General features: G+C 65.5%; 40 protein-coding genes and 4 pseudogenes. 36 read left to right on the top strand and 8 right to left on the bottom strand.

Annotated elements, in window-relative coordinates; genetic code table 11:
- The first annotated feature begins 138 nt into the window (after window positions 1–138).
- The 9 genes from LH475_RS14220 (at window position 139) to aroB (ending at window position 9,381) form a co-directional block, all read left to right on the top strand.
- Window positions 139–510, top strand: coding sequence for a DUF948 domain-containing protein (locus LH475_RS14220; protein WP_196845073.1), 372 nt, complete (start codon window positions 139–141; stop codon window positions 508–510).
- 132 nt (window positions 511–642) lie between these two features.
- Window positions 643–873 carry a hypothetical protein gene (locus LH475_RS14225; RefSeq protein ID WP_196845072.1) on the top strand — a complete coding sequence of 77 codons (231 nt, stop codon included), beginning with the start codon at window positions 643–645 and terminating at the stop codon, window positions 871–873.
- Between the two features lie 120 nt (window positions 874–993).
- Window positions 994–3,648, top strand: coding sequence for an alanine--tRNA ligase (gene alaS / locus LH475_RS14230; RefSeq protein ID WP_196845071.1), 2,655 nt, complete (start codon window positions 994–996; stop codon window positions 3,646–3,648).
- 83 nt (window positions 3,649–3,731) lie between these two features.
- On the top strand, window positions 3,732–4,202 hold the full coding sequence (ruvX, locus tag LH475_RS14235; RefSeq protein ID WP_196845095.1) for a Holliday junction resolvase RuvX: 471 nt from the start codon (window positions 3,732–3,734) through the stop codon (window positions 4,200–4,202).
- A 2-nt stretch (window positions 4,203–4,204) separates the two neighbouring features.
- Entirely contained in the window at window positions 4,205–5,644 is a 1,440-nt protein-coding gene (gene mltG, locus LH475_RS14240; protein WP_196845070.1) for an endolytic transglycosylase MltG, read from the top strand.
- Complete coding sequence (locus tag LH475_RS14245) at window positions 5,637–6,500, top strand: shikimate dehydrogenase (protein ID WP_196845069.1); 864 nt, start codon at window positions 5,637–5,639, stop codon at window positions 6,498–6,500. The genes mltG and LH475_RS14245 overlap by 8 nt, the downstream gene beginning before the upstream one ends.
- Before the next feature lie 5 nt (window positions 6,501–6,505).
- The gene (aroC, locus tag LH475_RS14250) at window positions 6,506–7,714 is read left to right on the top strand and encodes a chorismate synthase (protein ID WP_196845068.1); all 1,209 of its coding nucleotides are present in this window, start codon (window positions 6,506–6,508) and stop codon (window positions 7,712–7,714) included.
- A 16-nt stretch (window positions 7,715–7,730) separates the two neighbouring features.
- Window positions 7,731–8,255 carry a shikimate kinase gene (locus LH475_RS14255; RefSeq protein WP_297414707.1) on the top strand — a complete coding sequence of 175 codons (525 nt, stop codon included), beginning with the start codon at window positions 7,731–7,733 and terminating at the stop codon, window positions 8,253–8,255.
- A 37-nt stretch (window positions 8,256–8,292) separates the two neighbouring features.
- A complete protein-coding gene (aroB, locus tag LH475_RS14260) occupies window positions 8,293–9,381 on the top strand; it encodes a 3-dehydroquinate synthase (protein WP_196845093.1) in 1,089 nt (362 codons plus the stop codon).
- 170 nt (window positions 9,382–9,551) lie between these two features.
- Here aroB and LH475_RS14265 read toward each other — a convergent pair.
- From LH475_RS14265 to LH475_RS14280, 4 genes and pseudogenes are all read right to left on the bottom strand, one after another.
- Window positions 9,552–9,947 (bottom strand): annotated as a pseudogene (locus LH475_RS14265) (DUF779 domain-containing protein); the annotation flags it as partial.
- Window positions 9,948–10,089: 142 nt separating this feature from the next.
- Window positions 10,090–11,613, bottom strand: coding sequence for an aldehyde dehydrogenase family protein (locus LH475_RS14270; RefSeq protein ID WP_196845066.1), 1,524 nt, complete (start codon window positions 11,611–11,613; stop codon window positions 10,090–10,092).
- Between the two features lie 154 nt (window positions 11,614–11,767).
- Window positions 11,768–12,034 (bottom strand): annotated as a pseudogene (locus LH475_RS14275) (aldehyde dehydrogenase family protein); the annotation flags it as partial.
- Between the two features lie 125 nt (window positions 12,035–12,159).
- Entirely contained in the window at window positions 12,160–13,542 is a 1,383-nt protein-coding gene (locus LH475_RS14280; protein ID WP_297414710.1) for a GAF domain-containing protein, read from the bottom strand.
- A gap of 238 nt (window positions 13,543–13,780) precedes the next feature.
- Between LH475_RS14280 and LH475_RS14285 the strand changes: the two genes are divergently transcribed.
- From LH475_RS14285 to LH475_RS14305, 5 genes are all read left to right on the top strand, one after another.
- Window positions 13,781–14,185: a hypothetical protein gene (locus LH475_RS14285; protein WP_196845065.1), complete on the top strand. Its 405-nt coding sequence runs from the start codon at window positions 13,781–13,783 to the stop codon at window positions 14,183–14,185.
- 45 nt (window positions 14,186–14,230) lie between these two features.
- Window positions 14,231–14,665, top strand: a complete 435-nt coding sequence (locus LH475_RS14290; protein ID WP_297414712.1) for a type II 3-dehydroquinate dehydratase — start codon at window positions 14,231–14,233, stop codon at window positions 14,663–14,665.
- 106 nt (window positions 14,666–14,771) lie between these two features.
- Window positions 14,772–15,335 (top strand): elongation factor P, encoded by a 564-nt coding sequence (gene efp, locus LH475_RS14295; RefSeq protein WP_196845063.1) that lies wholly within the window; start codon window positions 14,772–14,774, stop codon window positions 15,333–15,335.
- On the top strand, window positions 15,332–15,751 hold the full coding sequence (nusB, locus tag LH475_RS14300) for a transcription antitermination factor NusB (protein WP_196845062.1): 420 nt from the start codon (window positions 15,332–15,334) through the stop codon (window positions 15,749–15,751). Before efp ends, nusB begins: the two co-directional genes overlap by 4 nt.
- Before the next feature lie 199 nt (window positions 15,752–15,950).
- Complete coding sequence (locus LH475_RS14305; protein ID WP_297414715.1) at window positions 15,951–16,874, top strand: thioredoxin domain-containing protein; 924 nt, start codon at window positions 15,951–15,953, stop codon at window positions 16,872–16,874.
- Here the strand turns inward: LH475_RS14305 and LH475_RS14310 are convergent.
- Window positions 16,871–17,197, bottom strand: coding sequence for a hypothetical protein (locus LH475_RS14310; protein ID WP_297414717.1), 327 nt, complete (start codon window positions 17,195–17,197; stop codon window positions 16,871–16,873). The genes LH475_RS14305 and LH475_RS14310 overlap by 4 nt on opposite strands.
- A 47-nt stretch (window positions 17,198–17,244) precedes the next feature.
- A complete protein-coding gene (locus LH475_RS14315) occupies window positions 17,245–17,481 on the bottom strand; it encodes a PadR family transcriptional regulator (RefSeq protein WP_196845060.1) in 237 nt (78 codons plus the stop codon).
- Between the two features lie 128 nt (window positions 17,482–17,609).
- Here LH475_RS14315 and pyrR point away from each other — a divergent pair, with 128 nt between their 5' ends.
- The 14 genes from pyrR to LH475_RS14385 all read left to right on the top strand — a co-directional run bounded on the left by pyrR (window position 17,610) and on the right by LH475_RS14385 (window position 34,820).
- Window positions 17,610–18,152 (top strand): bifunctional pyr operon transcriptional regulator/uracil phosphoribosyltransferase PyrR, encoded by a 543-nt coding sequence (gene pyrR / locus LH475_RS14320; RefSeq protein WP_196845059.1) that lies wholly within the window; start codon window positions 17,610–17,612, stop codon window positions 18,150–18,152.
- Window positions 18,149–19,111, top strand: coding sequence for an aspartate carbamoyltransferase catalytic subunit (locus LH475_RS14325; RefSeq protein ID WP_196845058.1), 963 nt, complete (start codon window positions 18,149–18,151; stop codon window positions 19,109–19,111). Before pyrR ends, LH475_RS14325 begins: the two co-directional genes overlap by 4 nt.
- A complete protein-coding gene (locus LH475_RS14330; protein ID WP_196845057.1) occupies window positions 19,101–20,453 on the top strand; it encodes a dihydroorotase in 1,353 nt (450 codons plus the stop codon). The genes LH475_RS14325 and LH475_RS14330 overlap by 11 nt, the downstream gene beginning before the upstream one ends.
- Window positions 20,446–21,021 carry a hypothetical protein gene (locus LH475_RS14335; RefSeq protein WP_196845056.1) on the top strand — a complete coding sequence of 192 codons (576 nt, stop codon included), beginning with the start codon at window positions 20,446–20,448 and terminating at the stop codon, window positions 21,019–21,021. Before LH475_RS14330 ends, LH475_RS14335 begins: the two co-directional genes overlap by 8 nt.
- A gap of 94 nt (window positions 21,022–21,115) precedes the next feature.
- A complete protein-coding gene (gene carA, locus LH475_RS14340) occupies window positions 21,116–22,273 on the top strand; it encodes a glutamine-hydrolyzing carbamoyl-phosphate synthase small subunit (RefSeq protein WP_297414736.1) in 1,158 nt (385 codons plus the stop codon).
- Window positions 22,273–25,560 carry a carbamoyl-phosphate synthase large subunit gene (gene carB / locus LH475_RS14345; RefSeq protein WP_196845054.1) on the top strand — a complete coding sequence of 1,096 codons (3,288 nt, stop codon included), beginning with the start codon at window positions 22,273–22,275 and terminating at the stop codon, window positions 25,558–25,560. Before carA ends, carB begins: the two co-directional genes overlap by 1 nt.
- Before the next feature lie 11 nt (window positions 25,561–25,571).
- Window positions 25,572–26,486, top strand: coding sequence for an orotidine-5'-phosphate decarboxylase (gene pyrF / locus LH475_RS14350; protein WP_196845053.1), 915 nt, complete (start codon window positions 25,572–25,574; stop codon window positions 26,484–26,486).
- Window positions 26,479–27,399 carry a guanylate kinase gene (gene gmk, locus LH475_RS14355; protein WP_196845052.1) on the top strand — a complete coding sequence of 307 codons (921 nt, stop codon included), beginning with the start codon at window positions 26,479–26,481 and terminating at the stop codon, window positions 27,397–27,399. The genes pyrF and gmk overlap by 8 nt, the downstream gene beginning before the upstream one ends.
- 98 nt (window positions 27,400–27,497) lie before the next feature.
- Window positions 27,498–27,758 (top strand): DNA-directed RNA polymerase subunit omega, encoded by a 261-nt coding sequence (gene rpoZ, locus LH475_RS14360; protein ID WP_092107764.1) that lies wholly within the window; start codon window positions 27,498–27,500, stop codon window positions 27,756–27,758.
- A gap of 24 nt (window positions 27,759–27,782) precedes the next feature.
- Window positions 27,783–29,021 (top strand): bifunctional phosphopantothenoylcysteine decarboxylase/phosphopantothenate--cysteine ligase CoaBC, encoded by a 1,239-nt coding sequence (gene coaBC, locus LH475_RS14365; RefSeq protein ID WP_196845051.1) that lies wholly within the window; start codon window positions 27,783–27,785, stop codon window positions 29,019–29,021.
- 104 nt (window positions 29,022–29,125) lie between these two features.
- The gene (gene metK / locus LH475_RS14370) at window positions 29,126–30,319 is read left to right on the top strand and encodes a methionine adenosyltransferase (protein ID WP_196845050.1); all 1,194 of its coding nucleotides are present in this window, start codon (window positions 29,126–29,128) and stop codon (window positions 30,317–30,319) included.
- 10 nt (window positions 30,320–30,329) lie between these two features.
- A complete protein-coding gene (locus LH475_RS14375) occupies window positions 30,330–32,459 on the top strand; it encodes a primosomal protein N' (protein ID WP_196845049.1) in 2,130 nt (709 codons plus the stop codon).
- Between the two features lie 4 nt (window positions 32,460–32,463).
- Complete coding sequence (gene fmt, locus LH475_RS14380) at window positions 32,464–33,405, top strand: methionyl-tRNA formyltransferase (RefSeq protein ID WP_196845048.1); 942 nt, start codon at window positions 32,464–32,466, stop codon at window positions 33,403–33,405.
- Window positions 33,402–34,820: a transcription antitermination factor NusB gene (locus LH475_RS14385; protein ID WP_196845047.1), complete on the top strand. Its 1,419-nt coding sequence runs from the start codon at window positions 33,402–33,404 to the stop codon at window positions 34,818–34,820. Before fmt ends, LH475_RS14385 begins: the two co-directional genes overlap by 4 nt.
- A 52-nt stretch (window positions 34,821–34,872) precedes the next feature.
- Here LH475_RS14385 and LH475_RS14390 read toward each other — a convergent pair.
- Window positions 34,873–35,043, bottom strand: a pseudogene (locus LH475_RS14390) (helix-turn-helix domain-containing protein); the annotation flags it as partial.
- A 693-nt stretch (window positions 35,044–35,736) separates the two neighbouring features.
- On the opposite strand from LH475_RS14390, the gene LH475_RS14395 reads away from it, so the two are divergent.
- A complete protein-coding gene (locus tag LH475_RS14395; RefSeq protein WP_297414728.1) occupies window positions 35,737–36,003 on the top strand; it encodes a hypothetical protein in 267 nt (88 codons plus the stop codon).
- 39 nt (window positions 36,004–36,042) lie between these two features.
- Here the strand turns inward: LH475_RS14395 and LH475_RS14400 are convergent, their stop codons facing one another.
- Window positions 36,043–36,591 carry a hypothetical protein gene (locus LH475_RS14400; RefSeq protein ID WP_297414730.1) on the bottom strand — a complete coding sequence of 183 codons (549 nt, stop codon included), beginning with the start codon at window positions 36,589–36,591 and terminating at the stop codon, window positions 36,043–36,045.
- A gap of 25 nt (window positions 36,592–36,616) precedes the next feature.
- On the opposite strand from LH475_RS14400, the gene LH475_RS14405 reads away from it, so the two are divergent.
- The 7 genes and pseudogenes from LH475_RS14405 to LH475_RS14435 all read left to right on the top strand — a co-directional run.
- A complete protein-coding gene (locus tag LH475_RS14405; RefSeq protein ID WP_196845044.1) occupies window positions 36,617–37,270 on the top strand; it encodes an HNH endonuclease signature motif containing protein in 654 nt (217 codons plus the stop codon).
- A gap of 99 nt (window positions 37,271–37,369) precedes the next feature.
- Window positions 37,370–38,053: a ribulose-phosphate 3-epimerase gene (rpe, locus tag LH475_RS14410; RefSeq protein WP_196845043.1), complete on the top strand. Its 684-nt coding sequence runs from the start codon at window positions 37,370–37,372 to the stop codon at window positions 38,051–38,053.
- Window positions 38,050–38,313 (top strand): phosphoribosyl-ATP diphosphatase, encoded by a 264-nt coding sequence (locus LH475_RS14415; RefSeq protein ID WP_196845042.1) that lies wholly within the window; start codon window positions 38,050–38,052, stop codon window positions 38,311–38,313. The genes rpe and LH475_RS14415 overlap by 4 nt, the downstream gene beginning before the upstream one ends.
- A 69-nt stretch (window positions 38,314–38,382) precedes the next feature.
- Complete coding sequence (gene hisG, locus LH475_RS14420; protein WP_196845041.1) at window positions 38,383–39,222, top strand: ATP phosphoribosyltransferase; 840 nt, start codon at window positions 38,383–38,385, stop codon at window positions 39,220–39,222.
- Between the two features lie 23 nt (window positions 39,223–39,245).
- Entirely contained in the window at window positions 39,246–40,007 is a 762-nt protein-coding gene (gene hisF / locus LH475_RS14425; protein WP_196845040.1) for an imidazole glycerol phosphate synthase subunit HisF, read from the top strand.
- Window positions 40,007–40,372, top strand: coding sequence for a phosphoribosyl-AMP cyclohydrolase (gene hisI / locus LH475_RS14430; RefSeq protein WP_196845039.1), 366 nt, complete (start codon window positions 40,007–40,009; stop codon window positions 40,370–40,372). Before hisF ends, hisI begins: the two co-directional genes overlap by 1 nt.
- Window positions 40,369–40,753, top strand: a pseudogene (locus LH475_RS14435) (anthranilate synthase component I); the annotation flags it as partial. The gene hisI and the pseudogene LH475_RS14435, both read left to right, overlap by 4 nt.

Raw genomic sequence — 40,753 nt, forward strand, 5'->3', positions numbered from 1 at the left:
AAAAAACACTCCGCCCGGTTTGGCTATCCCTTTGGGGGTGTTCAAACCGGTTCCGGTGTGGGGGGTACCCCCGGGGGGTTAGCCGCCCTTTTGCATACTCGCGCTCCCCAGGAGCCCATCGATCTGAGTGGAGTCACCGTGTCAGGTGGAGATATTGCTGGACTCATCGCCGCCGGGGTGTTCGCGATTTTAGTCGCGATCATTGCCATTCCGCTGGTCAAGCTCGGCCGAGTGTTCGATGAAACAACCGCGGCCATTCACGAACTCAGCGGGGGAATCACCCCGGTGCTCGCGGAGACGACCGAGACCATCCGCTCCACCAACCAGCAGTTGGTGCGGGTGGACACCATCACGAGCAACGTCGCAGACGTCACCGGCAACGTATCAGCGCTCGTCGCGCTGTTTGCGGCGACGGTTGGCGGGCCGCTGATCAAACTCGCCGGGTTCTCGGCGGGCGTACGGGCGGCCTTTCGCGCCGGGCGGCCGCGGTCCGGGCGCAATCGGGGTTGACCGGCTACTCTGGACTCGGCGTTGATATTCTCGCGCCCGACTTATCGATAGCTTCGGCTAGCGGTGCCCGGCTTCATTCAATTCGGTTCTATTGACTGGGTCGAGGGCCGCGCAGATTCAGGGAGAAGAGCCATGAAGAACGTCATCTGGTTGGTCATCGGCGTGGCCGCGGGTTTCGTGGTCGCCCACGAGGTCAACAAGACCCAGCAGGGCAAGCAGTTCTTCACCGAACTCGACACCAAGGCGCGTGAGTTCGGCGAGGCCATTTCTGAGGGCTACCGCCAGCGCGAGGCGGAGCTGCACACCGCCCTGGGCGACGTCGCCAACGCGGCAGGCGACGTGCCAGCCCCCGGCGCATCCTAGGCATCCGCTCGATTTCACTGGCACCGTTTCGTCGCACCACTGAGTCATCGCACCCCTGATTCACCGCAACACTGATTCACCGCACCAACACATTCATGCACGACCAAAGCTACGGACACCATGCAGACTGCTGACATTCGCGGGCGCTGGCTCGACTTCTTCGCCGATCGTGGACACACCGTTGTGCCGTCCGCGTCACTGGTGAGCGACGACCCCACCCTTCTTTTCACCGTGGCCGGCATGGTGCCGTTCGTGCCGTACCTAACCGGGTTGGTTCCGGCGCCGTACCCGCGCGCCACGAGCGTGCAGAAGTGCATTCGCACCAACGACATCGAAGAGGTCGGCAAGACCCCGCGGCACGGCACGTTCTTTCAGATGAACGGCAATTTCAGCTTCGGTGACTACTTCAAGGAGGAAGCCATCGGCTTCGCGTGGGAACTGCTCACCACCCCGGAAAACCAGGGCGGCTACGGCTTTCGCGAGAGCGACCTCTGGGTCACCATCTACCTCAACGACGACGAGGCGTTTCGGTACTGGCGCGCGATCGGCGTGCCGGAGAAACGCATCCAGCGTCTCGGCATGGAATCCAACTACTGGTCCACCGGCCAGCCCGGACCGGCCGGTCCCTGCTCGGAGATCTTCTTCGACCGTGGCCCCGCCTACGGCGCCGACGGCGGCCCGGCCACCGACGACGACCGGTACGTCGAAATCTGGAACCTCGTCTTCATGCAGTACCTGCGCGGCGAAAGCACCGGCAAGAGCGACTTTCAGATTCTCGGCGACCTGCCCAAAAAGAATATCGACACCGGCATGGGCCTCGAACGCGTCGCCTTTCTCAAGCAGGGAGTCGAGAACATGTACGAGATCGACCAGGTGCGCCCGGTGCTCGACCGCGCTGCAGCGCTGTCGGGCCGACGTTACGGCGCCAACCACGACGACGACGTGCGCATGCGCATCGTCGCCGACCATGTGCGCTCCTCGCTCATGCTCATGAGCGATGGTGTCATGCCGTCGAACGAGGGGCGCGGCTACATTCTGCGACGCCTGCTGCGTCGCAGCGTGCGCGCCATGCGCCTGCTGGGCGTCGACAGCGTCAGCCTGCCCGAACTGTTGCCCGCTTCACGCGACGCCATGAGCGCCGCCTACCCTGAAGTGAAAAGCGACTTCGGGCGCATCAGCCAGGCCGCGTTCGCCGAGGAAGAGACCTTCCTGCGCACCCTCGCGAGCGGCAGCGCCGTTCTCGACCTCGCCGTGGCGAAGACCAAGAAGTCCAACAAGACCGAACTGGCCGGCCCGACAGCGTTTCTGCTGCACGACACCTACGGGTTTCCGATCGAGATCACCCTCGAGATAGCCGAAGAAGCCGGCCTGAGCGTGAACCGAGACGCCTTCGACGTTCTCATGACCAAGCAGCGCACCATGGCCAAGGCCGACGCGAAGTCCAAAAAGACGACCCTCGCTGACCTGGGCGTCTACAGTGCCTTCCGCGCCCTCGGCGAGACCGTCTTCACCGGGTACGACGGCCTGCAGAACGAGTCGAGCGTGCTCGGCCTCATCGTTGACGGCGAGTCCGCCACGAGCGCGGTCGCCGGCGAGACGGCCGAGGTCATCCTCGCCGAAACCGCACTGTGGGCTGAATCCGGCGGGCAGGAAGCGGATGCCGGCCTGATCGTGGGTCCCGGCTACGAACTCAAGGTACTCGACGTACAAAAGCCGGTCAAGGGCCTGATCAGCCACAAGGTGCGTGTCCAGTCCGGCGAGGTCGGCGTGGGCGACAGCGCAACGAGCGTGGTCGACGAGAGCTGGCGCCGCGGCGCCCGCCAGGCCCACTCCGGCACCCACGTGCTGCACGCGGCCCTGCGCCAGGTGCTCGGCCCGAACGCCCATCAGTCTGGTTCCTACAATAAGGCCGGGTTCTTTCGCCTCGACTTCTCTTGGAACCAGGCGCTTTCACCGGCGACCCGCGCCGAGATCGAAGAGATCTCCAACAACGCCATCCGCGACAACCTGCCGGTCACCACGCGGGAACTGCCCCTCGCTGAGGCAAAGGCACTCGGCGCGATGGCCCTGTTCGGCGAGAAGTACGGCGATGTCGTGCGCGTCGTCGACATCGGCGGCCCCTGGTCCCGCGAACTCTGCGCCGGCACCCACGTGGGCAGCAGCTCTGAAATCGGCATGATCAACCTGATCAGCGAGGCCTCCGTCGGATCGACCAACCGTCGCGTCGAATCGCTCGTCGGCCTCGAAGCCTTTCGCGACCTCGCCGCCGAACGAGCCCTCGTGTCGCAGATCACCTCGAGTTTGAAAACCCCCCGAGACCAGCTACCCGAGCGCATCAGTGACCTCGTCTCGAGTCTCAAGGCGGCCGAGAAGAAGATCGCCGCGTTCGAAGCCCGGGCCCTGACCGACCGCGTTCCGGCTCTGCTCGCCACGGCCCGCCGCGTCGGCGCCGTCACTGTTGTCGCAGAAGATCTTGGCGTGCTCGGATCCCCGGACGATGTGCGGATGCTGGCCCTTGCGACTCGGGAGCGCCTCGGCGCCGACGCGGTCGTCGTGGCGCTCTCGGCCGTTACCGCCGACAAGCCCGTCGTGATCATCGCGACCAACCAGGCCGCCAGGGACGCCGGGCACCGGGCCGGCGCCCTCGCCAAGACCGTCGCCGGAATTCTCGGCGGCGGCGGCGGCGGCAAGGACGACCTCGCCCAGGGTGGTGGCCCCAATGGTGACGCCATCCCGGCCGCGCTGCAGGCCGTCGTCGCGGCGATCAGCCGCTGACGATGCACTCCAACGGCACCCCCGCTCGGCCCCGGACCGGCAGGTCGGAGGCCGGGGCGGGCGAGGTCGCCCCGGTACCCAGCATGCGCTCGGGGGTGCGTGTCGGCGTCGACGTCGGAAAGGTGCGCATCGGCCTGGCCCGCAGCGACAACCACGGCATGCTCGCAACGCCGGTGGAAACCGTCAACCGCGATCAGGCTGGGGTGACTGACCTTGCCCGCATTCGGGCGGTGGTGCTGGAGCTCGCCGCCGTCGAGGTTATCGTGGGTCTGCCGCTGGCCCTGTCGGGAGACACGACAGCGTCGACCGATGATGCGGTCGATTTCGCCGAGCGGCTGGCCCGAACGATTGATGTGTCGGTGCGTCTGGTTGACGAACGACTCTCCACCGTATCGGCGCAGTCGGCGTTGCGGGCATCCGGTCGCTCAGCCAAAACGCAACGGCCAGTTATTGATCAGGTGGCCGCGACTATCATTCTGCAACACGCCCTCGACAGTGAGCGTGCCTCGGGGCGACCGCCAGGTTTGTCCGTCGAACCGACCGAGAGGCCGTAACCGTGCCGAGTTCCACCCCGGAAGAGCCCCTGCCGAGCCGCCGTCAGTTGCGCGCGCAACAGGCCGCCGCGGAACAGGCCGCCGCGGGGCAGGCCGCCGCGGAACAGGCCGCCGCGGTACAGGCCGCTGCGGTACAGGCCGCTGCGGGGCAGGGCACAACGGGGCCGGTCACGGCTGAACCGGCCCGGGCCGCCGGAGCGGCCGCCGCACCGCTGTTGCCACGAAACGCCACCGCGAACATCGTTCCCGCGACCGATGCCACCGCGTTTCTGACGGCGAATCTGACTGCTCACGAGAGCGGTGCCCTCGGCCGCAGCCGGGCCAATCGGCGCTCGCTTCTCGCCGACGAACCCCCGAGGGAGAAGCGGAGTCGGAAGGGCGCTTGGGGCTGCCTGATCGTTTTCGTGGTGCTCGCCGCGCTCGTGGCCGGCGTCGTCTTCTTTCTTCAGGGCCCGATCTCTCAGATCATCGCGGCCACACAGGGACCGGCCGATTTCACCGCCGGGGAAGCGGCCACCGGTGAGGACGTGGTCGTCATGATTCACGACGGTGACGGCGGCTCGGATATCGCCCGCACGCTCGTTGACCAGGGCGTAGTGAAGGGCTTCGATGCGTTCTACAAGATATTGTTGCAGACGGCACCGGAACCGGTGTTCCAGCCCGGCGCCTACCAGCTGAAGACGAAAATGGTCGCGAGCACGGCCCTCGATGCCCTGCTCGATGCAGACACGAGACTGAGCCAGACCGTGGTCGTGCCCGAGGGCACCGCGGCCGTCGATGTGTTGCAGTCGATCTCGGAGGGAACCGACATTCCCCTCGCCGACCTGCAGGCCGCCGCGGCCAACGTTGCCGTGTTTGGACTGCCCCCCGAAGCGACCACGCTCGAGGGTTTTCTCTTTCCCGCCACCTACACGTTCTTGCCGGGAGACACCGCCCAGACAGCCCTGCAAACCATGGTGAACCGGCAATATGATGCCCTCGACTCGGCCGGAGTCGCCGCCGAGGACCGTTGGTCGACCATCGTGTTCGCTTCGTTGATTCAACGCGAGGCCGGCTTGCGCGACGACTACTACAAGGTCTCGCGAGTCTTCCTCAATCGTCTCGACCCTGCCCAGTGGAAGAGTGGCCTACTGCAGTCCGACGCGACCGTCGCCTACGGCACCGGAAATACCCACCTCGTGACCACCACCGACGCCGAACGCGCCGATGCTGGCAACACCTATAACACCTACGTGCATCCCGGCATGGTCGTCGGTCCCCTCTCCAACCCGGGCGACCTCGCGATTGATGCCGCCCTGCACCCGGTCGACGGACCTTGGCTGTTCTTCGTGACCGTCAACCTCGACACCGGTGAGACGGTGTTCTCCGCTACCGTGGCAGAACACGATGCTGCGGTTGTGGTCTGGCAGAACTGGATGAGGGAGCACCCCGAATATGGATAGTCCCACATCGAATCGGCTCGCGGTGCTCGGTTGTCCGATCAAACATTCCCGATCACCGATGCTGCACCGGGCCGCCTACCGGCAGTTGGGCCTGGACTGGTCGTATGACGCCGTCGAGGTGAAATCCGGTTCCTTGGCGATGTTCTTGAGCAGGATCGGGCCGGAATGGCGTGGTTTGTCCCTCACCATGCCGCTCAAGCAGGAGGTGCTGCCATTCATTGACGACTGCGATCGGGTGGCGCAGCTGACCGGATCGGTCAACACGGTGCTGGTGCGCAAGATCAACGGTCGTGGCAGGCTCAGCGGGTACAACACGGATGTTGTGGGTCTGGTGCGCGCACTGGCCGAGAGCGGTGTCACCCGGGCGGCGCACGTGACCCTGCTCGGAGCCGGCGCGACGGCGGCATCCGCTCTGGTGGCGGCGGCCGAACTCGGCACCGAATCTGTCACGGTGCTCGCGCGTGACCCGCAGAAGGCGCAGCCGCTCGCCCTGCTCGGCCGGTCGCTCGGAGTGGTGGTGGACCTGCAGGACTTCAGCGGAGTCACCCGCGTCGACAGCGACATCGTGATCAGTACCCTTCCCGGGGGGACCGTGCTCTCGTCGGTGCTGCCGCTTGAACTGCGGGAACGGGCCGCCCTGTTCGACGTCGCCTATTCACCGTGGCCGAGCGCGGTCGCCACCTCGTGGCAGGCGGCCGGCGGCACCGTGCTGAACGGCCTCGGCATGCTGCTGCACCAGGCGCTCATCCAGGTGCGGGTCTTCGTCACCGACGACCCGTTCGAGCCTTTGCCCGACGAGCCGGCCGTGCTCGCGGCCATGCGCGGCGCGCTGACCCGTGACCCTGTGGAAAGATAGGAAGCATGCTTCGTTGGCTCACTGCCGGAGAATCTCACGGCCCCGAACTCATCGCCATTGTCGAGGGTTTGCCCGCTGGAATCCCGGTCACCCTTGATTTGATCCGTCTCGATTTGGCGCGCCGCAAGCTCGGCTACGGTCGCGGCGCCCGTATGAAATTTGAAGAGGACGAGCTCACCCTCTCGGGTGGTGTGCGTCACGGTCTCACCCTCGGCGGTCCGGTCGCCCTGCGCATCGGCAATTCGGAATGGCCCAAGTGGGTCGACGTGATGAGCGCCGCACCGGTCGACCCGACCACGTTTGCGCGTGGCCGCGGAGCACCCCTGACCCGGCCCCGGCCCGGTCACGCCGACCTGGCCGGCATGCAGAAATATGGCTTCGACGACGCCCGCCCGGTGCTCGAGCGGGCCAGTGCCCGAGAGACCGCTGCGCGGGTGGCGCTCGGCGCTGTGGCCAGGTCCTTTTTGAACGAGCTGGGAATTCAGCTCGTCAGCCACACCATCGCCATCGGCCCGGTGCGCGTGCCGGATGGCACGCCATTGCCCGAGCCTGGGGACGTCGACGCCCTCGACACCGACCTGATGCGCTGTTTCGACGCCGCGACATCCGCTTTGATGGTGGCTGAAGTGGATGCCGCGCACGGGGACGGCGACACCCTCGGTGGCGTCGTCGAGGTGCTCGCCTACAACCTTCCCCCCGGCCTCGGATCGTTCGTGCACTGGGACCGCCGCCTCGATTCGCAGCTCGCCGCTGCCCTCATGGGAATTCAGGCGATCAAGGGCGTCGAAGTTGGCGACGGCTTCGAAACCACCCGTCGCCGCGGCTCGGCCGCCCACGACGAACTCGTGCAGGCGGAAGGCGCGATTCAGCGGGTCACCGACAGAGCCGGCGGCACCGAGGGCGGCATGAGCACCGGCACGGTGCTGCGCGTTCGTGCCGGCATGAAGCCGATCGCCACGATTCCGCGGGCGCTGCGCACGGTTGACGTCGCCACGAGCGAGCCGGCACCGGCGCACCATCAGCGCTCCGACGTCTGTGCGGTTCCGGCTGCCGGTGTCGTCGCCGAAGCCATGGTGGCGCTCGTGCTGGCGAACTCGGTGCTGGAGAAGTTCGGGGGCGACTCGATCGGGGAGACCCGTCGCAACCTCGACTCGTACCTCGCCAACATTCCCGCCAACCTGCGTACCGGCGCGTCGAGCGACGCCTCGCTGTGATTAATAGCCGGCTGAAATGATGCTGACCCTGCATAACTCGCTGCTCCCGATCGTGTTGATCGGTCCGATGGCCGCCGGCAAGACCAAGATCGGGCGCCGGGTGGCCCGCGGCTTGGGCGTGCCCTTCATCGACACCGACAAACGCATCGTCGAGAGCTATGGTCCGATCCCGGAGATCTTCGCTCGCGAGGGCGAGGAGTACTTTCGCATCATCGAGCGCGAAGTCGTGGACTGGTCGCTCGGTGAGCCGGCCATTGTCTCGCTCGGCGGGGGAGCGGTGCTGCACGCCGACACCCAGGCCGATCTCGAAGACGCGACCGTTGTCTACCTGAGCGTGACGACGGCAGCCGTACAGGCGCGCCTCGGCGGCACTAAACGGCCGCTCCTGGCCGGCGGGATCGCCGACTGGGAACGCATCTACAACCTGCGCCGCCCCACCTATGAAGCTCTCGCGACAATTCGCCTGGACACCTCCAACCGACCCATCAGTGGCATTGCCGACGAGATCGTGAATTGGATAAAAGAAAGAAATGATGACTGAGATTAGCGAGATGACTGAGATTACCGAGATGAACGAGATGACCGAAAAGCCCGCAACCACCGTGATCACCGTGACCGGGATCGACAGCTATCCGGTCAGCGTGGGGCGTGGCCTGGTCAGTACCGTTTCCGAGCAATTGGGCGGCGGCGTCAACAAGGTACTCATCGTGCACACCTCCACCGTCGGCGCCCGAGCGGTCGCCCTGCGCGACAATCTGCTGGAGACATACTCCGAGGTGCTGCTCGCCGAGATTCCCGATGCCGAGGCCGCCAAGCGCGTTGAGGTCGCCGCCTTCTGCTGGGGTGTCATGGGGCAATCCGACTTCAGTCGAACCGACGCCGTTATCGGCCTCGGCGGCGGCGCCGTCACCGACCTCGCCGGCTTTGTGGCGGCCACGTGGCTGCGGGGCGTGAAGCTCGTGCAGATTCCCACGAGCGTGCTCGGTATGGTCGACGCGGCCATCGGCGGCAAGAACGGCATCAACACCGCCGAGGGTAAGAACCTCGTCGGCACGTTCTACGCGCCCGCCGCCGTAGTGTGCGACCTCGACCTGCTCGATGCGCTGCCGCGCAACGAGGTTCTCGCCGGTTTCGCTGAAATCGTCAAGGCCGGTTTCATTCAGGTTCCCGAGATTCTCGACATCATCGAAGCGGATGTGGAGAAGGCCACCGACCCGACAACCCCCGAATTTCGTCGGCTCATAGAACTGTCGATCGCAATGAAGGCACGCATCGTGGGGGAGGACTTCAAGGAGGCCGGCCTTCGCGAGATTCTCAACTACGGCCATACTCTGGGCCACGCCGTCGAGCACGCCGAACGTTACGGCTGGCGTCACGGCGCGGCCGTCGCCGTCGGCATGATGTTCGCAGCGGAACTGGCCGCCCTGAGCGGCCGGCTCTCGGTCGAGGTCGTGGACCGGCACCGCAACATCCTCGAATCATTGACCCTGCCGACCAGCTACCCGGTGGGTCGCTGGCCCACCCTGCTCGCCACGATGCAGCGTGATAAGAAGACCCGCAGCGGCATGCTGCGCTTCGTCGTGCTCGACGATGTGGGCAAGCCCACCATCCTCGAGGGCCCGGACGCCTCGTTGCTGTTCAGCGCATACCAAGCCATCGGCCAGTAGCCGCCGGGCTTCGCGCCGAACGGTTGTCCGGCGGGAACGGCCGCGAGGAAGGAATGGGCGCTGGGATGAAACTGCCGCTAGGAAGGAACGGGCGCTGGGGCTGGCGGGTGTGCGGCATCCGCGTCGACCCGGTCGGTGTCGGCCGGCGCGGCGAACGGGGTCATCGTGGTCATGAGCTCCGAGCGGATGAGAAAGCGAACGCCGCGTGGTGCTTCGGCGCTGAATCCACTGCCGCGGCCGGGCACGACGTCGACCGTGAGAAAAGTGTGGCTCCAGTAGTTGAACTGTTCGGCTGACATCCAGAAGTCGAGCGGCTGACTGGGTGCGTCGGCCGGGGCCAGGTCGAACTGGCCCAGGCGCACGTCCTGGTCAGAGGTGATGAACTCGCCGGCCATGAAGAGCATCGGCGAACTGCCGTCGCAGCAGCCACCGGACTGGTGGAACATGAGCGGGCCGTGCTCCTCCCACAGGCTGCGGAGCAGATCGACTGCGACCGGGGTGAGCTCGACCCGGGGAACGGTTTCGCCGGCGATCGTGACCGACGCGGTGATTGTGGGTGTCGACATTGACGGACCTTTCTACGGAGCAGTGGAGTGACAAAAAAGGGCTGCCTACGACGTTACGTCGTTGGCAGCCCCCGTGCCAGACCTGCGGCAGAACTCCCACCCGTCGGGAAGTGCCGCCGGTCAGATCGTGCAGACCGGGCGGTTAGAAGAAGCCCAGTTTGTTCTCGGAGTAGGACACGAGCAGGTTCTTGGTCTGCTGGTAGTGACCGAGCGCGAGCTTGTTGTTCTCGCGGCCGATGCCGGAGCTCTTGTAGCCGCCGAACGCAGCGCCGGCCGGGTAGGCGTGGTAGTTGTTGACCCAGACCCGGCCGGCCTGGATGTCGCGGCCAGCCCGATAGGCGACGTTACCGTTGCGGGACCAGACGCCGGCGCCGAGACCGTAGATGGTGTCGTTGGCGATCGAGATGGCGTCGTCGTAATCGGTGAAGCTGGTCACGGCGAGGACCGGTCCGAAGATCTCCTCCTGAAACAGGCGCATCTTGTTGTGACCCTCAAAAATGGTCGGCTGTACGTAGTAGCCGTCGGTGAGGTCGCCGCCGAGGTCGACACGTTCACCGCCAAGGGCCAGCTTGGCGCCTTCCTTGGTGCCGATGTCGATGTAGGAGAGGATCTTCTCGAGCTGGTCGTTGCTGGCCTGCGCGCCCATCTGGGTGTCGGTGTCGAGAGGGTTACCCTGGATGATCTTTCGGGCGCGGGTGACAGCGTCGCCGAGGAAGCTGTCGTAGATCGGCTTCTGTAGCAGCGCCCGGCTCGGGGCCGTGCACACCTCGCCCTGGTTGAAGGCGAACAGCACGAAGCCTTCCTGGGCCTTGTCGTAGAAGGCGTCCTTCTCCTGTGCGACGTCGCTGAAGAAGATGTTCGGGCTCTTTCCGCCAAGCTCAACGGTTGAGGGAATGATGTTGGCCGAGGCGTACTGCAAAATGAGACGGCCGGTCGTGGTTTCACCGGTGAACGCGATCTTGCGGATGCGGTTGCTCGAGGCGAGCGGCTTACCGGCCTCGAGCCCGAATCCGTTGACGACGTTGACCACCCCGGGGGGGAGGATATCGCCGATGAGTTCCATCAGCACAAGGATGGAGACCGGGGTCTGCTCGGCCGGCTTGAGCACGACCGCGTTGCCGGCGGCAAGGGCCGGGGCGAGCTTCCAGACGGCCATCAGAATGGGGAAGTTCCACGGAATGATCTGGCCGACGACGCCGAGCGGCTCGTGGAACTGGTACGAGACAGTGTCGCCGTCGAGCTGGGCGTGGTCGCCGTCCTGGGCGCGGATCGCCGAAGCGAAGTAGCGGAAGTGGTCGGCGGCGAGGGGAATGTCGGCGTTGATCGTCTCCCGCACGGCCTTGCCGTTGTCCCAGGTTTCGGCCACGGCGAGCATCTCGACGTTGGCGTCGATCAGGTCGGCGATCTTGTTGAGTACCGCCGCGCGTTCGGTGGGGCTGGTCTTGCCCCAGGCCGGTGCGGCCTTGTGGGCGGCGTCGAGGGCCAATTCGATATCTTCAGCGGTTCCACGAGCGACCTCGGCGAACGGCTTGCCGGTTACGGGGGTGATGTCCTCGAAGTACTGGCCCTTGACGGGGGCGACCCATTCGCCACCGATCCAGTTCTCGTACCGAGACTTGAAGGTAACTGTGGAGCCGGGTGTTCCCGGGGCTGCATAGACGGTCATGTCACTCCTATTTCGACGACGGTGTCGGTCCGCGTTCTGCGGTAGCACCAGCGTAGAAAAAGAAAGGTTGCAAAAGGTTGCGAGGCACCATCGGTCGACCTCCGCGCGCAAAACACGCCAGGAACCGACGGACGGATGCCCGGCATCCGTTTTTGAAGAAGCCCCGCGCGTTCTCGCAGGTGGACACGAGCAGGTTCTTGGCCTGCTGGTGGTGGCCGAGCACGAGCGTGTTGTTCTCGCGGCCGATGCCGGAGTTCTTGTAGCCGCCGAACGCAGCGCCGGCCCGATAGGTGTGGTCATTGTCTACCCAGATGCCGCCTGCCTCAACGTCGCGACCGGTAGGGTCCGCGACGTTGCCGTTGCGGGACCGGACGCCGGCCGCGAGAGCAAACTCGGAGTCGTTGCTGTTGGCGTTGGCGTTGGTGTTTGCTCTGGCGACTGCGTTGTCGACTGCTGTGCGACGACCGCGTCCGATGAGGTCGCGTGGCCACGTCAGAACGACGGGCCGCGACTCGTGACTATAACGCTACGAGCGAGCACGTTGCGTCAGCGTTTTGAAGAATTGCGCCGGGCGCCGAGCTCGTCGTCGATGCGCTTCAACCGGGCGACGACCGTGGCGCGTTTGGGGGAGCGGGCCGGGAGCAGTTCGAGGCAGGCGCGCCAGACCTCGGAATCGTAGGTGGCCTCTTCGGATCGCGCATACTCCAGGAGCAGGTCGACGGACGCATCGGTCAGCATCGCCTCGCGCAGTCGCGCACTGACCTCGGTGCGAATATCGATGATTCCGGCAGAGAACGAGTTGGGCAGAACCGACCCACGGTAGGCGGCCAGGGCCACGCGGTGGGCTCCGCGTTCCAGAAATGCCAGCACCCGTTGGGCATCGAGTTCCAGCGGGGACTGCAGTCGATACGGCCGGGAACCGATCGAAACCGGCGGGTTGACCTGCTCCAGGACCTTCCGTAACCGCACCATCTCGGCGCGCAGCGTGTCGACGCCGTTGGCGTGACCGCTGCCGGTCTGGTCGCTGAGCAGAAAGGCCAGCCGGTCGGCGGAGAGCCCTTCCCGGTGCCAGGCGAGCAGCGTGAGAATTTCGGCGTGACGCGGGCTCACATCCACGGCCATCCCGCCGCTTTCGAGGTGTCCGTAGTCGCTGCCCAGCACGCCGAACCCGACCGGTACGACGTTTCGGTTGGGCGCGGGGAGCAGGGCGATGCTCGCGCGGCGCGGGGTGCGGGCATCCCTCTCGGTGGATGCTCCGAGGCGATAACCGTCGAGACGCTGGATGCGCAACTCCGCCTCCATCGCCGCGACGGCGGCTTCGACGAGCGGGAGCGTCTGCGGCGCGACCGCCTGGTCGCCGCCGGTAATGTCGATCACGCCGAGGATCTTGCCGGTGTCCGGGTCGTGAATGGGCACGGCCGTGCAGCTCCACGGATGCGCGAGGGCATTGAAGTGTTCCGCCCGTCGAATCTGAATGCCCCGGTCCAGGGCCAGGGCGGTGCCCGGCGCGCTCGTTCCGACGTGGCCTTCCGACCAGTCGGCACCCTCGACGAACAGCATCTCCTCGACCTGGCGACGCAGCACCCGGTCACCGTCGATCCAGAGCAGCCGACCGGATTCGTCGCCGATGGCGACGAGCAACTCGGCGTCCAGGGCATGGCGAATGAGTAGGTTGTGCACGACGGGCAACACGGCGGCGAGCGGATGCTGGTTACGCAGGTCGCGCAGTTCGGCGTCGGTCAACGCCCGCTCGGGGGCCACGCCCGCCGGGTTAATGCTGAGGGATAGCGAACGCCGCCAGGAATCCTGCACGAGCTTACGCACACCGGTCTGAAAGACCCGGTCGCTGACGGCGGATTCGTGGGCCCGTTCCAGGGCGACCAGGGCCTCGCGGGCGGGGCCGGACGGAACCGACGACGTACTCTTCAAGCCGTGTCCCATCAGCGTCTGCCTCCGATCAGCATTGGTCGGGCGAGGCGGCCGCGGCCCCCTCGGATTTTCATTCTAGGGGTACGGCAGCGTCGCGCGGCTGGAGCGACGAGCATTCACAGCCGCCTGTGCGGCATTTCTCCCGTGACCGTGGACCGGAGATTATCCACAGCCCCGGCTTCTCAGATTTTTCTGTGGATAACCGGTCGCTGCTGCCGCATTCGCTCATGCTGGCCTCATGACAATGACACTGAACATCAAAGATGCCCCGCGTGTGACAACCGTGGAACAGGCCAGGGCCCGGGTTTTCGACCTGGTCGGCCACGCCATTCGCCGGCAGCTCTGGCTCATGCTCCTCGATGCCCACGGGCAACAACTCTCACTGCTGATACCCCTCGATGGCATTCCGCTGCGACCCGAACCCGGTTCGGTGCGGCCCTTCGCTGTGAGAATCAACGATCTCCTGGCCCAGGAGGCTCCGGGCGGCAGCATCATCGTCACGCTGGAGCGGCCGGGGACAGCCGCCCTCACCGCTCCCGATCAGGCCTGGGCCGCCGAACTGGCAGAATCCTTCGGCAAGCTCATGCGCATCACCGGCCTGTTTGTCGCGCACGACGACGGCGTGGTCGTGCTCCGCCCCTGAGCGGCGCAGGCCGTTCGGCGAGGTCCTACGGCCTAGGCTGAGAGGATGAGTACAGTGCTGGTTCTGAACGGTCCGAACCTCGGGCGCCTCGGCAGTCGTGAGCCCGATGTCTATGGGTCGGCGAACCTGGACGACCTGCGCGCGCTGCTCGTCACATGCGCTCGCGACGGCGTGAGCATAGACCTGCGGCAGACCGATGACGAGGCAGAGCTGATCCACTGGCTGTACGAGGCCGTTGACGAGCGGATGCCCGTCATCATGAATCCCGCAGCGTTCACTCACTACAGCTATGCGCTGCGGGACGCTGCGGCCCTCGTCACGAAGGCTGGCCTGGCCTTGATCGAGGTGCACATCTCCAACCCGCACGCCCGCGAGACGTTTCGCCACACGAGTGTGGTGAGCGCAATCGCGACCGGTGTTATTGCCGGCCTCGGCTTCGACTCCTACCGGCTGGCCCTGGACTTCGTCACCGCGCCGTGACCAACCGGCGCGGTCGTGCCTTTGGAGCCTGAGGCTTCGGCACGTAGACTCTTTGAGGTGCCATTTGCACCCGAGCACCTTATCAATTGAATGGAACACCCCTCCCATGGCTTCTACCGCTGATATCAGAAACGGCGTCGTACTCAACATGGATGGCCAGCTTTGGGCCGTCGTCGAGTTTCAGCACGTCAAGCCGGGCAAGGGTGGCGCCTTCGTTCGCACCAAAATGAAGAACGTTGTCTCGGGCAAAACCGTTGATCGCACGTTCAACGCCGGCGCCAAGATCGAGACCGAAAACGTCGATCGCCGCGACTTTCAGTACCTCTACAACGACGGCGACGCCTATGTCTTCATGGACGTCGCTGACTTCGACCAGATCACAGTGTCCGCCGCCGTCGTCGGCGATGCGAGCAACTTCATGCTCGAAAACCAGGCCGTGACCGTGGCACTGCACAACGGCAACCCGCTGTACGTCGAGCTGCCGGCATCCGTCACCCTGGAAATCACCTATACCGAGCCGGGCCTGCAGGGCGACCGTTCCACCGGCGGCACCAAGCCGGCCACCGTGGAGACCGGGTACCAGATTCAGGTTCCGCTGTTCCTGGAGCAGGGCACCAAGGTCAAGGTTGACACCCGCACCGGCGACTATCTCGGTCGCGTCAACGAATGAGTGCACGTACCAAGGCTCGCAAGCGTGCCATCGATATTCTGTACGCGGCCGATGTGCGTCAGATCAGCATTCCGGAGTCGCTCGCGACCGAAGCCGAGCGAGCCGCGAGCGAGCCGGCACGTCTCGCCTCTTGGCTGTACGCGCGTGAAATCGTCGACGGAGTCGTGGACCACCGCGAAGAGATCGACGAACTGATTGAGACCTACTCGCAGGGCTGGTCGCTCGCCCGCATGCCCAACATCGATCGCGCCATACTGCGCATCGGCATCTGGGAGATTCTCTACAACGACGCGGTTCCCCACGCCGTCGCGATCGATGAAGCCGTCGAGGCAGCAAAGATTCTATCAACGGATGACTCGGCCGGCTTTGTCAACGGATTACTCGGCAAGATCTCCCAAACCGCTCCGTCAGCCTGACTCTCCGTCGGCCCGTCAGCCCGTCGGCCCGTCAGCCCGACGAGTGGACCCGGCCCGTGCCGGGCTCGCCTCGAAGTCACCAAAGGACACGCACATGGACAGCACCGGACCCGACGCTCCCCGCGATCCACCGAACCCACCGATGCAGCCTATTCAGTCGCGTCCGTCCGTGCCGGTACCGCCCTTGGGCGGGTCGACCGTGCCATTTGTGACGGCACCCAAGACCAACACCCTGGCCATCGTGTCGTTCGTGTCGTCGTTCTTCATCGGCCTCGTCGGCATCATCACGGGCCACATCGCGCTCGGGCAGATTCGTGCACGTGGTGAAGTGGGCCGTGGTTTCGCCCTGGCCGGTCTCATCATCGGGTACATCGCCACGGCCGTGTTCGCAATTCTGGTCGTGTTCGCTATTGTTTTCGCATCCGCTATCGGAGCGTTTTTTTGGGCGGCAGGGTCGGGCTCGTCCAACTCGGGCTCGTCCAACTCGGGCTCGTCCAACCCGGACTCGTCCAACTCGGGCTCAGCACCGGAATCGGCGGCGCCGCTGCCGACGGGTGTGCTGGGTGCCGCCAACTTTGATGCTGGCTATCTCGAATTCGGTACCGGCGCGGTCATCGTGGATGAATACGTCGACCCGATGTGCCCGTTTTGTGCCCAGTTCGAGAAGGCCAACGGTGAACTGCTGGCCGCCGGTGTGGAGAGCGGTGTAATCACCCTCCGGGTGCACTCGCTCACCTTTCTCGACCGGCTGTCCCAGGGTACCAATTACTCCAGCCGCGCATCTTCGGCCCTGACCTGCCAGGCCACGCTGAACCCCGATCAGACCCTCGAATTTTTGTCGGCGCTGTTCGGCAATCAGCCGCTTGAAGAAACGGCCGGGCTCAGTAATGGGGAACTCGCCGACCTCTCGACCGGTGCTGTCAGCATCGCCGGCTGCGTCGAAGCCGGGGCCTACCAAGGTTGGTCGCAGCAGAACACCGAGGCTGCGTTGACCGGGCCGATCGACGGAGCCGAGATCCCGGCCGTTTCCGGCACGCCGACCGTGCTCGTTGATGGCACGCTCTACACCGGCAGCCTCACCGACACAGCCGAATTCTCCGCCTTCGTCGCCGCTGTTTTCTAAATCGACCAGGCCGTGATGAGCGGGCCGCGATTGGATTGCGTGGCGGTGACGGCGTGCAGGCGCATCACAATCGAGATATTTCCGGCGGCAGAGACCAGACACACGGCTGGCAGAGCGATGGCTTGGAACAATTCCTGAATCTGCGGTTTGTCTCTGCGCTCGAAACGACAAATGCGGTGACGACGACCGCGATGGTCAGGGTCGGCCAGACCATGCCCGGCAGTACGTTTTGAGTTCCAGTCCCGAGGGGGGCGCCTTCGCACGTCGCTCAGTTTGTCGCTCAGTTCATCGCGCAGGTTGGCGGTATCCGGTTGGTCGTGCACACCGACCTCAACGGCGCGCAAATACTCGCGAGTCAGGGTGTACTCGGCTACGGTTTTCTCCGCAGGACGGCGACCTCACTCCCTGCGCTGGTCAGGTACCCGGCGAGTTCGAGGCGGTGTAGAACCGGGTAGACGGTGACCTCGGCGCGATCGAAGACCTCGTCGCTGCGGGTGCGCGGCTGCTCAATAACGGCGTCGCCATGCGGCGGCCCGTCGGCGAGCACGGAGCAGACGAGCAGGTCGAGGTGGCCTTTGAACGCGTCCCGGTTCGTACTTCGGGACACCACGCCTCCTAACACCAGGGGTCAAGTTCTTTTGGTACGTGTTTAAACGCACGAGCCACCGGCTAAGCTGAATCAAATCAGACATCCTTTAATAATCCGTCCTGTGAGACGGGGAAGGAGGTCGGCATTTGGCGCACATTGTGCTCACTCAGGCTGACGTCACTCGCGCGTTGACTCGAATCTCCCATGAGATCCTGGAGTCCAATCGGGGCCCGGACAACCTCGTAATTCTCGGCATTCCCACCCGCGGCGTTATTCTCGCCCGTCGCGTCGCCGAAATCATCCAACGCATCGAACCGGCGGCCACGGCGGTGCGGGTCGGATCGCTCGACGTCACGCTCTATCGCGACGATCTCGCCCACGGTCGCACCCGCACCCCGACGCGCACCGAGGTGCCCGGCAGTATCAACGGCGCCACGGTCGTGCTTGTTGACGATGTGCTCTACTCGGGCCGCACCATTCGCAGCGCGCTCGACGCACTTGGCGACCACGGGCGCCCCACCATCGTGCGCCTGGCCGTGCTCGTCGATCGCGGTCACCGTGAGCTGCCTATTCGTGCCGATTTCGTCGGCCGCAACCTGCCGACGGCGACCGACGAGCGCATCAACGTTCACCTCGAAGAGATCGACGGCGACGAATTCGTCTCGATCGATGGCGGGAGCAACCGATGAGGCATCTTCTCTCGACCAAGGATCTCAGCCGCGACGAGGCCATCAACGTGCTCGACATTGCCGAGGACATGGCGGATGTCGCCCAGCGCGAGGTCAAGAAGCTTCCGACCCTGCGCGGCAAGACCGTGGTCAACCTGTTCTTCGAGGACTCCACCCGCACCCGCATCTCATTTGAGGCCGCGGCGAAGCGACTCAGCGCCGACGTCATCAACTTCAGCGCGAAGGGGTCGAGCGTGTCGAAGGGTGAAAGCCTGAAAGACACCGCCCAGACGCTCGCCGCGATCGGAGCCGACGGCGTCGTCATCCGCCACCCGGCGTCCGGTGCCCCGGCGGTGCTGGCCGCGAGTGGGTGGATCGACGCCGGCATCATCAATGCCGGCGACGGCACCCACGAGCATCCCACCCAGGCACTGCTCGATGCCTTCACCATCCGCCGCCGTATCCACGGCCACGCCTCCCGGGGCAAGGGCCTCGACGGTGTCAGCGTCACGATCGTGGGCGACGTGCTGCACTCCCGGGTTGCCCGCTCCAACCTGTGGCTGCTCGCCACGCTCGGTGCCGGGGTCACTTTCGTTGCCCCGCCCACCCTGTTGCCGAGTGATACGTCGCTCTGGCCGGCCCGATTCAGCTTCGATCTGGACGGAGCGATCGATGCCGGGCCCGACGTCGTGATGATGCTGCGCATCCAGACCGAACGGATGAGCGCGGCCTTCTTTCCGAGCAGCCGCGAGTATTCCCGGGTCTGGGGGCTCGACGACGCGCGATTCGGTCGGCTCGGTCCGGCTAGCATTGTTATGCACCCCGGCCCGATGAATCGTGGTCTGGAGATCTCTTCGGCGGCGGCCGACTCCGCTAATTCGACCGTGCTCGAACAGGTCACGAACGGTGTCTCCGTGCGGATGGCCGCACTCTATTTGCTCTTATCCGGTGATCGGAAGGAATCAAAGAATGTCGATTGACGGATTAAATCAGCGCTGGCTGATCCGTGACGCGACCCTGCCGGACGGCACGGGCACCGACATCCGTCTCGACGGTGCCCGCATTGTTGAATTGGGCACCGGGCTGTCGCAGAGCGGCGCCAGCGTGATCGACGCGAACGGGCTCGTGGCGCTGCCGGGCCTCGTCGACCTGCACGCCCACCTGCGCGAACCCGGCTACGAGCACAGCGAGACCGTGCTGAGTGGTAGCCGCGCCGCGGCGCGCGGCGGTTTCACGAGCGTGTTTGCCATGGCGAACACCCTGCCCGCGCAGGACACCGCCGGGGTCGTCGAACAGGTGCTCGCCCTCGGCGAGAGCGCCGGCTACGTCGACGTGCAGCCGATCGGCGCGGTGACCGTCGGCCTGGCCGGCAAACAACTCGCCGAACTCGGCGCGATGGCCTCTAGCCGCGCAAAGGTGCGTGTGTTCTCCGATGATGGGTTCTGCGTTTCAGATCCCCTGCTCATGCGGCGCGCCCTCGAGTATGTGAAAGCTTTCGACGGGGTCATCGCGCAGCACTCCCAGGAACCGCGCCTCACCGAAAAAGCCCAGATGAACGAGGGCGCTCTGTCCGGCGAACTCGGACTCGTCGGCTGGCCGGCCGTCGCCGAAGAATCGATCATCGCCCGCGACGTGCTGCTGGCCGAACACGTCGGGTCACGCCTGCACGTCTGCCACGTTTCCACTGCCGGTTCGGTCGACGTGATCCGCTGGGCCAAGGCCCGCGGTATCAACGTGACCGCCGAGGTCACTCCCCACCACCTGCTACTGACCGAAGACCTCGTGCGCGGCTACGACGCTCGCTTCAAGGTGAACCCGCCGCTGCGTAGTCGGGAAGACGTCGAGGCGCTGCGCGCCGGACTCGCCGACGGCACGCTTGACATCGTCGCGACCGACCATGCTCCGCACCCCGCCGAAAGTAAGGACTGCGAGTGGGATGCCGCCGCCAACGGCATGGTCGGGCTGGAATCCGCCCTCTCGGTCGTGCACGCTGCGGTTGTTACGACCGGGCTGCTCGACTGGGCCGATATCGAACGCGTGCTCTCACGCACCCCGGCCCGCATCGGAAGGGTCTCTGGCCAGGGCAATCCGATTTTGGTCGGGTCGCCAGCCGAGCTGACCCTGTACGACCCCGCCGCGACGCGTGTGTTCGGCCGCGCCGATCTCGCCGGGACGAGCACGAATTCGCCGTACCTGTCGATGACGCTGCCGGGCGAGGTGCGGGCAACATTCCACTGCGGGTATGCCACGGTGCTCGATGGCGCAGTGCGGAGCAGTCTCGAAATAACCGGCCACCGAAGCGGAGTCGTCACTCATGGATAGGTCCATTCCCGCCATCATCACGGCGCTGGTACTGCTCGGGATTCTGATTCTGATGTGGCGCAGTTGGCGAAAGCGCAGCCGACGGGATGCCGCGCTCACCGCCGGCTACCCGATTTCGAGCGCCGCCGGAGTCGCGCTCGCCGTGGCGGAGGCCTACTATGTGGCGACCACGCCGCGCGATGCGCCACTCGAGCGGCTCGCGATCCCCGGCCTGGGCTTTCGCGCCCGCGCCGCCCTCACGGTGACCGGGTCCGGCGTGACACTCGACCTCGACGGTAACCAGCCGGTCTTCGTTCCGGCCAGCGCCATCGACGCGGTGGGCGCAGCCCAGGTCGCCATCGACCGGGCGGTCGAAACTGACGGACTCGTGCGCCTGTCCTGGCGTCTGAACTCGTCAGAGGGCACCGGCGCCGCTGACGATACCTGGGACCGCCGCGCCGTCGACAGTTTCTTTCGCATCATCGATCCGAATGATCGTGCTCGCCTCGTCGACTCGATCCGAACCATTGCAGCCACGAATTCCGGTCCGGCCGCCGCTGCGGCCGATCAAGATGAAAGTGAGGCCTGACGTGCCCGACTCGACCGCACCAGACCAGGCAGTACCCGACCGGTCCGTACCAACTCCGGCTGTCGCAATCGCTGCCGTGACGGCCACCTTCTCGGTGACGAACGTTCCCGGCCCGGCCGTGCTCGTGCTCGAAGACGGCCGTCGCTTCGTCGGCCGCAGCTATGGCAGCGAGGGCCAGACGCTCGGTGAGATCGTCTTCGCGACCGGTATGACCGGCTACCAGGAGACCCTGACCGATCCGTCCTATGCCGGTCAGATCGTGCTCATGACCGCCCCGCACATCGGCAACACCGGTATGAACGACGAAGACATGGAGTCGCGGCAAATCTGGGTCGCCGGCTTAATCGTGCGGGAGCCGGCGCGCATTGCCTCGAACTTTCGAGCCACCCGTACCCTGGACGACGAACTCGACGTGCAGGGCATCGTCGGTATCAGAGGCATCGACACCCGGGCGGTCACCCGCCACATCCGTTCGAAGGGCGCCATGAAAAGCGGCGTCTTCTCCGGCGACCCGTTCGGTCTGTCCGACAGTGAACAGCTCGAACGGGTGCTCTCCGGTGCCGCCATGCGCGGCCGCAACCTCTCCCTCGAGGTCTCGACGGTTGAACCCTTCTCGATTGCTGCCCGGGGCGAACGCATCGGCTCCGTCGCGGTACTCGACCTCGGCGTGAAGACCAGTACGCTCACCTACCTCGCGGAACGCGGCTTCGAAGTGCTCGTGCTGCCGCAGTCCGTCACCGCCGAGCACGTACTGTCGCTGAAGCCCTCGGCCCTGTTCTTCTCCAACGGACCCGGCGACCCGGCCGCCTCCGACGCTCACGTCACCCTGCTGCAGGAGGTGCTGCGCGCGGGCATTCCCTACTTCGGTATCTGCTTCGGCAACCAGCTGCTCGGCCGTGCGCTGGGTTTTCGCACCTACAAACTGCCGTTCGGGCACCGGGGCATCAACCAGCCGGTACTCGACAAGACCACCGGCAGGGTCGAGATCACGTCGCAGAACCACGGTTTTGCCGTCGATATGCCCATTCATGGCATTCACGATTCGCGTAGCGGGTTCGGTCGGGTCGAAGTGAGCCACTACAGCCTCAACGACCAGGTGGTCGAAGGCATCCGCTGCCTCGACATCAACGCCTTCTCGGTGCAATACCACCCGGAGGCGGCCGCCGGCCCACACGACGCCAATCACCTTTTCGATCGATTCAGAGACGTTGTGCTGGCGTCACAGAGCGCAGTTGCAGGAGAAACCAAATAATGCCCAAACGCGACGATATCAACAGCGTTCTCGTCATCGGCAGCGGCCCGATCGTCATCGGACAGGCCTGCGAGTTCGACTACTCCGGCACCCAGGCCTGCCGCGTGCTGCGTGAGGAGGGCGTGCGTGTCATCCTGGTCAACTCGAACCCGGCCACCATCATGACCGACCCCGACTTCGCCGATGCAACCTACATCGAACCGATCACGGCTGAAATTCTCGAGACGATCATCCAGAAGGAACGGCCGGATGCGATTCTGCCGACTCTGGGTGGGCAGACCGCCCTCAACGCGGCCATCCAGCTGCACGAGCGCGGAATCCTCGAAAAGTATGACGTTGAGCTGATCGGTGCGAGCTTCGACGCCATCAACAAGGGCGAAGACCGAATGATCTTCAAGCAGCTCGTGCTCGACGCCGGCGCAAACGTGGCCCGCTCGTTCATCGCTCGCACCGTCGAGGAGGCCGTCGGCTACGCCGACGATCTCGGCTACCCGCTCGTCGTGCGCCCCTCCTTCACCATGGGCGGCCTCGGCTCGGGCTTCGCCTACACCGAGGTGGAACTGCGCCGCATCGTGACGGACGGCCTGCACCACAGCCCGACCACCGAGGTGCTTCTGGAGGAGTCGATTCTCGGCTGGAAAGAGTACGAGCTCGAAATGATGCGCGACACAGCCGACAACACCGTCGTCGTCTGCTCGATCGAGAACGTCGACCCGGTCGGCGTGCACACCGGTGACTCGATCACCGTTGCCCCGGCGCTGACCCTGACCGACCGTGAGTTTCAGCACCTGCGCGACATCTCGATTGACATCATCCGCGCCGTCGGCGTCGACACCGGCGGCTGCAACATTCAGTTCGCGATCAACCCCGCCGACGGCCGCGTCATCGTGATCGAGATGAACCCGCGCGTCTCGCGTTCCTCGGCCCTGGCGAGCAAGGCGACCGGCTTTCCGATCGCCAAGATCGCCGCAAAACTCGCCATCGGCTACCGCCTCGACGAGATCCCCAACGACATCACCGGTGTCACCCCCGCGAGCTTCGAGCCCACCCTCGACTATGTCGTCGTCAAGGTTCCGCGCTTCGCCTTCGAAAAGTTCCCGGCCGCCGACCCGCGCCTGAGCACGACCATGAAGTCGGTCGGGGAGGCCATGGCCATCGGCCGCAGTTACGCCTCGGCCCTGCAGAAAGCACTGCGTTCGCTCGAGAAGCGCGGCTCGAGCTTTCACTGGGGCGAAGAAACCCGCACGGTCGACGAACTGCTCGCCGCCGCCGAGATTCCCACCGACGGCCGCATCGTCACCGTTCAGCAGGCCCTGCGCCGCGGCGCGACCATCGACCAGGTCTTCGCTGCCACCAAGATCGACCCGTGGTTCATCGACCAGATCATGCTGATCAACGAGATCGCCGACCAGGTCGCCGCCGCGGACCGTCTCGACCGCGATGTCATGATCCTCGCCAAGGACCACGGCTTCTCCGACGCCCAGATCGGCGAATTGCGCGGCTTCGGCGAAGCGGATGTTCGCACCGTGCGCCACATTCTCGGCGTGCGTCCCGTGTTCAAGACCGTCGACACCTGCGCGGGGGAGTTCCCCGCCCTCACGCCATACCACTACTCCAGCTACGACGACGAGACGGAGGTTGCCCGGAGCGACCGCCGCAAGGTCGTCATTCTCGGCTCCGGACCGAACCGCATCGGGCAGGGCGTCGAATTCGACTACTCCTGCGTGCACGCCTCCTTCGCCCTGTCGGAGGCCGGCTACGAGACCATCATGATCAACTGCAACCCGGAGACGGTCTCCACCGACTACGACACAAGCGACCGGCTCTACTTCGAGCCGCTCACGCTCGAAGATGTGCTCGAGGTCATCTACGCCGAAAGCCAGAGCGGCGAACTCGTCGGCGTGGTCGTACAGCTCGGCGGCCAGACCGCGCTGAGCCTCGCCCGCGGCCTCGAAGCGGCCGGCATTCCTATTCTCGGCACCACCCCCGACGCGATCGACCTCGCGGAGGAACGCGGCCTGTTCTCGAAGATTCTCGACGACGCCGGCCTGCTCGCCCCCCGCAACGGAACGGCGATCGACTTCTCCGGAGCCGTCGTGGTGGCCGAAGAAATCGGCTACCCGGTGCTCGTGCGCCCGAGCTACGTGCTCGGCGGCCGCGGCATGGAGATCGTCTACGACTCCCTGTCGCTCGCCGACTACTTCGCCCGCATGGCCGGGCAGGGCATCATCGGCGCGGGGCATCCTCTCCTGGTGGACCGTTTTCTCGACGACGCGATCGAGATCGACGTCGACGCCATCTACGACGGCCACGAGCTGTACATCGGCGGCGTCATGGAGCACATCGAAGAGGCCGGTATCCACTCCGGCGACTCGAGCTGTACCCTGCCGCCGGTCACCCTCGGCCGCGCCGAGATCGACCGGGTGCGCGAAGCGACTCTCGGCATCGCCCGCGGCATCGGTGTGAGGGGCTTGCTCAATGTGCAGTTCGCGATCGGTGCCGGCGTGCTCTACGTGCTCGAAGCCAACCCGCGCGCCTCGCGCACGGTACCGTTCGTCGCGAAGGCGCTCGGCATCACACTCGCCAAGGCCGCCGCGCTCATTATGGTCGGTACCACCATCGCCGAGCTGAAGGCCGACGGTAAGTTGCCGCTCATCGACGGTTCCCGCGTGCCGATCGAATCGCCGGTTGCCGTGAAGGAAGCCGTGTTGCCGTTCAACCGGTTCCGCACCCCGGACGGCCTTGTCGTCGACTCCATCCTCGGCCCGGAGATGCGCTCCACCGGTGAGGTCATGGGCATCGACCGCGACTTTCCGCGGGCCTTCGCCAAGAGCCAGCTCGCCGCTTACGGCGGAATTCCGCTATCCGGCACCGTCTTCGTGTCGGTCTCCGACCGCGACAAGCGCGCGATCATTTTGCCGATGCTGCGCCTGCAGCAGCTCGGCTACGAGATCACTGCGACCATCGGCACCGCCGAGGTGCTGCAACGCAACGGCATCCGTGCCCGCGTCGTGACCAAGTTCAGCGAGAAAGCGGGCGAGGACGACGTTTCCATCGTCGAGCTCATTCGCCGCGAAGAGATCCAAATCGTCATCAACACCCCCGGTGGCAGCTCGGCCAGGGCCGACGGTTACGAGATTCGCGCGGCCGCGGTGGCCGGCGACCTGCCGCTGTTCACCACGATCGCCGAGCTCAGCGCCGCGGTCGCTTCGATCGACTCAATCCGCGACGGGTTCGAGGTGACCTCGCTCCAGGAGTACGCCATGGAGCGAACGGCCCTGCGGTGACGGTGTCTGCTGTGACAGCGTCTGCTCTGCCGGTAGTCTCCTTCGGTGATCGCCTTGCACGGGTGTTTGCCGAGCGCGGCCAGTTGTGCGTGGGCATCGACCCGCATTCCTGGCTGCTGCGCGACTGGATCCTGCCCGATACGGCCGCCGGTGCAGAATCTTTCGGCCGCGCGGTCGTCGCCGCTGCGGCCGGCCAGGTCGGCCTGGTCAAACCGCAGGTCGCCTTCTACGAGCGTTTCGGCTCGGCCGGGTTCGTCGCGCTGGAACGTGTGCTGGCCGACGCCCGGCAGGCCGGCCTGCTCGTGATCGGCGACGCCAAACGCGGCGACCTCGGCACGAGCGCCCTGGCCTATGCCCAGGCCTGGCTGTCACCCGGGTCCCCGCTCGAAGTGGATGCCCTCACCCTGACCGCCTACATGGGCGTTGGGTCGCTGGAACAGTCGCTCACCCTCGCCGCGGCGAACGGCAAGGGTGTCTTCCTGCTCGCCGCCACCTCCAACCCCGAGGCCGCCGACATTCAGCGGGCAGTCGTGGCTGATGGCCCCTATGCCGGTTCGAGTGTTGCCCGAGCCATTCTTGACGACGTCGCCGGGCGCAATGCGCGCGACGGAGGGGCCGACGACGGGGCCGCATCCGCTCCATTGGCAACCGGTCTCGGTTCGATCGGCGTGGTGCTCGGAGCCACTCTCGACCTGGCCGCGTTCGGCATCGATGTGCACCAGGCGCCGACCGAATTTCGAACACCGGTGCTCGCACCGGGCTTCGGACACCAGGGTGGGAATATTATGGATCTTCCCGGGATATATGGTGGATACGCCGGAGGGGTTATCGTGAGTGAATCGCGCAGTGTGCTCTCGGCCGGACCCCGCCGGATCGAAGAAGCCATTGAGCGCAAAGTAGCCGAAGTAGGTGCCGTTCGTGGCTGAAAACCGTCCCACCCCGCCCGAAGTCGACCGGGTGGCTGCGTCGCGCGCCGCCGTCGCGGCACGTCGGGCCCGTGCCAAGGTGAAAACCGAGGTCGCCTCCGGTGAACGAACAGCGCTCGAGGTGCTCGCCACTGCCATCTCCGACCCGATCGGGGTCGAAGGCCGGTTGCGGGTAACCGAGCTGCTCGTGAGCATTCCGGCCATCGGTGTGACGAAGATGCAGCGCATCATTCACCGCTTAGAGATTTCGCCGTCGAAACGTCTCGGCGGGCTCGGCCGGCACCAGCGCGACCGGCTGCGTGACTTTCTCTCCGAGCGGCCCACCCTACGGCACAGCGCGGCCGACTCCAAGCTCATCGTTCTCGCCGGACCGACCGCGGTGGGCAAGGGAACCGTCGCCGGGTACATTCGCGAGAACTACCCCGACGTGCTGCTCTCCGTCTCGGCCACGACGCGCGCGCCGCGCCCGGGGGAGACCGAAGGGGTCAGCTACTACTTCGTCTCCGACGACGAATTCGACCGGATGGTCGAGGCCGGCGAACTGCTCGAGTGGGCCAAGGTGCACAACGCCTACCGCTATGGCACCCCCCGCGGCCCGGTCGACGCGGCCATCGCCGCCGGCAACAGCGTACTTCTCGAGATCGACTTGCAGGGCGCTCGCGCCGTGCGACGCGCCATGCCGGAAGCCCGCCTGGTTTTCTTGCTGCCGCCGAGCTGGGACGAACTGGTGCGCCGCCTGATCGGGCGCGGCACCGAAGATACGGCCGAACAGACCCGCCGTCTGGAGACCGCGAAGCTGGAACTGGCCGCGCAGGGGGAGTTCGATTACCGGGTGATTAACCACGATGTCGCTGAGGCCGCTCGCGAGGTCGTAGACTTGATAGATATCCGCGTTGCATCCAGCGTGTCCTAGCGCCCGTTCCTGCTGAATCCTGCGCCGCGTAGGGCGCCCATCCCCTCGCAAAACTCGCACGCCGCCTCAGGCCGTGCTCTATTAGGAGTGTGACACCAATGGCGAACAAGCCCACCGGCATCATTGACCCGCCCATCGACGACCTGCTCTCCAAGGTTGACTCGAAGTATGCCCTTGTGATTTTCGCGTCCAAGCGTGCGCGTCAGATCAACGACTACTACGCAGACCTGCACGAAGGCAGCCTGTTCGACAACGTCGGACCGCTCGTCGACTCGACCGTTGAGGACAAGCCACTCTCGGTTGCCCTGCGCGAGATCAACGATGACAAGCTCGTTTCTCGCCCGATCGTCGAGGCCTAACACTCGACCCCCCAAGCGCGCAGGATGAAGACACCTCGTACGATCGTCGTCGGAATCACCGGCGGCATCGCCGCGTATAAGGCCGTCAACGTCGTGCGCGCTTTTGTGTTGAACGGCGACTCGGTGCACGTCGTCGCCACCACGGCGGCCTTGCGCTTTGTCGGTAAGCCAACCCTCGAGGCGATCTCCCGCAACCCGGTGCACACCGACCTCTATGAAGGCGTTGCTGAGGTGCGGCATGTCTCCATCGGCCAAGGCGCCGACCTCATCGTCGTCGCCCCGGCAACGGCCAACACGATCGCCAAACTTGCCGCCGGCCTGGCCGACGATCTGCTCGGCAACACCATTCTCGCCAGCACCGCTCCGCTCGTGATCGCCCCGGCCATGCACACCGAAATGTGGAACAACCCGGCCACCGTCGCGAACGTGGCGGTTCTGCGCTCGCGCGGCATCACCGTCGTCGGCCCCGGCATCGGCCGTCTCACCGGCACCGACTCCGGTGCGGGCCGCATGGAAGAGCCGGAAACCATCGTCGCGGTCGCCCTGGCCGTGCTCGACCGGCAGCCGAGTGCGGGGGAGGCCGCAGCATCCGCTGTGCAGGATCTCGCCGGTCGCCACGTTCTGATCAGCGCCGGCGGCACCCGCGAACCACTCGACCCGGTGCGGTTTCTCGGCAACCGGTCCAGCGGCAAACAGGGTGTCGCCCTCGCCCAGGCGGCACTGGCCCGCGGTGCCACGGTCACGCTCGTCGCCGCCAACCTTGAGGTCGCTGTTCCGACCAGCGTCACGACCGTTCTAGTCAGCAGCGCCCTGGAGATGCACGAGGCCATGACACTCGCCGCTGAAACGGCCGAGGTCATCATCATGGCCGCCGCGGTCGCCGACTATCGTCCCAAGACGGTGCAGCTCGGCAAGATCAAGAAGGAAGACGTGGGGGATACCCTCACCCTGGAACTGGTCAAGAACCCCGACATTCTGGCCGCGCTGTCCGCTGCCCGCAGGCCGGGCCAACAGATCATCGGCTTCGCCGCCGAGACCGAAACGGATGCCGACCGGTTGCTCGTACTCGGCCGCGACAAAATCATCCGCAAGGGCTGCGACTACCTGGTCGTGAACCGGGTCGGCCACGCGTCCGGCGAGACCGTGGGCTTTGGCACGGAACGTAACGCGGTAACGGTGCTCGATCGCCACGGAGTTATAGTGAATGAGGTCTCCGGCAGCAAAATGTCGGTTGCCAATTGCATACTTGACGTGATCGGTTAGTCTCCGCCGCAAGCTCGGCCATGCGCACAGCAACCAACCGGCGTACCGGCCGGCCCGATACCGACGTCAACTTTACGCGTTCAACTACAACAGAGACGGGCCAGATGAGCGATCTTCGCCTCTTCACCTCGGAATCAGTAACCGAGGGTCACCCCGACAAGATCTGCGACCAGATCTCGGACACCATCCTCGATGCCCTGCTCACCGGCGACCCACACAGCCGGGTCGCCGTCGAGACCCTCGTCACCACGGGTCTCGTGCACGTTGCCGGAGAGGTCACCACCGAGTCCTACGTCGAGATTCCGTCGATCGTTCGCAAGTGCATCACCGACATCGGCTATGACTCCTCCGACGTCTGGTTCGACGGCCGCTCCTGCGGAGTCGAAATCTCCATCGGCGGCCAGTCGCCCGACATCGCCCAAGGCGTCGACAACGCTTTCGAGACCCGAGAGCAGTCCAGCCTCGACGACTTCGACCGCCAGGGCGCTGGCGACCAGGGAATCATGTTCGGGTACGCCACCCGCGAGACCCCGGAACTCATGCCGATCCCGATCTGGATCGCCCACCGGCTCGCCGAGCGTCTCGCCCTCGTGCGCAAGAGCGGCGAGCTCGACTACCTGCGTCCCGACGGCAAGACCCAGGTCACCATCGGCTACGACGGCATCATTCCGCGCACCGTGGAAACCGCCGTGGTCTCGACCCAGCACTCCCCCTCCGTCTCCACGGAGCAGCTGCGCCTCGAAGTCGAAGAGCTCGTTATTCGCCCGGTGCTCGAGCGCATCGACCTCGATTCCTCGTCCCTAACGACCCTGATCAACCCCACCGGCCGTTTCGAAATCGGCGGCCCGCAGGGCGATGCCGGCCTCACCGGGCGCAAGATTATCATCGACACGTACGGCGGATCGAGCCGCCACGGCGGTGGCGCGTTCAGCGGCAAGGACCCGTCCAAGGTCGACCGTTCGGCCGCCTACGCCATGCGTTGGGTCGCCAAGAACGCCGTCGCGGCCGGCCTGGCCGAACGCCTCGAGGTGCAGGTCGCCTACGCCATCGGAAAGGCGTCCCCGGTCGGCCTGTATGTCGAAACCTTCGGCACCGGTGTGCTGCCCGACGAGGAGATCACGGCGGCCATCCGCGCCGTGTTCGATCTGCGGCCGGCCGCCATCATCCACTCGCTCGACCTGCTGCGTCCCATCTACGCTCAGACGGCGACCTACGGTCACTTCGGCCGGGAGCTGCCCGACTTCACCTGGGAACGTCTCGACAAGGTCGACGACCTGCGCAGCGCCGCCGGCCTCTGAAAAACACCTCATGACTGCCATCGGCCTCGTTGCACGGGTGCTGATCGATTCTCCCCTGCCCCAGCTCGACCACCTGTTCGACTACGGAATCCCCGACGAACTCGTGGCACACGTGCGCGCCGGGGTGCGCGTCAAAGTACCGTTTCGCTCCGGCGGTCGTGTCATCGACGGTTATGTGATCGAGGTCATCGACCCCCGACGGGCAACCGGTGCCACGGCGGGGGCGGAGGACCTCTTTCGCGGCTCGCTCAGCCCCCTCGACTCCGTGATCTCCGACGCCGCCGTGCTCACCCCCGAGGTGTATGCGCTGGCGCGACGCCTGGCCGACCGGGCCGCCGGGAACGCGAGTGACATCATCCGCCTGGCGGTGCCGCCGCGTCAGGTGCGAGTCGAAAAGGCCTGGCTGGCCGCGGTTTCAGTGGTCGAGCCTGCCCCGATCACGCCCTCGGTGGTCGAGCCTGCCTCGATCACGCCCTCGGTGGTCGAGCCTGCCTCGATCACGCCCTCGGTGGTCGAGCCGGCCTCGACCATACGTTCGAGCAGTGTTCTGGCCGGGACACGCTCGACCGTCGTTTCGGCGGCCGCCTTCGTCGGCTATCCGACCGGGCGCCTCGATACCGTCATCATGCAGCAGCAGCGCGTTGCCGTCGCTGCGATTCCCGAACTTGTGCAACTGCCAGGCGGCAGCACGATCGGGCGCTGGGCGCAGACCCTCGCCGAGCTCGGTGTCGCCGCGTTCGACGCCGGCCGGTCGGCGATTCTCTGTGTGCCCGATTTTCGCGACCAGGACCAGGTGCAGGCAGCCCTCGACCACATCGCCCCGGCGGGGTCCGTGCAGCGGGTCGATGCCCGCCAGCCGAACCCCGACCGTTACCGATCCTTCCTGGCCTGCCTCGAATCGACGCCGCGCATCATTCTCGGCAACCGTTCGGCCGTCTATGCACCCGCGCACGAGTTGGGACTCATCGCGATCTGGGACGATGGTGACCCGCTCTACTCCGAGCCGCTCAGCCCCTACGTACACGCGCGCGATGCGGCCCTCGTGCGCCGAGAATCCGCCGGGAGTGCCCTCGTTCTTCTCGGTCACACGCGCAGCGTCGAGACACAGCGGCTGGTTGAGCTGGGCTACCTCGACGAGGCGCACCCGGCGAAAGACCGACACCCACGGGTGATTCCGACCGACTTTCAGTCCGAACCCGATGAGCAGGCGCGTGCAGCGCGCATCCCGTCGGCCGCCTGGCAGGCGGCCCGCGAGGCCGTGCGGCACGGGCCGGTCCTGGTTCAGGTGGCCAGCCCCGGCTATGCGCCGATGCTGGCGTGCCAGGGCTGCAAGAAGGCCGCCCGGTGCACACACTGTCCGGGGCCGCTGGGCCTCACGTCGGCATCCGCTGTGCCCTCGTGCCGATGGTGTGGAGCCCTCGCGGCCGGCTGGAGCTGCGTGCACTGTACGGCAACCAAACTGCGCGTGGTCACCATGGGCACCGGGCGAACCGCCGAGGAGCTCGGTCGGGCGTTTCCCGGCACTCGGGTCATCGTCGCTGACGGCGAACACACTATTCAGACCCTTGGCTCTGAACCGGCGCTCGTGATCGCGACCCGGGGGGCCGAACCGATCCCCACGGGCGGGTACCGGGCCATTCTGATTCTGGACGGCGAACGTATGCTCGCCCGGGAATCCTTGCGCGTGGGCGAAGACTGCCTGCGCTGGTGGGCCAACGCGGCAGCCCTCGCTGCACCCGGCGCCCCGGTCTTGCTGGCCGGAGTCGGGGGAGCGCTGGCCCGCGCCCTCAACGCGTGGCGACCCGATATCTTCGCGGCGAGCGAACTCGCCGATCGCCGGCAGCTGCGGTTTCCACCCGCCGTGCGCGTGGCCTCTGTCACCGGAACCGCAACCGCCGTCGACGCAGCCCTGGCCGACCTCGCCGAGGTTGGTGGCATCGACATTCTCGGTCCGGTCGAAACCGAGGGGACGCTGGTGCGGGCCGTGGTGCGTTTCGGCTACGCGGGCGGGGCCGAGGTCGGCCACGCGTTGAAGGCTGCCGTGGTGCGCAACGCGGCTCGCCGTCGCAAGCCGAAGTCCGGTTCGTTCCAACCGGCACCTACACTTAAAGTCCGATTCGATGACCCGGAGCTGTTGTAGATCTATGAAACTCGTTTTTGCCGGCACCCCCACGGTCGCCGTCCCCAGCCTGGAGGCCCTCGCGAGCACCCAGCACGACATAGTCACGGTGATCACCCGAGCAGATGCCTCACTCGGCCGCAAACGCACGCTCACTCCGTCGCCGGTCGCCGCCGCAGCGGTCGCCCACGGCTACCCCGTGTTGAAGTCCAATCGGCTGGACGACACCGCGACCAGCCAGATCGCCGCTTTGCAGCCTGACCTCGGCGTCATTGTCGCCTACGGCGGAATCGTGCGCGAACCTCTGCTCTCGGTGCCCCGGCTGGGCTGGATCAATCTGCACTTCTCGTTGCTGCCGCGCTGGCGCGGAGCATCCCCGGTGCAGCGAGCGATCATCGCCGGTGACGCACTCACCGGGGCGGCTGTCTTTCAGCTCGTTCCCGAGCTTGATGCCGGTGCCGTTTTCGGAATATTTGCACAGCCGATCCCAGAGTATTCCAGTTCTGGAATGCTTCTGGAATCGCTCAGTCACAGCGGTGCAGAGCTGCTGCTTCGGGTGGTTGCGGAGCTCGCCGCAGGCACCGCCCAGGCCACCGAGCAGATCGGTGAGGTCACGCTCGCCCCCAAACTCACCATCGACGACGCCCGCGTCGATTGGAACCAGCCCTCGGCATCCGTTTTTAACCTGATTCGCGGCGTTACCCCGGAGCCGGGTGCCTTCACTATGGTGAACGACGCGCGGCTGAAAATTCTTGAGGTCGCTCCCGTGGCGCTGACTGGTGTTGATGAGCACGGCAACAACCTCGCCATCCCAGCAGGGCATATTCTGCAGCGTGAACGAACAGTGCTGATTGGCACACAGACAAATCCACTTGAGCTTCGCCGCGTACAACCGGCCGGAAAGACAGCAATGACGGCAACTGACTGGTGGCGCGGGGTAGCGGCAGACGAGGTGGTCACCTCATGAACGATCGAGTGCAGCTGCCCAAATCGCGTGCAGCCACCACGGATTTTGTGCAGCCGGCCCGGCGGGTGGCCTACGAGGTCATCGCTGCGGTGCGCGAATCCGACGCCTACGCGAACCTGCTGCTGCCCACGCGCATTCAGCGTGCGGCGCTCAACACGGCGGATTCCGCGCTGGCCACCGAGCTGACTTACGGCACCCTGCGCATGCAGGGATTCTACGACCGGGTCATCGCCCTGGCGGCGAATCGGCCGGTTGACGCGATCGACCCGGCGATCCTCGACGTGCTGCGCCTCGGCACGCACCAGCTTCTCAGCACGCGTGTGGCCACCCATGCGGCCGTGAACGAAACGGTGTCAATCGCCAAGCAGGTCGGCTCGCGGTCTGCGACCGGATTCACCAACGGCGTGCTGCGCACCATTTCACGTTCGAGCACCGAGGAGTGGCGCGAACGCGTGCTCGAGGGCGCGGTCAACGCCGATGACCGGCTCGCTGCCGAGTTCTCACACCCGGCCTGGATCGTGCGGGCCTTTCGCCAGGCCTTGAAGGCCGAAGGGCACGAGAGTGAACTCGCCGACCTGCTCGGCGCAGACAACATGGCGGCCAAGGTCAACATGGTCGCGCTGCCCGGCCTCGCGACCGACGGCGACCGGGAACGTCTCGGCCTCGCCGACGAATTCTCTCCGGTGGGATTCGTGCTGGACTCCGGTGACCCGTACCACCTGGTGACCGCGACCGGTGGACGCGTTCGAGTGCAGGATGAAGGCTCCCAGATCGCTGCTCTCGCGCTCAGCCGGGCCCGCCCGATCGTGGAGGGGGAGCGGTGGCTCGACCTGTGCGCCGGACCGGGCGGGAAGGCCGCCCTGCTGGCCTCCGAAGCCCGTGCCGGAGGGGCCGAACTCGTCGCCAACGAGCTCGTTCCCGCCCGCGCTACCCTCGTGCGTACCGCCCTGAAAGCTCTGCCCGATGCCGTTCCGGTGTGGGAGGTTGACGGCACCACCATCGGCCAGAGCCACCCAGACACTTTCGATCGAATCCTGCTCGATGCGCCCTGCACCGGTCTCGGCGCCCTGCGTCGCCGGCCGGAAGCACGTTGGCGTAAACAGCCCAAAGATGTCGCCGACCTGGCACAGCTGCAGTCCGGACTCATCGACGCGGCCCTATTAGCGCTGAAGCCCGGTGGTATCCTCGCCTACGTCACCTGCTCCCCGCACACCGCTGAGACCCGAGCCATTGTGGCTCTTGCCGTGCGTAAGGCCGGCGGAACAGTGACCGCGCTCGATACCGCGGCCATCGTGCAGTCGTTTAGTGCCGCGAACCTTGACCTACCCGCCAATACCGGAAGCGTGCAGCTGTGGCCGCACCGCCACGGCACCGACGCCATGTTCATCACCCTGTTGCAGCGGGCCGCCGATTAGTCCTCCCGCCGCTTTCCGGGCCCGGACCCGGGCGCTAGGTCAACGGTGCCGGTTACATGCGTGGATTCACGACCAGCAGGTCGTCGACGTCGCACGCAAGCGCATCGCAGATAGCCCGCAGCGTCGAGTAGCGAATGGGCTTGGCACGGTCGTTCTCCAGCACCGAGAGTTAGACGATGCTGACGCCGACGAGTGCGCTCAGTCGCGTCAGCGTCATTCCGCGATGGTCAGCCCTGCGTCAGTGCGCTACGGGACGGATTTCCCTGAGGCTGCTCGTGCACAGTGCCACAATCACAATCACAATCACAATCGCGATTCCGATCACAGCGTTGGTCGCGCCTTGTAATATGATGCTCGTAGCGGCGCAGATTATGGCGAGAATCCTCGTCACTCGCACGCGGGTGGCACGCTGGCATCACTGAGGCCGCGGCCTCCCGAACGGGCAGCCACTACCCCCACGGTGGCCACGATAGTGAGTACGGCAAGGACGACAATCAGCACCCCGCCGAGCAGTCCCATCAGTGATTCCTCAAAGCAATACCGCCGGGCGCGTAACCGCGCGCCATCTGGTCGACCAACCTATCGATTATCGATTATCGATAATCGATAATCGACAATGATGATGGGCGTTAATGCACAACGCTCGGCCGGCAGTCTGCACCTATCGCTGATGCAACCACTTCGCCGCGCACCGCACCGACTCGCTGCATCCGCTCATGAATAGTGATTCGGTCCGGCCAATCAGACCAAAAACGGCGGTCGTGATGCGTGGACTTTCGACCAAAAACCTCACCTCACATACGTCGATATAACAGTTTGGCGTCGGTCGAGAAATGTTGAGAATTTGCCCATCCTGTTGTGTTTTTGAGTCAGTTCTTTACTCTGTAATGTCGGTGGTGCCTGAGACGATGTAGTCGTGAGCAACCTCGCGAACACCCTCGCTGGCTCGCTCAGATATGCAGCGGATGCTGTTGATGCGCTGGGTGCATCGTGTGGTGACTACCGTGCGCTTACCGATACGCAGGTGTACGAGGGCCAGCAGGTCATTGCCGCTGCACGGCAGATTCTGGAGACGCGAACGGCGTGGCTGGCCGGCGAGATCGCGACCCGATCGCGGTGGGAACTGGGCGACGGAGTGCTTTCTCGCCGCAAGGGTTTCACCACGCCGGAACTAATGGTCTAGCGTCGGCTCGGCCTGACGCGGGCCGATGCCGTAAAGCTGCTATTGGTCGGGCGAATGCTCGCTGACACCGAGGCCGCCGAGCAGGCCGTAGCGGTTGCTGCCGCTCAGACTTTTGACCTTACCGGCCTCGCTGGCCTCGCTGGCCTTACCGGCCTCGCTGGCCTCGCTGGCCTCGCTGATGGCGTCGCCCCTGCTGATACGGAGGATATGGCCGCTGGTACCGTGATTGACGCAGGCGATGCAGGGGAAGCAGGGGAAGCAGGGCAAGCAGGGGAAAAAGACGAGAGGGAAGGCCTTGGTGGCCCTACCGTTCGCCTTCCGCTTCAGCTCTTGGGCGATGCTTTGCCGTGGCAGGCGCCCATCTCCCGAGCTGTGACCGCGGGGCTGATCACGGTCGAGGCGGCCTCTGCCATTCAACGTGGCCTCGGCGTCGTTGATCAGGCCGTCACGGCTGAGAAACTCCGCTCTGCCCTTTCGGGCTTGCTTCTGGAAGCGCCGTCGCTGCACCCGGACGACCTGTACAAGCGGACCCGACGTCTGCGCGACAGACCCGCGCAGCACCGGGCAAATTGCCGCCGGAGGCTTCACCGAGCTGAACAAACTGGGCGGCGTCGTGGGACCGGGCACACTGCTCGGCGGTCGCCGCCCCGGCGTGCACCTCATCGTGAGCCAACACACCGGTCAGGCCATCAGCGCGGTCGCCGGGCAGCCAATCGGACAATCAAGCCAGCAGAGCCAGCAGACCCAGCAGCCAACCCGACCGGCCGGGCAGCAGACCTGGCAGCCAACCCAGCAGACTGGGCACGGTTTTATCGAAGGCAATCCCGGCCCGATCAGCCCACACACCATCGAAGCGCTCTGCGCCGACGAAACGCTCCACATCACACTCGACCAGCCTGAGAACTGCGTCGATGTCGGTCGGGAACAGCGCACCTCGACACCGGCGCAGCGCAGCGCTCTCGCTGCACGCGGCGGCGGCTGTATGTGGCCGGACTGTGCCCAGCCGCCCTCCTGGAGTGAAGTCCACCACCGGAAACCCTGGTCCGACGGCGGTCGCACCGATTTCACGAACTCGATCCTGTTGTGCCGTGCGAACCCTTTGCGACTGCACAACGAAGGCTGGAAAATATACCTCGATAACGAGGAGCGGTATTGGCTTCAGCCACCCGGAAGGATTGACCCCGAGCAGAAGCTGAGCGAACTGAGGAGCAAGAGCCCAACCGCAGTGGAGCAGCGCGAAGAAGCGCGCGGCCCTGTTGTCACGTAGTGGTCTCGAGGGGCTCGACCGGCGAGTGTCGTTGATCGAACTGGTCGAAATCACCTGGTCCGGACGGGCCCCACCAACGGGGTTCGATAGGCTCGGAGCATGGCTACCCGCATCAATCCGAGCATCCTCGCCGCCGATTTCGCCAACTTTGAAAGCGAGCTGGGGCGCATCCGCTCCGCCGATCTCGTGCACGTCGACATCATGGACAACCACTTCGTGCCGAACCTCACCTTCGGTCTCGGCATGGTCGAACGGCTGCAGCAGGTGTCGGCGCTACCGCTCGACATCCACTTGATGATCGACGACCCGGAGCGGTGGGCGCCCGGCTACGCCGAGGCCGGCGCCTACTCGGTGACCTTTCACGCCGAAGCCACGACCGAGCCGGTAGCGCTGGCCCGAAGGCTCCGGCAGATCGGCGCCCGCGCCGGTATCGCGCTCAAACCCGGCACCGATGTCACGCCGTACCTTGACCTACTCCCCGAATTCGACCAGGTGCTTGTGATGACCGTCGAACCCGGGTTCGGCGGGCAGAGCTTCATGGAATCGACCATGCCGAAGCTGGCGCAGTTGCGCACGGCCGTCGAAAAGACCGATCTCGACGTCTGGTTGCAGGTCGATGGCGGCATCACCGCGCAGACCATCGAAATCGCAGCCAACGCCGGCGCGGACACCTTCGTGGCCGGTTCCAGCGTGTTCGGGGCCGAGAATCCTGCCGCCCAGATCGCTCTGCTGCGGGAGCGGGCGGCCAGCCACCGCCACGGGACGGGTAATCTAGAGTTGTGAAAACATTCGATGACCTTTTCGTAGAACTGAGCGACAAGGCCCGCACTCGCTCCGAAGGCTCCGGCACCGTACGTGAACTCGATGCCGGCGTACACGCCATTGGCAAGAAAATTGTTGAGGAAGCCGCCGAAGTATGGATGGCCGCCGAGTTTCAGAGCGACGACGAAACCTCCGCTGAAATCTCCCAGCTGCTGTACCACCTGCAGGTCATGATGATTGCCAAGGGCCTCTCTCCGGCCGACATCTACCGACATTTGTGACCCGAGCCAGCGCATCCGTTGGCCCGCTTCAGTGAATAGTCGTGTGAAACAAAACCGAGAGAATACCCCATGCTAAGAATTGCCGTGCCCAACAAGGGCTCGTTGTCTGAAACCGCCGCACAAATGCTGGCCGAAGCCGGCTACACCGGTCGCCGCGACCCGCGGGACCTCGTCACCGCCGACCCCCGCAACGGGGTCGAATTCTTCTACCTGCGCCCCCGTGACATCGCCACCTACGTCGGATCCGGCGCCCTCGATGTCGGCATCACCGGCCGCGATCTGCTGCTTGACTCACACTCGAAAGCCGTTGAGATCGCCAGCCTCGACTTCGGGGACTCCACCTTTCGTTTCGCCGGGCCGGCCGGTCGTTTCACCGAGCTGAAAGACCTCGACGGCCTGCGCGTCGCCACGAGCTACCCGGGCCTGGTCGAACGCTTCCTCGCCACGCACTCGGTGACCGTCGACCTGGTCGAACTCGATGGCGCCGTCGAATCTGCGGTTCAGCTCGGTGTAGCGGATGCCGTCGCCGACGTTGTCTCCACCGGCACGACGCTGCGCAAGGCCGGCCTCGAAATCTTCGGACCGGTCATTCTTGAATCCACGGCCGTGCTGATCAGCTCCACCAGCGACAAGGCCGGAATCGACACCCTGCTGCGCCGCCTGCAGGGCGTGCTGGTCGCCCGCCAGTACGTGCTGCTCGACTATGACATTCCGGTCGTCTTGCTTGACGCGGCCGCAGCGCTCGCTCCCGGCATCGAATCGCCGACGGTCTCCTCGCTGCACGACCCGGAGTGGGTCGCCGTGCGTGTCATGATCGCCCGCCTCGACATGAACAATGTGATGGACGCCCTGTACTCCCTTGGCGCCCGGGCCATTCTCGTCACCACCATTCACAACGCCCGCCTGTAACCCCCGGGAGAGGAAAACCAGCTTTGAGCCTGAGTGTGCGCGTCATTCCCTGCCTCGACGTGGCCAACGGTCGCGTCGTGAAGGGCGTCAACTTTCAGAACCTGCGCGACGCCGGCGACCCGGTTGAACTGGCGCGTCGGTATTACGAGCAGGGCGCCGACGAGCTGTGCTTTCTCGATGTCACGGCCACCGTCGACAACCGTTCGACCACCTACGACGTGGTTCGAGCCACGGCTGAACAGGTCTTTATTCCCCTCACCGTCGGTGGTGGCATTCGCAGCGTCGACGACGTGTCGCGCCTGCAAGCGAGCGGCGCCGACAAAGTCGGCGTCAACAGCGCGGCAATCGCCCGCCCGGCTCTGATATCCGAGATCGCCGACCGGTTCGGCGCCCAGGTGCTCGTCCTAAGCCTTGACGTGAAACGATCCGATCGCACCGAGAGCGGTTTCGTCGTCACCACGCACGGCGGTCGCACCGAAACCGAACTGGATGCCGTCGCGTGGGCCCGACAGGCGATCGAGCTGGGTGCGGGGGAACTGCTCGTCAACTCGATCGACGCCGACGGCACCAGGGCCGGCTTCGATACCGAGCTCATCGCGCTCATGCGGTCCAATAGCCGGGTGCCGGTGATCGCGTCCGGCGGCGCCGGGCAAGCGTCAGATTTTCCTCCGGCGATCCGAGCCGGCGCGGACGCCGTGCTGGCGGCATCCGTTTTTCACAATGCACAACTGACCATTGGCGTCGTGAAGCGTGAGCTCGCCGACGCCGGCATGCTGGTGCGCTGATGACCGCAGAACTTACCGATCAGCTGAACGCCGCGCTCTTCAATGACGCCGGGCTGTTGCCCGCCGTCATTCAGCAATGGGACACCCACGAGGTGCTCATGCTCGGCTGGATGAACCGCGAGGCGCTGCGCCGCACCCTCACGGAAGGACGCGTCACATTCTGGTCGCGCAGCCGACAGGAATATTGGCGCAAGGGCGACATCTCCGGCCACGCACAGTATGTCCACTCCGCATCCTTCGACTGCGACAATGACACAGTGCTCGTGCAGGTCGACCAGGTCGGAGCGGCCTGCCACACCGGCACCCACACCTGCTTTGACGGTCGCGACCTTGGCGCGATCACGATGGAAAGGCCCACGGAATGACCGACAGCACCCCGGCCGCAACCGGCTCCCGCACCGCCGGCTCCACCACCCGCGGCCAGTTCGACGCGCTGATCGACGCCCACCGGGTCATCCCGGTCATTCGCGAGCTCTTTGCCGACGGTGAAACACCGGTCGGCATCTACCGCAAGCTCGCCAACGGGCTGCCGGGCAGTTTTCTGCTCGAATCGGCTGAACAGGGCGGTATCTGGTCCCGGTTTTCCTTCGTCGGCGTCTCCTCGTTCGGTGTGCTCACCCAGGAGGGTGAGCCCCCCCGTTGGGTAGACAATTTGCGCAACCCCGACCGCCCGCATTGCTCCCCCGCCGCGCTCCGCCCCCACCCGGCGCGGGGTTATATGTTAGACACCTGGCACACCCCCCCGG

Origin of the sequence: Cryobacterium sp. (assembly GCF_026786305.1) — a bacterium.
Lineage (GTDB): Bacteria > Actinomycetota > Actinomycetes > Actinomycetales > Microbacteriaceae > Cryobacterium.

Excerpts from the sequence above, each read along its gene's own strand:
- LH475_RS14225 (WP_196845072.1), top strand. The coding sequence starts at position 643 with ATGAAGAACGTCATCTGGTTGGTCATCGGCGTGGCCGCGGGTTTCGTG.
- alaS (WP_196845071.1), top strand. The coding sequence starts at position 994 with ATGCAGACTGCTGACATTCGCGGGCGCTGGCTCGACTTCTTCGCCGAT.
- ruvX (WP_196845095.1), top strand. The coding sequence starts at position 3,732 with ATGCGCTCGGGGGTGCGTGTCGGCGTCGACGTCGGAAAGGTGCGCATC.
- LH475_RS14245 (WP_196845069.1), top strand. The coding sequence starts at position 5,637 with ATGGATAGTCCCACATCGAATCGGCTCGCGGTGCTCGGTTGTCCGATC.
- aroC (WP_196845068.1), top strand. The coding sequence starts at position 6,506 with ATGCTTCGTTGGCTCACTGCCGGAGAATCTCACGGCCCCGAACTCATC.
- LH475_RS14255 (WP_297414707.1), top strand. The coding sequence starts at position 7,731 with ATGATGCTGACCCTGCATAACTCGCTGCTCCCGATCGTGTTGATCGGT.
- aroB (WP_196845093.1), top strand. The coding sequence starts at position 8,293 with ATGACCGAAAAGCCCGCAACCACCGTGATCACCGTGACCGGGATCGAC.
- LH475_RS14270 (WP_196845066.1), bottom strand. The coding sequence starts at position 11,613 with ATGACCGTCTATGCAGCCCCGGGAACACCCGGCTCCACAGTTACCTTC.
- LH475_RS14285 (WP_196845065.1), top strand. The coding sequence starts at position 13,781 with ATGACAATGACACTGAACATCAAAGATGCCCCGCGTGTGACAACCGTG.
- LH475_RS14290 (WP_297414712.1), top strand. The coding sequence starts at position 14,231 with ATGAGTACAGTGCTGGTTCTGAACGGTCCGAACCTCGGGCGCCTCGGC.
- efp (WP_196845063.1), top strand. The coding sequence starts at position 14,772 with ATGGCTTCTACCGCTGATATCAGAAACGGCGTCGTACTCAACATGGAT.
- nusB (WP_196845062.1), top strand. The coding sequence starts at position 15,332 with ATGAGTGCACGTACCAAGGCTCGCAAGCGTGCCATCGATATTCTGTAC.
- LH475_RS14325 (WP_196845058.1), top strand. The coding sequence starts at position 18,149 with ATGAGGCATCTTCTCTCGACCAAGGATCTCAGCCGCGACGAGGCCATC.
- LH475_RS14330 (WP_196845057.1), top strand. The coding sequence starts at position 19,101 with ATGTCGATTGACGGATTAAATCAGCGCTGGCTGATCCGTGACGCGACC.
- LH475_RS14335 (WP_196845056.1), top strand. The coding sequence starts at position 20,446 with ATGGATAGGTCCATTCCCGCCATCATCACGGCGCTGGTACTGCTCGGG.
- carB (WP_196845054.1), top strand. The coding sequence starts at position 22,273 with ATGCCCAAACGCGACGATATCAACAGCGTTCTCGTCATCGGCAGCGGC.
- rpoZ (WP_092107764.1), top strand. The coding sequence starts at position 27,498 with ATGGCGAACAAGCCCACCGGCATCATTGACCCGCCCATCGACGACCTG.
- coaBC (WP_196845051.1), top strand. The coding sequence starts at position 27,783 with ATGAAGACACCTCGTACGATCGTCGTCGGAATCACCGGCGGCATCGCC.
- metK (WP_196845050.1), top strand. The coding sequence starts at position 29,126 with ATGAGCGATCTTCGCCTCTTCACCTCGGAATCAGTAACCGAGGGTCAC.
- LH475_RS14375 (WP_196845049.1), top strand. The coding sequence starts at position 30,330 with ATGACTGCCATCGGCCTCGTTGCACGGGTGCTGATCGATTCTCCCCTG.
- fmt (WP_196845048.1), top strand. The coding sequence starts at position 32,464 with ATGAAACTCGTTTTTGCCGGCACCCCCACGGTCGCCGTCCCCAGCCTG.
- LH475_RS14385 (WP_196845047.1), top strand. The coding sequence starts at position 33,402 with ATGAACGATCGAGTGCAGCTGCCCAAATCGCGTGCAGCCACCACGGAT.
- rpe (WP_196845043.1), top strand. The coding sequence starts at position 37,370 with ATGGCTACCCGCATCAATCCGAGCATCCTCGCCGCCGATTTCGCCAAC.
- hisG (WP_196845041.1), top strand. The coding sequence starts at position 38,383 with ATGCTAAGAATTGCCGTGCCCAACAAGGGCTCGTTGTCTGAAACCGCC.
- hisI (WP_196845039.1), top strand. The coding sequence starts at position 40,007 with ATGACCGCAGAACTTACCGATCAGCTGAACGCCGCGCTCTTCAATGAC.